The following is a 57,671-nucleotide window of genomic DNA, read 5'->3' as shown; positions in this document are numbered from 1 at the left end:
TCCTCAATCACGTAGCGGTAGGCAGCTGGCAGGGCCTTCCGCACCTTGGACCGGGTATACTTGGCTGAGGCAAAACGCAAGACACCGATCAAGTCTTCGATCAATTTCCGGACTTGGTCCTTATCCTCCAGGTCTTTTTGCCGGACATGGTCCAAGGCATATTCCGGGTAGGCCACAAACAAGGCCAGTTTGTTGACCTTGTCTTCATCGTAGGATTGGCCAAAAAGGTCAATAATTTTCTCTTTTACATTCCCCGACCCGATCCGCAAAATATGGTCAAAGGCTTCAAATTCGCCGTGTATATCACTGATGTACATTTCAGTCCCCTTGGGCAATTGCTGGATGGCCTGGAGGTTGATGAGTTCCGTAATGACATCAGCCTCAGTGGGAAAGCGGTCTTTTATCATCATATCTATGTGTTCCAAACTTGGACACCTCTTCTATACCAATTTTTGATTAAACCCTTACAAGGTCTTGTATATAAGAATTTCTTTAACAATACCTTTTCTTCATACCTCTATCCTAGCAGACTTTTCCCTTAAAGCAAGCCCCAAAAACTATCCAAAAAAGCCCAGCTAACATCCAGCTGGGCCACACAAAGCTTTAGCAAGCTATTCAATTTTTAGTGACTTACCGGTCAACAGGGACTGAAAGCCTGGCTGACTTAACCCCATTTGTCTGGTAGCCAGCACTAGTCTAATGAGGTCGCAAGGTGGTCCTTAAACTTAACCCCACTCTCCTGGGGACCAAAGAGAACCGTCCAATTCACCTTCATTTTGCTGGCGACGGTGGACTTGGTCCAGGATCAGGTCTTTGGTCCCTTCCAGGATGGCTTTTTCCTTGTAGTCTTGACTTTTTTCGATTAATTCATCTAATTGCTTTAAATACCAGGTCACTTGGTCGGACATGGTTAAGACCTCCTTGCCTGCTTCTATTTGTCTAAGTGCAATTGCATTTCATCGAGTTCAAGTTGGTTGTCTTCAATAAAATCTTGAATGGATTGGAGACTAAATTTATCAGCTTCCTCACTGACCCGGCCTTCAAGCTTGTCCAGCTGGTCCATAAACCAATGGGCCCTGGAATGAAGGGAGGAGAAGTCTTTTAAAGTAAGGTATTGGAGGTAGTCGACCAAGAGTATCTTTTGCTCTTTATCCGATAAGTAGTAGAACTGGAAGATGGACAAGGGTGTGAGAAAGGTCATGCCTAACTTATTAGCCAGAGCCTGGTAGGGGGTGGTCAATTGACTGATGGTAAAGTGCTCCCGGCCACCGACTTGGTATTCTTTTTCGGCTACCCCAATCACAAGAACCAGGCCTAAGTCTTTCCCCTCTAGTAAATTTCCCCCTGTCCCAAAGGTGACCCCTTCTTCCATCACCTCGTCTATCCATTTTTTGAGCATAGAAGGGGCAGAATACCAATAGAAAGGGAACTGGAAGATAATCCGGTCAAAGTCTTTCAGCAAGTTTTGCTCAGCTTTAATGTCAATCTGACCATCAGGATAGGCGGACTCCAGGTGGTGGTAGCTAACCCCCTCCTGGTTTGCGACCGCTTCTTTTAAGAACTGCTGGCTATTAGAAGCTTCAATTTCTGGATGGGATACAATGACTAGGGTTTGCATGGACATCTTCCTCCTCCCTCTTATTGTATCACCTAGCTGGCCCGCTAAGAAAGGACAAGGCAGGCAAGCTGACTTATAAAGTTTTGTTATGAAGCCCTTTTCATCTGCTGGGACTCCATGTATACTAAACTTGAAGGAAAACAAAAGGGGTGAGAGGATGAAATATATCTGGATGATACTCGGCTGGTTGGCCCTTATAGCAGGTTTACTGGGTCTGGGCCTGCAAAACACCCAGGCTGGTTACCTGGCCCTTATTTTGGGCATCCTATCCTTGTTGGTCAAAGATATCAGGGGGATGGGCCTAACCGCCATTTGCTTTGGTGTGGTCACTTTTTTAATGACCACCCTATTTAATTAAAAAAGAGGATTGGTGGGCCAATCCCATCCCACCAACCCTAAAAATTATAGAACCTTAAAAAGGCCCCCGTCCGCATGCTAGAAGGGAATCCGGACAGGGGCTTTTAGTTTGAAATTTTAACAGTGGGCTTTTAATCGGTAGCCCAAAGACCAAAAGCAGCGATAGATAGGAAAAGAAAGCCAGCACCCAAGGACCAACCGGCTAGGACATCGGAAGGATAGTGGACCCCCAAATAGATCCGACTTAAGCCAATAGAAAGGGTCAAGCTAAGGCAAAGGACGACTACCAATCCCTTAAAGACGGGGTGGTGGGCCCGGTATAGCCGGTAGACTAAAAAGGCTAGGCCGGCAAAGAGGATCATGGTCCCCATGGCGTGGCCACTCGGGAAGGCATAGGAATTTTCAAATACCAGGTGGTTAATGTAGTCTGGCCGGGTCCTTGCAAAAAGGTCTTTGATATAAGAGTTCAATAACTGAGCCCCAACAAGCATGGTGAAGAGATACCAGATTCCTGCCTTAAATTCTTTAAGGGCAAAGAGGAGGAGGCTGATAACCAGGGTCAGGACTGTTTGCGACCAGCCGTCCCCAATAGTAGTCAGGCCAATGATGACCTTGGTCCGGTCTGGAGATCGGAACTGATGGAGGTAATTGCCAATATTATAGTCTATTTGACTGAGGCTAGGCTGGTTATAGGCCAAGAGGAAGGCCAAGACAATAAAGGGTATAGCAAAAATAATGGCAGCTAGGGCCGTGTTTCTGGAAGTCCAAAAGCTGGATTTTTTTCGCGACATACACTCACTCTTTCCAATAGAATACCCACCTATTTTACAGGACTTAGGGCAAAATATCATGCCTTCTTAAAAAAATTTACCTGGAATTTAAGTCACCCCATAGTCAAGTCCAAATCTATGTGTAAATCCCACAATATAGCATCATGCGTTATAAGGTGGGCTTTTTCTTTTTCCAGAGGAAGACAGGTTTTAAGGGTCAAGCTTTTCGTAAAGATGAATGATTCTGAGCTCCCCGATTCTCATGCAGGTTCAGTAAGACCGAGCTGGCTAGCCCATTGTCGCCTTTCAACTGCAAAACTTCCCTATTTGAATTTATTGTCCAGTTTTAGCTTCAAAACTTCCTTATTTTGATTTATTGTCCAGTTTTAACTCCAAAACTTCCTTATTTTTATTTATTGTCCAGTTTCAACTCCAAAACTTCCCTATTTTGATTTATTGTCCAGTTTCAACTCCAAAACTTCTTTATTTGGATTGATTGTATTCAAGTCCAAAGTCCAAAGTCCAGACCAGCATAAGGAATTAATTAAAAACAAAGTCCAGCTTGCCTTTGACTTTAGCCAGTATATTGCGTATGATTTACAGGGGAAAGAAATCAACCTGCCGTATGCTTTAGCTTGAAGCATGCGGTTTTCGCTTGAACTCAAAAACCATAAGGAGCGTTTCATACCAATATGAAAGTTTTTGACTACGAAGATATCCAACTCATACCTGCCAAGTCCATTGTCAAAAGTCGGTCGGAATGTGACACCAGTGTCGAGTTGGGGGGCCGCCGTTTTAAATTACCGGTCGTCCCAGCCAATATGCAAACCGTTATCGACGAAAGCCTGGCTTCTTGGCTAGCTGCAAATGGCTTTTTCTATGTCATGCACAGGTTTGATGAAGACAGTCGCCAGCCTTTTATCCGTCGTATGCATGACCAAGGGCTTTTTGCCTCCATCAGCCTGGGAGTTAAGCCTGGGGAGTATGACTTTGTTGAACAACTGGCAAAAGACCAAGACCTGCCGGAATACATTACCATCGATGTCGCCCACGGACACTCTGACATGGTCATCCAAATGATCCAACAGGTTAAAAAACACCTGCCTGATAGCTTTTTAATCGCTGGGAATGTCGGCACCCCTGAGGCAGTCCGGGAATTGGAAAACGCCGGGGCTGACGCTACCAAGGTCGGCATCGGTCCGGGCAAGGTCTGCACCACCAAACTCAAGACAGGCTTTGGGACCGGTGGCTGGCAACTTTCAGCCGTCTCCACCTGCTCCAAGGTGGCCCGCAAGCCCCTCATTGCAGACGGTGGGGTCCGGACTAATGGTGACATTGCCAAGTCCATCCGCTTTGGGGCCAGCATGGTCATGATCGGGTCCATGTTCTCCGGCCACGACCAGTCGCCTGGTGACCTGATTAAAATCGACGGGTCTCTTTACAAGGAATACTTCGGCAGTGCGTCTGCCACTCAAAAAGGCCAACGTAAAAATGTCGAAGGCAAGAAAATGTTGGTCCCTTATAAGGGGGATATTGCCGATACCCTGGCCGAAATGAAAGAAGACCTCCAGTCCTCCATCTCTTATGCAGGTGGCAAGGACCTGGAAGCCATCCGTAAAGTCGACTATGTTATTGTGAAAAATTCTATTATGAACGGAGAAAATTACAATGCCTCTGGTATTGATATACCTGAAAGCTTGGCCTCTTCCAACTTCGACCAAGCCTAAATTTAGAGCTAGCAAGAGACTGGCTAGGACCATCCTAGCCAGTCTTTTATGTAATTTGAAAGGAAGAGACAAACTTGCTTAAATTTCTTTTTCGATAATGGCTTGGATACGGGTCAAGGACTCCTTTAGGTCTTGGTTTTCAAGCACATAGTCTGCAAGACTTGGTGGCTCTAGCTCCCCCGTCCGCCGGCAATAGTCCAGCCTTTGGTCGACCAAGTCCTGGCTCTCTCCCCGCTTTAGCATCCGCTCAGCCATGACTTCTTCCGATATAGCAATAAAAATAACCACTGACTCCTTGGGCCACAGTTCTTTCAGGGCCTGGGCCCCATTGCGGTCTAAAGACACATGGACAACATCAAACTGCTTTAAGGAGGCCTCAATTTCCGCCTTGGTCAGGCCGTAAGTATGGTTGTTGTAGGTCGTTTGCTCGACAAAGTCGCTAGGTTCAAGGTCGGCCTCATCCCTAAAATAGTAGTCCCTGCCATCCACTTCCCCCGGTCTGGGCTTGCGGGTGGTTGTGGTAACTAATTTTTTATAACCTTTGTCGGACAAGTCCCGGCCCAGGGTGGTTTTCCCACTTCCACTGGGTCCAACCAGGATAATAATTTTTTTCGGCTTGCTTTCTTGGTCTTTCATTCCTTAGCCTCTTTCTCTTTTAGTAAGCCAACTAGTCCGGCTTGCTTACTCGCCTGGTTTGCCTGTCCAAAAAACTTTGCCAAAAGGCTTCCAAGCCTAGCTTGAAGGCCTTGCCAGCCTGGTTCTTGCCTTAAAAGTGACCCGAAATTTACCATATACAATCTCCTTACCCAAATGCTTTCCCCTATCATACCTTGAATGGAAAGAAAAATGCAATTGCTGGCCCTAAAAGCAAGTAGTCCTTTGACTGACCACATATCCCAGCTAGCTTCTTAGGACTTTTACATAAAGTTAATATTTTTTTATAATTGAAAACACTTACCCCTGTAAAAGGCCATTCTTTTGCTTTATAATCGAATAGACTTTCCACAAGGAGGTAGTGAAGTGACAACAATTCAAAACGACCTAAAGGAATCCGTCAGTGTTTGTGTTGAAGTAGGCCGGTTGATGCTTTCCAATGGGGCAGAGACCTACCGGGTGGAGGATACCATCTACCGGATCGGAATGAGTCTGGGCATCAATGATGTCAGTGTCTTTGTGGTGCCTACAGCCATTATTGTCACCGCAAGCGACCAATTTGACGATGAGGTGACCCAGCTAGCCCGAGTTAGTGACCGGGAAACCAACTTAGAAATGATTTCCATGATTAACCAATTGTCGCGTGACTTATCTAAAAATCCCAAGTCAGCGAATGAAGTCCGGGTCATGCTCTACCGCATGCAGCTCGATGTTAATGAGTACAAACCACTGACATCTATCTTCTTCTCAGCCATGGGAACCGGTGCCTTTGTCCTCTTATTTGACGGACCCTTTATTAGTGTCCCCATCGCCTTTGTCTTAGGCGGGATTGCCCAGGCGGTCTTTGAGTATGTTTCCCAAATCACCAATGTCTCTTTCTTTGCTGAACTCATCGCTGCCTCCATTGTCGGACTCCTTGCATCCCTGGCTGTTTCTTTAGGGCTAGGGGTTAACCGCGACGTGATTATCTTAAGTTCCGTCATGACCCTGGTGCCTGGGGTAGCCATCACCAACGGATTACGTGACCTAATGGCCGGTCACCTCCTAGCTGGGGTGGGAGGCCTGTCCAAGGCAGCCATGACAGCTGCGGCCATCGGAATCGGCATCGCCTTAATCTTGTCAGTCATATAGGAGGGAACGAAGATGTACAATAATATTTTAACCACCATGATTGCAGCTGGTATTGCCTCTTTGGGCTTTGCCATCTTATACAATGTACCCCGACGCGTCTTGCTGGCCAATGCTATTATCGGGGCAGTGGGTTGGGCCCCCTACTATCTCTTAATCAACATTTTTGGGTCCGAACTCTTCGTTGGAGCAGGCCTAGCCTCCCTAGTCATCGCCCTCTCCAGCCAGTTAGCAGCCCGTAAGTATGGCCTGCCCGTGACCGTCTTTTCTATTCCTGCCATTATCCCCATCGTCCCTGGTGGATCGGCTTACAATGCCATGCGGTCCTTTGTCACCGGGGAATACTTCTTGGCCACTGGTTACTTCATCGATACCTTTATTATTGCTGGTGCCATCGCCCTTGGTTTGACCGTCAACACTGCCATCTTCCAAGTCCTTTCACCCAAGTCGATTATCCAGCAAGGCAGACGGTATTTTTCATAAGCCTGCAATAACTAGTCTAAGTAAAAAAACCAGCCCAGTTCATCATGAACCGGACTGGTCTTTTTGATTGGCTTAATCTTCTGCAATGGCTTGGGTTGCGGTAACCAAGGATAAGTTGTAAACATCCTCACTACTGCATCCGCGAGACAGGTCTGAAATAGGCTTGTTCAAACCTTGCAAGACTGGGCCAATCGCTTCAAAGTTACCGAAGCGTTGGGCAATCTTGTAGCCAATATTGCCAGATTGAAGTTCTGGGAAGACAAATACATTGGCTTCACCTGCTACATCAGAGTCAGGTGCTTTTTGTTTGGCAACGGTATTGACAAAGGCTGCATCAAATTGAAGTTCCCCATCAACTGCCAGGTCTGGGTCTTTTTCTTTGACGATTTCACTGGCTTGGGCCACCTTGTCAACCTGGTCACCACCAGCAGATCCCTTGGTAGAGAAACTTAAGAGGGCAACTTTCGGGTCGATGTCAAACATTTTAGCAGTCTTAGCACTTTCAATGGCAATTTCTGCTAAGACATCCTTGTCTGGGTCTGGGTTAATCGCACAGTCCGCAAAGATGTAACGCTCTTGGCCTCGACCTCTCAGCATCAAGAAGGCACCAGATGTCCGGCTAACCCCTTCTTTGGTCTTGATAATTTGCAAGGCCGGTCTGACCGTGTCCCCTGTAGAGTGGACCGCACCAGAAACCAAGCCATCTGCCCGGTCTGTGTAAACGAGCATGGTGCCGAAGTAGTTGACATCTTTTAGGATTTTTTTGGCATCTTCTTCTGTGGCTTTTCCTTTTCGTCTTTCCACAAAAGACGCTACCAAGTCGTCGAATTCGTCATAATTTTCTGGGTCCAAGATAGTCAAACCATCAATGTTGAAGCCAAATTCCTTAGCTTTTGCATTTACTTGGTTAGGGTTTCCCAAGAGAATTGGGGTAATGAGGCCTTCTTTTTTAAGCCTAACTACCGCTTGCAAAATCCGTTCGTCAAGGGCTTCTGGGAAGACAATGCGAACGCCTTTACCCTTGACCTTATCTTTCAAGCTTTCAATAATTTCCAAATCTATCCCTCCGTAAGTTTCCATTTGATACTTTTATTTTAACAAAATTTTAAAAAAATGACAGTAAATTCTGTTGGATAACTAAGCAGACCCTTTAATCAACTGGCTGGTCTGGGATTTGCCAGTTAATGGGGGTTTGGCCATGGTCTTGTAAAAATTGGTTGGTTTTAGAAAAGGGCCGGGACCCAAAAAAGCCGCGGTAAGCTGATAAGGGGCTGGGGTGGGGGCTTTCGACTACCCCATGCTTGCTGGTGTCAATCATGTTTTTCTTATTTCGGGCTGCCCTCCCCCAAAGGATAAAAACCAGGGGCTTGTCCCGTTGGTTGAGGGCCTGGATCACCTGGTCGGTCAAGTCTTCCCAGCCCTTACCCCGGTGGGAATGAGCCTGGTGGGCCCGGACAGTTAAAACAGTATTGAGGAGCAAGACCCCCTCCTTGGCCCAGGCATTGAGGCAGCCATGGTTGGGGATAGAACAACCCAAGTCATCTTGGAGTTCCTTATAGATATTTTGTAATGACGGAGGAAGCTCCTGGCCAGGTTTGACGGAAAAGGCCAGTCCATGAGCCTGGTTGGGCCCGTGATAGGGATCTTGGCCCAGGATCACAGCCTTGACCTCATCATAGTCAGTCAGGTCAAAGGCATTCCACAAGTCTTCCATGGCAGGATAGACTTGGTGGTTAAAGTATTCTTTTTTCAAAAATTCTCTTAATTGCTGGTAACTTTCAGTTTGGCTAGCCCGGTCTAAAACCGGCTCCCATTCATTGTGAATTGGAATTGTCATAACATCCCTCTTTTCTTCTCTATTGTAAAGGCTCAGTCGCCGGGCGACAAGTTTTGCCCCTGGTCCTTGCTGAAGACGAGACAGTTGGATTAACCAGGGGGCAGCTGATGCCTTTTCGCCCTGGTCCTTCCCAAGATAGCACTGAGAAGTCTGGAATAGACCAAGGCCAAAAAAGTCTTTTTCTTAGCTGTGCAACATTCGTTATATTAAAGGAGTCTTTTCCTCTCTGGCCAAGACCTGTTAGTTTTAGGTCATTTTTATGTTAATCGTCGTATTGGTCTTGCTTTTCTGATAATATACAAACAGAAAGCTATAAAGGAGATAGGCATATGATTAAACTAATTGTTTCAGACATGGACGGAACCCTACTCAATGAACAAGTTGGGCTCTCTGCCGCCAATGTAGCCGCCATTAAAGATGCCCAAGCAGCGGGGATTGACTTTGTTATCGCGACAGGCCGGTCTTTCAAGTCAGGCTACACCATGGCTGAAGAAAAGGGCATTACCTGCCCCTTTATCGGACAAAATGGGGCCACCTATTACAATGACCAGCAAGAGCTCCAATATGTTAGAGGCCTGGCCAAGGATGATGTCCGAAAGATGATGGAGATTTTTGACCAAACCCCTATTTACTATGAACTTATTACCTTTGACGGCCCTTATACCAATGACAAGCAGGCCTTCATCGACCATGCCTTCGACACCTTTACCGATATCAACCAGGACATTGATGAGGAAGCCATCCGGTCTTACATTACCGACATGGTTGACCAAAACCGGATTAACTTTGTCGAGTCATATAACACTCTTTTAGAAGATGATGACCAAATCATCTTGAAAATCGCTGTTTTTTCGACATCTGGATCTAACAAGTTAGAAAAAGTTCAAAAACGATTAGAAAAAGAAATAGACAATATATCCATTACTGCCTCAAGCCGTAAAAACATGGAAATTAACCACATCCGCGCCAGCAAGGGGCAAGCGGTCAGTGAATATGCTAAGCTGAAGGGCTACAAGCCTTCAGAAGTCCTAACTATTGGCGACAACATCAATGACTTATCCATGCTAGACTGGGCGGATTACGGGACAGCCATGGCAAATGCTGTGCCTGAGGCCAAGGCTGTTGCCAAATACCAAACCAAGTCCAACAGCCAAGACGGGGTGGCCCATATCATCAACCTGGTCCTCAAAGGTGAAATCGACCAGGCCAAGCTTTAAGCTAGATTGCATTTCCTTGAAATGATTCTATGTAAGCAGTATCATGAACTTGTGAATCATTTTATATATAGGAGGCTATTTTATGTCAATCGATGCAAAAACAACTTGGACTATTGCTGGTAACGATGCTAGTGGGGGAGCCGGGATTGCTGCCGACTTGAAAACTTTTGCCGAATACGGCACTTACGGGATCGCTTCCCTCACAACGGTTGCTTCCATGAGACCAGAAGACTGGAAGCACATCGTCTCTCCTATCCCACTGGAAACCCTAGAAAACCAAATTACCACTGTTTTATCCAAAGAAGATGGGGTCGACGCCTTCAAAACTGGTATGATCCCTAACAAGGAACAGATCGACCTGATTGAAAAAATCATCAAGGACCACCAGTTAGAGGACAAATTTGTCCTAGACCCAGTTATGGTCTGCAAGGGTGACGATGAAGTCTTAAACCCAGAGTTAGCGATAGGCTTGCGGGACCAACTCTTACCTCTAGCTAAGATTGTCACTCCTAACCTCTTCGAAGCTGGACAGTTAGCTGATGTCGACAAGCCAACCACCCTAGACCAAATGAAAGAATCTGCCAAAATCATCCATGACAGAGGAGCTGACTATGTCGTCATCAAGGGTGGTACTGACATTGAAGGTGACAAGGCCACTGACCTATTCTATGACGGTAATGAATTTACCACCTTTGAAGCAGACAAAATCGATAATGGGGCCAACCACGGGGCCGGTTGTACCTATGCGGCAGCTATTACAGCTGGTTATGCCAATGGCTTAAGCCCACTTGAAGCAGTGAAAAAAGCCAAAGACTTTGTCACTGACGGAATTATTTACGGCCTGGACTACAACAAACACGTTTCTCCTGTCTTTCACAGTGCCCACCGTCTAAACCAAGACAATTAACCGTAACAAGTCATGAATTTCCTTCGTTATCTTCTGTGGGGATAAGAAAGGAATTTCACAATGATGGTAAATATTGATCTTTTGCAGGCGCTGGTAGATGCCATTAGCAATATTGGCTTCCCCATCTTCATTACCCTCTTCCTCCTTCACCGGATGGAAGCCAAGGTAGACAACTTGGTCAAGGCAATCCACGACTTAAGTCAAGTGATCAGCCAAGACCAAGAAACCAGCAAATAGCTAGCCAAGACCGCCTGCTCAATTCAGACTTCCACCACCAGTTTTTCTCACTTGGTGGTGGAAGTTTTTATTTTGGATTCCATAGCTTGGCCTAGTAGTGGTATACTAGGAAGAGAGATCGTTTCAAGTCTTAAGGAGCATCACCATGGTTGTTCAACTCTACATGAAAGAAAAAAGTCCCTACCTGGCTAATCAGAGAATCGTCAAGACCCCGTCCAACCGAGACCTTTTTGTGGTAGAAGGAAGCTGGGGTAGGCGGAACGACAAAATTTTCCTCTACACTATGGCTGGCCACTGCCTAGTGGAGGTGAAGCAAGTAACCCTTTCTGTCTACCCTAAATTTAAGGCCAAGATGAACGGGCACACAGTGGCTATTATTAAAAAACGCCCCCGACTCTTGGCTCAGCCAGTCTACACTGTTTCCAAGCTTGGCTGGAAGGCATCAGGCAACTATTTAAAAAGAAGTTACAAGGTCAAGCGAAAATTCAAAACCATTATGACTGTGGAAAAAGCTGTGACAACTTTCGGGGAGTTTTGCAGCTTGGAAATCACCAATCCCGAAGATGCCCCCCTGTGCTGTGTCTTGGCCGTTTTAATCGACCATTACGCCCAAGGCAAATCACAGGAAAAAAAACGGGCCAAAAAGCCTGACCAAATTTTACAAGAGCAAATCTAAAAATTGGTCTTAAACCAACCTGGGACTTAGATAAAGAATAAAAGATCTAAAAAGCCTTCCCCTATAATTAAACCACCCTCCGCCAAGCCGGTGCCCTAGATTAAAACAAGCAAGAAAAAAACGCCCTCCTTAGGGGAAGGGATACCTTCTCTAAGGGAGCGTTTTTTTAATTGCTTTAAGAAAATGAGACCTAGCCAACTTACTTGACTTCTTCCTTATCTTTTTCGTGTAAAAAGTCGATAATTCTTTGGGCAACTTTTCGGTTGATCCCCAATTCCCGAATGTCATCAAGGCTTGCTTCTTTTAGTCTTTTCATAGACCGGAAGTGGCGGAGGAGCTTGGTCCTGGTTTTGGGGCCTACCCCTGTGATTTGGTCCAGTTCCGAACTAAAGGAGTTTTTACTTCGGACATTGCGGTGAAAGGAAATGGCAAAGCGGTGGACTTCATCCTGTATGCGTTGGACCAAATAGAAAGCCTGGCTTCTTGGGTCGAGGGGAACGGGGTCTAAGTTTTCGCCAAAGATCAATCCGGCTGTCTTATGCTTATCATCCTTAACCATGCCGGCCACTGGGGTAGACTGACCAAGTTCATGGTGGATAACATCGACAGCGGCATTCACTTGGACCTTTCCTCCGTCCATTAAGACCAAGTCAGGCAGGGCCTTGCCTTCTTTCAAGAGCCGGGTAAACCGTCTGCGAATGACCTCGGTAGTTGTGGCTGCCTCATTAGCCCCTTCAACCGTCTTGACCTTGTACTTGCGGTAGTTTTGCTTGTCTTCCTTGCCATCCTTAAAGGCAACCATGGCCGAAACGGGATTAGTACCTTGGATGTTGGAGTGGTCAAAGGCTTCAATGTGTTTAAGGTAGGGTAGACCCAAGGCTTGGGACAGGTCTTTCACAGCTCCTGTGGTTTTTCTTTGCTTCATTTCAATGAGGTTAAAGCGCTCTTGTAGAGCCTGCTTGGAGTTTTTATAAGCAAGGTCTAAGAGGTGTTTTTTCTCCCCTCTTTGGGGGACATGGAGTTTAGTGTCCAAGATATCAGCCAAGAGGTCCAAGTCTAAGCCTGGCGGAACAAAAATTTCTTTAGGCAACAAGTTGTTCTTCTCTTGGTAATACTGGACAATAAAACTCATCAATTCCTCTTCAGGCGGGTCGTAGCAAGGAAACATGGCGGCTTCCCTTTTGATCAGGGTAGCCTGGCGAACAAAGAAAACTTGGATAGAAATCCAGCCCTTGTCCATGTAAAAGTTGAAGAAGTCCCGCTCCACAAAGTCGTTGGAGACAATAGCCTGCTTCTCGACTGTTGTTTCGATATAGGAAATTTGGTCCCTGAATTCAGCTGCCGCTTCATAGTTCAAGTTTGCGGCTGCATCGTCCATTTTTTGCTTCAAGTCGGTCTTGATATCTTTCACATTTCCTTTGAGAAAGGACTCAATCTTGGCAATTTGGTCCTTGTACTCTTCCTTGGAAACCTCATGGTCACAAGGCCCAATACACTGCCCCATGTGGTAGTAGAGGCAGGGTCTTTTTTGGTTTTTGGGACACCGTCTTAAGGGGTAAATCTTGTGCAGGAGTTGCTGGGTCTGCATGGCAGCCCCCACATTAGGATAAGGGCCAAAGTACTTGGCACCATCTTTTTTGATCTCTGAATCGATCACCAATCTGGGGTCCCGTTCATTGGTAATCTTCAAGTAAGGGTAGGTCGTCCCATATTTTAGGAGGATATTATACTGGGGCTTGTGTTTTTGGATCAGGGATACTTCAAGTAAGAGAGCCTCCTTGTCTGAACCGGTTAAAATGTATTCAAAATCGGCTATTTCACTCACCAAGCGGGCTGTTTTCCCGGTATGACTACTCTTAAAGTAAGACCGGACTCGGTTCTTCAAGTTTTTGGCCTTGCCGATGTAGATAATATGCCCGTCCTTATCCTTCATCAAATAGCAGCCCGGCTTGCCGGGTAAGACTTTTAGCTTATTTTCGACTCTTTCATTAGCCATCTGACCAGATCCCCCTTTCTGTATAGTTGGCTTTGCAGGGAGTCTTGGCTATTCCTTTGCAATTGATTAGTATACCATATTTTACCTTTTAAGTCAGCCCAGGCTACTCGACTGACCTAGAATTGCCAACTGGACAGTCTCGTTTAGTCGGATCTCAAAAGCTTAATTTGAAAACGGTTTTACTTAGACAAGTAATGGCTGTTTTTAGTATGATAGTCTTAAGTATAAAATAGATTGGAGTCCCTATTTTGGTTCATCAAAACAAGCAAGCTAACCGCATCGGCTTGATTGATGTCGGGTCTAACACCATCCGCCTGGTCATCTTTGAAATCGATGCTGTCAATAGTTTTAGAGAGATTTTAAACATTAAAAACCCAGCACGACTAGCCCAGTACCTAGATGGGACCATGATGTCTGACCAGGGGGTTGACCTCTTAATCGACATCCTAAAAAATTACGCTGATATTGCCAAGCTCTACCAGATTAAGCAGCTCATCCCCATCGCCACAGCTGCCATCCGACAATCCGACAACGCCATCCGGATCCTGCAGCGGGTTAAGGAGAAAACTGGAGTCGACTTGGAACTACTTTCTGAGAAAAAAGAAGCCTACTACGGTAACTATGCTGTCCGCCACACCCTCCCTATCCAAGATGGGATCAGCATTGACATCGGTGGTGGTTCTACCGAATTAACCCTCTTTAAGGACAAGCAAGTCCGGGCCAGCCATAGTTTTCCCTTTGGGACTGTCAGCTTAAAACAACATTTTTTCCAAGACAAGGACCACAATGATGCCAAGGCCATCAAAAAGGCCAGTAAGTGGGTCGCCGACCAATTCCAGGAATTCCCTTGGCTAAAAGACTGCCAGGTGCCCCTGATTGGGATTGGAGGATCAGCCCGAAATATTGCGGAAGTTTACCAGCACCAGGAGGACTATCCACTGGCAGGTATTCACGGCTACTCAATGGACCAGGCAGGCTTGGACCAGGTCTTTCGTACCTTTGCTGAGACCTCCTTTAAAGACCTATCAGACTTGGACGGTTTGTCCTCTGACCGCCGGGATATTATCATTCCCGCTACCCTCGTCTTCCTTGAATTATTTAAGGCTATGGGTGCGACGGCCTTTGTTGTCTCCAGCTACGGGATCCGAGAAGGTCTCATTATTGAATACATCAACCAGCTGCCCTACCACCCCTACTCTTTGCACTTTATCCAACAGCAAACAGTCTACCGGATGGCCAAGCAGTACCGGATGATGGACTTGCCGGCTAGCCAACGCATGAATATTATGAGCCGGCTACTGGATGTTTTAGCTGACTTGGACATCCTCCACCCCTCTATCTTAGACGTTGAATTCGCCCACTTTGGGGCAGCCCTTTACTACCTAGGCAAGGTGATCGAAGACAAGGCCGAATCCCAACACACCTTCTACCTGATCTCCAACACCAACTTAAAGGGCTTTACCCATAAAGACCGGGTGAAATTGGCCTTGATTGCAAGTTATAAGAACAAGTCCCTCTTCCACCAGTACACCAAGTCGACCAGCGACTGGTTCACTCAAGATGAGTTAGACATGATCCTCTGTCTAGGCTCTCTAGCCAAATTTGCTGAAGCTCTCAACGACTCCCATGTTAATACGGTCGAAAACATCGCCCTAGAAAAAGGAAAAGAAGGTTATAATCTGACCGTTAGATATAAGGGCAATATCATCGCCGAACGTTACCGGGCCGAAAAGCAACGCAACCATCTAGAGCGGGTCATCGGCGACAAGGTTGACATTCATTTTATCGATGCCCAGGATGACCAGTAAGTAGCTAAGAAATTGTAATTATTAGCTTATAAGCCCATAATAGCTTATAATGAAAGGGCATGGCCCCTCTAAAGGGGGGCATCGAGGGAGATTAAAATCTCCCAATACACTTTATAAGGAGTTATGATAGATGGTTTCCCAAAGGGTTGATTTTAGTGATCCAAAGTATTTTGAGAACCGTGAGTTATCATGGTTAGATTTCAATGAACGGGTTATCGCCCAAGCCGAAGATGACCGCAACCCCTTGCTTGAACAATTGAAATTTATTTCCATCGGGTCTTCCAACCTGGATGAATTTGTCCGAGTTAGGGTGGCTGGTCTCCAAGACCAATCAAAATTAGGGGTTACAGATCCGGATACCAAAAAGCAATGGTCTCCCAATAGACAATTAGACGAAATTGCTAGTCGCAATGAAAAAAATGTCAAATACCAATATGGCCTCTACAAGAAAAAAATGGCCGAGCTCAAAGAAGCTGGCGTCAAGGCACCAGAAACCCAGCTACTTGAAGGCTTAGACAGCCAGGCCTTGCGGGATTATTTCGCTGAAAATATCCAACCAGGCATCACCCCCTACGGCATTGATGCTTACCGCCCCTTCCCCCATCTGAATGACGGCCTGATCCATATTTTCGTCAAACTTGAGCGAGACGGCAATCCTTTTATCGCTATTGTGCCAGTTCCGTCTCTCTTAGACCGAATCCAGCAGATCAAGTTGAATGGTGAAGAAAAATATGTCTTGATTGAAGATATTATCCGGCAAAACATCGATGCCCTCTTCAAGGGCTTCCAAGTCCAGTATTCTTTCTTTTTCCGTATCACCCGGAATGCTGACTTAGAACTACAAGAGCAAGGAGCGGAAGACCTCTTATCTGTTATTGAAGACTACATTGAACGGCGGAAGAACGGGATGGCTGTCCGCTTAGAAGTTGATACCCGGGACGCCGACCCTCGCTATGCCGACGATGTTGCCTTTTTAATGGAAGAGTTGGATCTCCTAGAACGTGACGTTTATGCCCTAGATGGTCCTCTAGACTTGACCTTTCTAATGGACCTCTACGACCTCTTGGAAGACGTTCACCCAGACCTGACCTTTGAGCCTTTCAGCCCAACCTACCCACCCGTTTTAATCAGACGGTCGGTTTTTGATGTGGCTGACAAGCAGGATATCTTCCTCCACCACCCTTACGATTCCTTCAAACCCATCATCGAGATGATTGAAAAATCAGCCGACGACCCCAACACCATTGCCATTAAGATGACCCTTTACCGGGTCTCCAAGGATTCCCCGCTGGTAGCTGCCATGAAAAAAGCAGCCAAAAGAGGGATTAAAGTAACCGCTCTGGTAGAACTCAAAGCCCGTTTTGATGAAGCTAACAATGTCCACTGGGCTAAGGAACTCGAGGAAGCTGGAGTCCACATCATCTACGGTATGGAGGAGTTAAAAACCCACAGTAAGGCAACCCTAGTGGTTAAGAAAACCCCTAATGGCTTCCGCCGTTATGCCCATCTAGGGACCGGTAACTACAACGAAAAAACCGCCAACCTCTATACCGACATGGGGATCATTACCAGCCAACCAGACTTAACCGAAGATGTGGCTAAGTTCTTTAACTACCTGAGTGGTTATTCTGAACAGCCCGACTACAACCACCTCCATGTTTCCCCCTTTGAAATCCGGGACACCTTTATCGAAAAAATTAACAATGAAATTGCCTCCCACAAAAAACATGGCAACGGCCACATTATTGCCAAGATGAACTCCTTAACAGACAAGGTCATCATCTTGAAGCTCTTTGAAGCCAGCCAGGAAGGGGTCAAAATCGACCTAATCGTTCGAGGGATTTGCTGCTTAATTCCTGGAGTCAAGGGTGTGAGTGAAAATATCACAGTTCGATCCATAGTCGGCCGCTTCTTAGAACATAGCCGGATCTATTACTTCTACCAAAATGGCCAAGAAAAACTCTATCTTTCTTCTGCCGATATGATGACCCGGAATATGATTCGTCGGGTAGAACTAGCTTTCCCAGTCATGGACAAGAACTGGGCCCAGCACATTATCGACCTCTTAGACCTTTACCTGAGTGACAATACCAAGGCTTGGGTCCTGGACAGTGACGGTAATTACAGCCAAGAGCAACCCAAAGAAGGCGAAGAAGCAATTAGTGTCCAAAACTCCCTCTTGAAAAAATCCCAAAATCTCAAAAAAGAGCGGAAAGAAAAAGAACGGAAAAATTGGTTCGCCCGCCTCTCTGAAAAATTACTCCGGTAAAACTTATTGATAAAATTTGGCCTCGCCAGCCTTAGTCAATTTTCAAACAGCTACCGCGGTGCGGTAGCTGTTTTTCTATGCCGACTTTGGCCCGCACTTTGCTTTGAAGGCCTCCACTTTATTTTACTTGCGGCCCTCCTAGCGACTAACTCGTTTATCGAGCTACAATTGGTCACCTTGTTGTCCCATAACTCGCTTATAGCTGAGCAATTGTCGTCTTCTTGCTCCAGAACTCCTTTATTGCTTCAGCAATTGCTCCTTTCAACCCCGAAAGTACCGTATGGTTACCCGATTGGCGCCCTTCAGTTATTCACCTTTATTTACCTTACTAGCTTAGTCTTAACCTACACAAAATTTCAAAATCGACTACTAGCTCCCTTCTCATCAAACTAAAACCCCCAACTTACATCTCCCTGCAAGTTGGGGGTTGACTATCTTATTGAGGTTTTCGTTTTCGGTAGACTTCATACATTAAGATGGCAGAAGCAACGCTGGCGTTCAAACTTTGGACATGCCCGGTCATAGGAATAGTAAGCATTTGGTCCACATTTTCCTTGACCAGATGGGAAATGCCTTGTCCCTCATTGCCTACCACCAAGGCGATGGGTCCTGAGACGTTCCATTGCCGGTAGTCTTCTCCTTCTACATCCGTTCCAAAAATCCAAAAGCCATCGTCCTTCAATTTTTTGATGGTTTGGTTGATATTGCTGACCCGGGCAACCGGGACATGTTCAATGGCACCGGTCGAAGCCTTGGAAACTGTTGCGGTTAAGCCAACTGCCCGGCGGTTAGGAATGATGAGGCCATGGACCCCGCTAGCGTCAGCTGTCCGCAAAATGGAACCTAAATTATGAGGATCTTCTATTCCATCCAAGATTAAAAAGAAGGGGTCTTCTTCCTTGTCCCTGGCCACTTTATAGAGGTCGTCGATACTAGCATAGGCTACGGGGCTGGCAGTTAAGACGACCCCCTGGTGGTTTTGGCCTGAAACAAGCTGGTCCAGCTTGTTTTTAGGGGCAAAACTGACCTGGATTTTTTTCTCCTTGGCAAAATGGTGGATTTCCTTCAAGGCTTGTGCTCCCGCCCCATCCTGGATAAAGACCTTGTTAACTTGCCGGCCTGACTTCAAGGCTTCCAGGACTGGATGGCGGCCAAATACGATTTCACTTTCTTGCTTGGTCATGGTTTCCTCCCAATAATTGAAAAACGACGGGCAATGTGGGGCTTTGTTTAACTGCGATCATGGTTCGAGGCTCATTTAAAAAAACGACAGGCAAGTCGTAGAGCTTTATTAAGCAACAATGGATTGATCCGGCTAAACTGAAAAACAACGGACCACTCGTAAATCTTTATTAAACATCAGCGAACATAGTTTGCAACTTAGTTAAACGACAACGGGCCAGTCGCAGAGCTTTATTAAACAACAAGGACATGATCCGGCTAAACTGAAAAACGACGGACAGCATCCGGGCTTTATTAAACGACGGGAATGGTTCCAGACTCAAGTAAACTAGGACGGGCATTGTCAAAAAGTCAGTTGAGCAAGGGCAGGCAGCCTTGAAAATTACTTGAACAGCAAGGGCAAGGCTCCCCCTAGAGGTCTACTTCTACAGTCTGGATACACCAGTTAATTAATTCTTCCAGCCGTCCTTCTTGGCCAGTTAAATAAAGATAGCCCATAACCGCTTCAAAGCCAGAAGATTTATTGTAGTCTGCCTGGCTAGCATTTTTGGCCTTGGAGTGGCTCTTAGCATTCCGGCCTCTTTTAAAAATTCCAAGCTCCTCAGACGTCAAAAGGTCTTGGTCCAAGGCCTGGTCAATGAGCCTTGCCTGGGCCTTGGCTGAAACATAGTGGGTTGCGCTTTGGTGGAGACGGTTAGGTTTGGTCGATCCTTTCTCCAGTAAGTAGCGTCTGATATATAGATCGTAAACCGCATCCCCCATATAAGCCAGGGCTAGTCCGTTTAAGAGTTGGACATCCTTATTCTTCATCCCGAGACTCCCGTTTCCAACGCACACCATGAGGGGTATCTTCTAAGATAATCCCCCGGTCACGGAGGTCATCCCTGATTTCATCAGCCCGGTCAAAGTTACGGTCAGCTCGAGCTTGCTGGCGCTCTTCGATGAGGGCTTCGATTTCCCCATCTAATAAATCCTCTTCTGCTTCAACATCTTCTACCCCGAAGATATAGAGGATGGCTTTTAAGTCTTCCAGGTAAAGGTCAATTACCTGCTTAGATACCTGGTCTCTAGCAATATAGCGGTTGAGACTAGCGATCATTTCATAAAGGTCTGCTATTCCGTTTTGAGCCTGGAAGTCGTCGTCCATATCCTGGATAAAGCTATCCTTAAGATTTTGCCAAGCTGTGATATCTTCTTGGTCTTCTTGCAAAGTACCCTGGGCTGTCTGCAAACGGTGGCGGGCATTGGCCAAGGCTGTCTTAATACGGTTCAAATTTTGCTTGGCTTCATGTATGGCCTCTTCGGAATAATTGATGGGTCTGCGGTAGTGGGCCGAGGCTAGGAAAAAGCGAAGGGTTTGGGGATTATGGATTTTTCTCAAGTCGTGGACCAGTTTAAAGTTGCCCAAGGACTTGGACATCTTTTCGTCGTTCATGGTGACAAAGCCGTTGTGGAGCCAGTAATTGGCAAAGGCTTGGCCACTTTTGCCTTCAGACTGGGCGATTTCATTTTCATGGTGGGGGAATTGTAGATCCTGGCCTCCTGCGTGGATATCAATGGTATCGCCTAATTCTTGGCTGGCCATAACCGAGCATTCAATATGCCAGCCTGGTCGACCTTGCCCCCAAGGAGAATCCCAGTAAATTTCCCCTGGCTTGGCCTGCTTCCACAAGGCAAAGTCTAGTGGGTCTTCTTTTTTATCCCGGTCAGCCTCATCTAAGCGGTTGCTGGCACCACTAGCGAGTTGGTCAACCGAAATCCCGCTTAACTTGCCGTAGTCTTTAAATTTCCGGGTTCGGTAGTAGACATCCCCTTCAGATTCATAAGCATAGCCCTTGTCAATTAAGACTTGGTTGAAGTCTATAATATTGTCTATATTTTCGGTAACTGTAGGATGGGCATCCGCCCGTCTAACATTTAAGGCCTCTGTGTCTTCGAAAAAGGCATCAATAAACTGGCTTGTTACTTGGCTGGGTTCCAAGTTCATGTCCTGGGCAGCCTTGATAATCTTGTCGTCCACGTCGGTAAAATTTGAGACATACTTGACCTGGTAGCCCCGGTATTCTAAGTATTTGCGGATGGTATCAAAGGCAACAGCTGACCGAGCATTCCCAATATGAATATAGTTGTAAACAGTCGGCCCACAGACATACATGGTCACCTTGCCTTCTTCAATGGTTTTAAAGGGTTCTTTTTTATTGGTCAAAGTATTATAGACTTTAATCATTAAACAAGCCTCCAATCATTTAAATTCAAAACCATTATAGCAATAATGGACTAAGTTCCCTAGCCAAGCTGGATATTCTTTTCCTCCCCCTTTAAATAGGCCAATGTGGTATCAAAAACGATCTTAGCCCGGTTAACCATGGCCTGGTCAGTTAAATAGGCCACATGGGGGGTTAAGATGGTGTTTTGGGCCTGGAGGAGTTTATAGTCTTCTGGCAAAGGGGGCTCCCTATCAAAAACGTCAATCCCAGCACCAGCTAGTTGGCCTTGGTTGAGAAGGTCTGCTAGGCCATCGTTATCCACAATGGGCCCCCGGGCACAATTGATCAAAATAGCAGTGTCTTTCATCAAGGCCAGTTTGTCCTTAGATAGGAGGCCTTGGGTTTGGTCATTATGGGGGAGGTGGACGGTAACAATATCACTTTCTTCCAGCAATCTTTCCAAGGAAACATATTTTACTCCCATGGCCTTGGCTTGGTCTTTTTCAGTCCGACTATAGGCTAAAAATTGAACACCGAAGGCCTTAAGTAAGCTAGCAGTTTTCAGGCCAATATTGCCAGTCCCTATGATTCCCACGGTCTTGCCCGCCAGAACCCTACCCTGGCTGGGGCCAGGAAAGTTACTTTGGCGGATGGCTTGGTTGCCCCATGAAATCTGGCGGTAGAGGTCCAGGATGAGACCAATAACGTGTTCTGCGACAGATTGGTCTGAATAACCGGCTGCATTGGCAATCTTAATCCCTTTCTCCCGGGCGGCCTCCTGGTCTACATGGTCAATACCGGTAAAGGCCACATTGATCAGTTGCAACTTGTCTGCCTGACTAAAGGCTTGTTTAGGGTAGGGGGTGTTGGCAATCATAACGATATCAGAATCCCCCGTCCGGTCTGCCAATTCCTCGGGGTCACTGGTTTGGTCTGAATAATAGACAAAGTCATGCCCTAGGTCCTTAATGGGCTGGGCTAGGCGGTCAATTAGGTTCTGGGAAACATTGAGGGGTTCAAGGAGGGATACTTTCATCTTCGTCACCTTTCCTTCTATAACTTAAACCAAGTTGATGGGTTGACCCGCTTGGTAGGCCGCTAAATTGTGGTCGATCTTCTCTAAAAGTCGCTGGCGACTTTCCTGGCTAGCCCAGGCAATGTGTGGGGTCAGGATACAATTAGCCAAACCCTCTAAAGGGTGGTCACGGGGCATGGGTTCTTGGTCCAAGACGTCAATCCCAGCTGCTTTGACCCGGCCATCTTTCAGGGCATCAGCCAGAGCTTGTGGGTCAAGCAAGGGACCCCTGGCAGTATTCAGTAAAATGACCCCATCCTTCACTTGTGAAAGTGCTTGGTTGTCGATAATATGCCAGGTCTGATCCGTCAAGGGGAGGTGGAGGCTGATCACATCAGACTTGGCAAGTAGGTCTTCCAAGGAAACATAGCGAGCAAGTTCTTGGCCAATGGGGCTTTGACTCCGGTTGTAGGCTAAAACATTCATGCCTAATGCCCGGCAAATTCGGGCAAAGGCCTGGCCAATCGACCCAAAGCCCACCACGCCCAAGGTCTTACCGTCTAGCTCCTGGATAGGGTAGTCCTGGTCATAAAAAGTCCAGCCTTCCTCCTGCCAGCGACCCTGGCCGACTGCCTGGCTGTAGTGGTCGACCTGGTTAGTTAAGTAGAGCAAAAGGGCCAAGCAGTGCTGGGCAACCGAAGCACTACTGTAAGCGGGGATATTGGAGACTAAAATACCCAAGTCTTTAGCAACTGGCAAGTCGACATTGTTGTAGCCCGTTGCGGAAACGATAATATATTTTAACTGTGGGCAGTCTCTTAAAAGCTCTTCTCCCAAGGGAACCTTGTTGGTGATAACCACACTGGCCTCCCCAACCCGGTCCTTGATCACTTGAACCTGGTCGTGGGGAGTATCCTGATAGATAGTCACCTGGCCATAATCCTCTAAAAAGTCCCAAGACAAGTCACCCGGGTTAGCATAAGATCCGTCTAAGACTACAATCTCTTCTTTAGTCATTGTTTCTATCCTCCCATGCTTGGCTTTTTAAAGGTCAAGCCTCACGGTCTTCTAATAGGTCCGTCAACTGACCCAAAGCCTCCACCCCTGCTAGGTCGGTTTGGTTTAAAGAAGCCAACAAGTCCGCAACTGTCTTATCTATGCCAGGAACCAGGTAGTTGGGGTCCAACTCAGCCAAGGGGACCAAGACAAAGGCCCGGTCCTGGAGCCTTGGGTGGGGAACTTGGAGCTTGGGATGGTCAATTTCTTGACCCTCCACCAGCAAGACATCCAAGTCAATGGTTCGGGGGCCATTTTTAATGGTCCGCTTCCTGTCCAGGTCTGCCTCAATCGCCAGCAAGTCTTCTAAGAGGTCCAAGGGGGGCTTGCCTGGTTCAATTTCAAGGCCAGCAACCATATTGTAAAAATCGTCCTGGTCCTTGTAGCCCACCGGTTCAGTCTGGTAAACCTTTGAAACTTGCTTGACTGCTACCTGGTCTAGGCTATTTATTTTGGCCAAGGCCTGGTTTAAGTAAGCCAACTTAGTCTCCATATTAGAACCGAGTCCGATCATAACATCCTTCACTCTATATTCCTCCTTACCGCTTCAAGCTTGTCTGGTCTTAGCACTAAACTAGTGACGGGCCCGGGTGATTTCCACCGCTACATTGTCAAAGACACCAGGAATCGGGGCCTGGGGTTTATTGACCCGGACCAAGACCTCCTCAACCTGGTTAAAGGTCTGGAGAACTTCCTGGGCCAGGTTTTCCGCCAAGGACTCCAAGAGTTTAAAGGGGGTCCCTTCCACAATGGACTTAACCAAGTCATAAACTTCCCCGTAGTGGATACTGTGTCCCATTTTGTCTGTTTGACCCGCCAACTTGAGGTCGGTTACCAGGACAAGGTCGACTTTGAAAATCTGTCCTAACTTGGTTTCGGCCTCCATCAAACCGTGGTGGCCATGAAAGGTCATGCCTTGCAAGCGTATCTTATCTCTTTTATCCATCTTATTCCTCTTTCCTCAAGCCACTTATTTTAAAAAAGAGTCAATACCAAGGGGAATTGACTCCTTTCCTTTTCCAGCCTGTCTTTGCCCAAGCAGGATGAATCCGTCATTCTCCCCTAAGCAAAAACTTATTCCTTAATCATGTCCAAGACTTCTTTTTTGAGTTCCTTGTCTTGCCGGAAGACTCCTCTTTCCGCCTTGGTCACAGTGATGGAGCCACGCTTTTTGATGCCACGGATGGACATGCACATATGTTCACCTTCCACCACGACAAAAACACCTTCGGGCTCTAGATTGTCCATAATAACATCGGCAACTTGGTTGGTAATCCGCTCTTGAAGTTGGGGGCGCTTGGTCACATCTTCTAGAATCCGAGCAAGCTTGGAGAGACCAATCACGCGACCATCCTTGGGTTTATAAGCCACATGGGCCTTGCCAATGATAGGTAGGAGGTGGTGCTCACAAGTAGAGTCGAACTCAATATCTTTGACCAAAACAAGTTCATTGTCTTCGTGGAAATATTTTTGAGTGTGGACTGCTGGATCTTTTTCCAGACCAGCAAAACGTTCAGCATACATTTTAGCTACCCGCTTGGGTGTCTCAAGTAGTCCTTCACGTCCAGGATCTTCGCCTACTGCTCTTAATATTTCCTCTACTGCTTTTTCAATTCTCTGGTAGTCTACCAATTAAACTTCCCCATTTCTTCTTGCTAAAATCAGCTGTCTAAACTTGCCAACAATATAAAAACTTCCAAAAACGACAATGAGGTCATCCCCTCTGGCTACTTGACTTGCCAGGTCTAGGGCTTGGTTATAATCTTCACAAGCTATGACCCGAGTAGAAGGCGACACCATTTCGGTCAGTTTTTCTTTCATTTGAGAGGCTACCATCCCCCGTGGCGAATCGGGTGTCACCGTATAAAGCCGGTCAAAGCTTTTGGTTAAAGGGGCTAGGGCGGCATCAACATCCTTGTCGGCCAACATGCCTACGATCCCAATCCTTTTTTGTTCTGGAAAGTAGCGGTCTAGGTTAGCCAAGAGAGCCTGCAGGCCGTCTTCATTATGAGACCCATCAACGATCACGGTCGGATGAGAGGCCATAATTTCAAAACGGCCGGGCCAGCGAGTCTCAACCAGGCCTTGCTTAATGGAATTAGGACTAATCTGCCAGCCAGCCTCCTGTAAGGCAAAACAGATTTCGATTGCCACTAGGGCGTTGTAAATTTGATAATCTTCTAAAAGTGAAATGCGGTAAGGAACCTGCTTGTATTCAAAGTCTTGCAAGAGGTCGGAAGTCAGGCTATAAGTCAGGTCGGATTGAGAAATCAGGGTCAGAGGGGCACCTACCCGGTCCGCCTGGTCTTGGATCACCCGAGTCACTTCTGAACCCTGGGGATAAACCACCATGGGCGAGCCAGGCTTGGCGATGGCGGCCTTCTCACCAGCTATTTCTGGCAGGCTATCCCCTAAAAAAGCGGTGTGGTCCATGCCAATCTTGGTAATGGCAGTCACGGCAGGACGGCTTATCACATTGGTTGCATCTAACCGTCCTCCTAATCCGACCTCTACAACGGCTATATCACAAGCCTGGTCCTGGAAGGTCAAAAAGGCCAGGGCAGTAAAAAGTTCAAATTCAGTCAGGCAAAGGGATGTGCCTTCTAAGGCCTGGCTTAGGGTCTTGACTGCCTTGAGCAGCTGGTCATCACTTGTGGCTTGGCCATTGATTTGGATCCGTTCATTAAATTCCACTAGGGAAGGGGAAATATACAAGCCGACCTTGTAGCCAGCCTCCCTGAGTATTCGCTCTGTAAAGGCTGCGGCCGACCCCTTGCCATTGGTGCCAGCGATATGAACCATGGGGACCTGGTCTTGGGGCTTGCCCAATAAGTCCATCACCTGGGTCATGGTTGCTAGCCCCAAATCCATCTTCCCTTGTTCTTGTAGGGGCAGGAGGTCAAGAAGTTCTGCATACTGCATTCATCCACTTGCTTTCTATTAGAGATTTGCCTTTTTACTGGCCTTCCACATAGGAAAGGGCCTGGTCAAGATGGGCTTGGGTTTGGTCATAGCCAATTAGTTCGATGGCTAAAGGAAGCTCTGGTCCGTGTTGTTCACCAGTAGTTGCCACCCGAATCGGCATAAAGAGATTGCGACCCTTGACCCCGGTTTCTTTTTGCACAGCTTTGATAGCTTTAAAGATTGGATCTTTTTCAAAGGGTTCCACTTCACTTAAGTGTTCTTTAAAGGACTTGAGGACCTGACCGACAGTTTCACCGTCCAAGACTTCTTTTTCTTCAGGGCCGTAGCTGATCTCTTGCCCGAAGAAAAGGGAGGCTAGGTCAAGCAATTCCTTGCCGTAGCTCATTTGTTCCTTGTAGAGACCGGCTAGCTTAACAAACCAGTCTTTCTTGTCCGGATCATAAAGGCCAGCTTCTTCCAAGTGGGGTTTGGCTAGGTCTAAGACTGCCTCATCTTCCAGGTTTTTAATATATTGGTTGGAAATCCAGTCCAATTTCTTCTCGTCAAAGGCTGCCGGAGAGGTATTCAACCGGTCTGTATCAAACATATCGATAAATTCTTCTCTAGAGAAGATTTCTTCTTCGCCCTTAGGTGACCAGCCGAGGAGGGCAATGAAGTTAAACAAGGCTTGAGGGGTATAGCCTAAGTCCTTGTATTGCTCGATAAATTGCAGGATACTTTCGTCCCGTTTACTTAATTTTTTGCCGGTTTCGGCATTGATAATCAGGGTCATGTGGCCAAAGACTGGAGGCTCCCAGCCGAAAGCATCGTAAACCACTAATTGTTTAGGGGTATTGGAAACATGGTCGTCCCCTCTTAGGACATGGCTAATGGCCATTTCGTGGTCATCTACTGCTACGGCAAAGTTGTAGGTTGGAGACCCATCCACCTTACGGATAACAAAGTCCCCGCCAATGTCTTTGGCATCAAAGCTGACCTCCCCTTTCACCATGTCGTCAAAGCGGTAGACCTGGTCTTCTGGCACCCGGATACGGATAACAGGGTCTCTGCCCTCCGCTTCAAAGGCCTCTTGTTCTTCTTTGGTCAAATGGGCATGGCGACCATCATAGTGGGGGGCAATCCCCTGAGCCCGCTGCTTATCTCTCATTTCTTCTAACTCTTCGGCGGTTGCATAGCACTTATAGGCTAAGTCGCGGTCAAGCAAGTCGTCAATGTATTGGTTATAAAGGTCAAATCGTTCAGATTGACGGTATGGACCGTAATCGCCTCCGATATCTGACCCTTCATCCCAGTCGATACCCAACCATTTTAAGTAGGTAAATTGGCTCGCTTCACCGGTTTCAACATGGCGCTTCTGGTCGGTATCTTCCGTCCGAATAATAAAATCGCCACCATTATGGCGGGCAAATAGATAGTTAAACAAGGCTGTCCGGGCATTCCCTATATGCAAGTGTCCTGTAGGGCTTGGGGCATAACGGACGCGGATCTTATCTGACATGACTTTATCTCCTTTTCATTCATCACAGTTTGTATTTTCAACTATTAAAATAATTAATTCAGGTCTTTTAGCTTACCCCTACTAGCTTACCATAATTGTCTTTATCATTCATCCGATCAAGGTTAAAAGCAAGCAGGATGGACCAATTTATTTCTGGCCCATAAAAACAGGGTCTAACTGTCTGCCGGGCTTTGGTCCTGGCCAAATTCTGGGTCCCCAACATTGGCAGGGTCGGCAATATCGGCAAAAATCATCCGGCCCGCATTGGTCTGCAGTGATGAGGTTACCACTACATCTAGGGACTGGTTAATATAGTGCTTGCCATCTTCTACTACTACCATGGTTCCATTTTCCAAATATGCCACGCCTTGCTGTCTTTCGGTACCCTTTTTGACAATGGTGACCCGCATCTCCTCGCCTGGGATAATGGCGGGTTTAACTTGATTGGCCAATTCATTGATATTCAAAACAGGCACCTGCTGGAATTGGGCTACCTTGTTTAAGTTATAGTCATTAGTAATAACGGCCCCCTTCAGGTTTTGGGCTAGTCGAACTAACTTCAGGTCGACTTCTGCTTCATCTTCAAAATCCTGGTCATCCATTTCAACCTGGATCTGGTCGTCATCTTGAAGCTCGTTTAAAATATCCAAGCCCCTCCTACCGTGACTTCTTTTTAAGCTATCCGGTGAATCCGCAATATACTGGAGTTCCTGGAGGACATATTTGGAGATGACAAAAACCCCTTCCAAAAAACCTGACCGTATAATACCTAAGATACGGCCATCGATAATCACACTAGTGTCTAAGACCTTGTATTTCAAAAAATGCCCCGTCTCTCCTGCCTGGTCAGGTTCCTGGTCCTTCCGTCGATCTTGCTGGTTCTTTAAGAAGTCAGCCACTTCTTGATGGTAACTGGTCCCGATATAAAAACCGACATAAGCTAAGGTGAAGGTAATCACAGCCGAAACCACTTCATTTAAGAGGGGGATATTGAAAGTTTGGAGGGAAAAATTAATTAACCATGAAATAATAAGACCAAAAACAAGCCCCAAACTTCCACAAAGCAAGTAAGACAAACTTAAATCGGTTAGAAACCGAGTTAGTCGTTTTAACCCCTTCAAGATGGGATCTACTATAAAGAGCGAAACAATAAAAAAGATGCCAGCCCCTAAGACCATGCCCAACCAAGGATTGTAGATAATTGTTGGTATGGACATGGGAGGAAGACTGTCGAGGAGGTCGGTAAAGTTGTTAAAACCTATACTACCCCCCACGAAAATAAATAATAGGATGATGAGTTTCCTCATAGGACATCCCTCCTTTTCCTCAATTTTAAGTATTGCTAATGGATCATCATTTGTCCTGGGACTCCTCCATGCTAGAGTAAAGACTAAAGTCAGCCCTCAGGTCACTTGGACAAGTCGGTTTAATTCAGCTCAGGCCAACCTGATACTTTACATTATAATCAATTTAACCGGCCCATTAAACCATTTTGAAAGACTTTTAGCTATTAGAAGCCTTGTCCCTTCTTAACTCAAAGAAAACTGGCTGCTAAAGAGGAATAGCGTAGGCTGCACAACCTACGCTATTCTTTCACATTATTTAAGCTACTTTACTTGAATCTACTGGTCTTCCGATTGTTCTTGGGCTAGTTGTCTAGCCTCTTCAAGCCATTCATCTATCCGGTCCTGGTTCGCTTCAATCCAGCTTTCAGCTGCACCTTCTGGGTCATCCGTTTCAGCCATTTCTTGAACCACGCTTTCGATGTCATCCATTTCCCATTCAAAGTTATCTAAGACAGAGTAAGCAATGGGGTGGTCATCTTGGAAGCCTTGACGGACTTGCGTAATGATGGATTCTTCTCCACCAAAGGCACCTTCTGGGTCATCTAAATACTTTAAGTCATATTCTTGGAACATCCAGTGAGGGTTCCAGCCTGTAATGACAATTTCTTCTTCATTGTCAATGCTGGTCCGTAATTCTGACAGCATGGCTCCAGTTGAAGCATTTTGTAGGTTCCAGTCTGCTAAATTGTCATAGGTCTCCATGGCATTTTCAGCAGAATCCATGATACCAGATCCGGGTTCAATACCGGTCACTTCTTGACCCGCTTCATCTGTCAAGTCTTCGATGGATTCAAGCCCTTCCATGTATGTTGGAACGGCTAAGCCAACCTTAGCTCCTTCAATGTGAGCGCCTAAGTTTTCAATCTGGTCCCCATATTCTTCCTCTAAAGCACCGTGGGTAATAGGTAACCAAGCTGAAACTGAAGCATCGGTTTCACCATCAGCAAGGGCTTGCCACAGGACAGCCACATCAACTGTTGTCGTCGTCACATCATAGCCAATGTCTTCTAGTACATTGCCAATCACGTTGGTTGCAGCAATCGTTTCTTCCCAGTTTAGGACAGCGATCTCAATCTGGTCTCCATCCACCAACTGGTCTTCTGCTTCTTCTTCACCGCAGGCCACTAGAACTCCGGCAGCCAGGGCAATTGATGCAAAACGTGTCAACTGCTTGTTCAATTTAATCATAGTTTTCATTCTCCCCATGTTTTTGAGCGGACGGTTAACACAAGCTTAATTATAAAGAAAAGAGGTCATAAAAACAATTCATAAGCCTAGTAAAGACTGAAATGAGCCTTTTGGGGTTAATTCGAGTTCGTTTTGTGAAAAATCGTCCTAGACTCCTTGTGAAAAATCAACCTAATTTACTTTAGAAAATAACTTGCAGGACCTGGCCAATAGTCCGGCAGGGGATGACTTGGATTTCTTTGGGATAGGTCCAACCCTCTTGGTTATTTTTGGGGATAAAAACGCGTTTGAAGCCAAGTTTAGCTGCTTCAGTGACTCTTTGTTCAATTTTCGAAACCCGGCGCAATTCCCCGGTTAATCCAATTTCTCCGATAAAGCAGTCGGTTGGGTCCGTTTCTTCTTCCTTGTAGCTGGAAGCAATGCTCACGGCAATGGAAAGGTCAATCGCCGGCTCATCTAACTTGACTCCCCCAGCTGCCTTGAGGTAGGCATCGTAATTTTGTAGGAGTAAGCCAGCCCGCTTCTCCAAAACCGCCATCAGGAGGGAGACCCGGGAGTAATCTAAACCACTGGCAGTCCGCTTGGCATTACCAAAGGCGGTTGGGGTGATCAAGGACTGGATCTCCACCAAGATCGGACGGGTCCCTTCCATGGCAGCCACGACTGCTGACCCATTAGCCCCTGCCAAGCGTTCTTCCAAGAAAAGTTTGGAAGGATTTTGGACTTCCTTGAGGCCTTTTTCGTTCATTTCAAAAATGGCAATTTCATTGGTCGACCCAAAGCGGTTCTTGACCGCCCGCAAAATCCGGAAAGTCTGGTGCTGGTCTCCTTCGAAGTAAAGAACCGTATCAACCATGTGCTCTAGCATCCGGGGCCCTGCAATATTGCCTTCCTTGGTGACATGTCCCACGATAAAAGTCGCAATGTCATTGGACTTGGCAATCTTCATCAAGCTGGCAGTGGATTCCCGAACTTGGGAAACTGAACCAGCTGCACTGTCGATATCCGGGTGGTGCATGGTCTGGATGGAATCGATAATTAAGAAGTTAGGTCGGATTTCTTCGACTGTTTCTTCTATGGCTGACAAGTCTGTTTCAGCATAAAGGTAGAAATTATTCTCCACCAAGTCTAAACGTTCAGCCCGCATCTTAATCTGGCTGGCACTCTCCTCACCCGTCACATAAAGGACCAAGCCCCCGATATTATTCAAAAAGGCAGAAATCTGTAGTAACAAGGTAGACTTGCCAATTCCGGGATCGCCCCCGATCAAGACCAGGGAGCCTGGGACCACTCCACCCCCTAAGACCCGGTTAAATTCGGCAAAGGGGACTTGGATCCGGTCCTCTTTTTCAATTTCGACTTCGTTAATGGGGGCTGCTTTGGCCCGTTTGCCACTAAAATTAAGCCGGTTTCGCGTGTCAGCCCGGTCTTGAACTCGCTCTTCCACTAGGGTGTTCCACTTGCCACAAGACGGGCACCGCCCCAAATACTTGGGAGATTCAGCCCCGCATTCCTGGCAAACGAAGATGGTTTTTTGTTTTTTAGCCACATTATTCCTCCCAACTTCAAGGTAACAAACATCACACACGTTTTATTCAAAATCGATGCTAGTTCTTACTGTAACCACTGGACCCAAAGCCGCCTGTCCGGTCACCTAAATCTATCCCGGTCTCATCTACTTTCCGGTAGGGGGTAAAAATAGCCTGGGCTATCCGGTCCCCTTTTTTTATTTGATAGGGTTTTAGACCGTAATTAATCAATTGGACAAAGATCTCCCCTTCATTATTGGCGTTGTTGTAATAGTCTGCATCAATAACGCCTATCCCATTGGGCAAGGCTAACTGGCGCTTCATGGGGTTAGAAGACCGGTTGGCTAAAAGCAAGTACTCATCATTTGGCATAAAGGCCTTGACACCGGTCGGCACTAGGGTCGAGGCCAAAAATTCTTCGTTTTCTTCCGGTAAGTGACCCAAAGACACTGCCTGGTTTAAACCACCATTGGCTAAGAGGACCTGCCAGATTGAAGGAAGGCTGACGTCAACGGCCGCCTCCAAGTCATAGCCGGCAGAAGCCTTGCTGGCACGCTGGGGCAGGTTAAGTCCTTGGCCCTCATATTTACTTACAAGTTCGAAACCTCTTTGCTTAGACATCTAGTCACCCTTTTTTATCGTAATAACCTTATTATACCAGTTCACCTAGCTGATTTCAGTAATGATTAGGCAAGAAAAAGAACATGATAAATTCCCTAAAGCTCCCCTTTTAAAAATGTCGGATTGAAGCTTTACCCAAATCAAAAAAAGTCAAGACCCTTGCCTTTTACTTTTGCTTCTTCCTATTATATTTTATAATATTAATTAACAATGATATTAATGTTAGACTAGGGAGCATAAATATGACAAATGAATTATTCACACCCTTTCAAATCAACCATAAAACTAAATTGCAAAACCGACTCGTCATGGCTCCTATGACCATTAATTCCAGCCTGGAAGATGGAACAGTATCTGACCAGGAAATCGACTACTACCAGGCTCGGTCGAGTCATTTGGGGATGGTGATTACTTCTGGTGCTTACATTTCACCAGAGGGACAGGCCTTCGCCAACGGGATATCAGCTGCCCGAGATTCCAACATCCCAAGTCTTCACCGCCTAGCTTCAGCCATCAAAAAAGAAGGAGCCAAGGCTATTTTGCAAATTTACCATGGTGGACGGATGGCCCGGACCAACTATAACGAAAACCAAGCCATCCTTGCCCCTTCCCCTGTCAAAGCCAACCGTCCTTGGGCCCACCAGCCTAAGGCTTTAAAGGAAGAAGATATTGAAGACCTGATCACTAACTTTGGACAAGCTAGTAGACGGGCCATGCAAGCGGGTTTTGACGGGGTAGAACTCCACGGGGCCAATACCTACCTCCTCCAGCAATTCTTTTCCCCCCACTCCAACCAAAGAACAGATGATTGGGGGAATAGTCTGGAAAATCGTTTTGAGTTTTCGACCCGGGTCATCAAGGAGGTCCAAAAAACAGTCCAAGATATGGATAAGGAGGACTTTTTAATTGGTTACCGGCTGAGTCCTGAAGAAGTGGAAGCGCCAGGCATTCGCATTGAAGACAGTTTGCGATTTATTGATCACCTGATTTCTGCTAAAATTGATTATGTCCACTTGTCTGTCCGCCACTACCAGCAGGCTTCTTTCTTTGTCGAAGATAACCAGATTGAGGACCTGCCTCAGTTAATCTACCAGCATATCGCTGGCCGGGTGCCCTTGATTAATGTCGGCAAAGTTAGAGATGGCCAGGATGCCCAGCTGGCCTTAAAAAGTGGTGACTTGGTTGCAGTGGGCCGCCAGCTCTTGATTGACCCCAACTGGCCCCAAAAAATTCAAGATGACCAGGCTCATATTGCCCAGGCAATTCATTTAAACGACCAAGACAAATTAGCCATACCGGACCCCCTCTGGCAGATGATTACTGACCAGTCAGGATGGATTCCGGTTGATAAAGGAGAGGAGTCCAAGAAATGGAATTAAAAGTATCCCCTGCAGCTGTTCAATGGTTCGAAAGTGAACTCGGACCCAAAGAAGGACAAGGTGTGCAATTTTTTGGCAAGGTCTATGGCCAAACGGAAGTCCATGAAGGCTTTTCAGTAGGAATAAAAATTCAAGACCCAGCTAAACATGACATTTTAGCCCAGGACCAGGCCAATGATCGCACCTATTTTGCAGCTCGTGATGATGCCTGGTTCTTCAACCCCTATGACTTAGAAGTCGACATAGATCCGGACGGTGCGGGACCCATCTACCACTTTAAGACAAGTGAATAAAATAGTTTTTAAATAAAGAGCCTGGCAGAGACTTTTTTAAGGGTGCATCTGCCAGGTTTTTTCTATATACTTGACCTAGTAAAACAATAGGAGGATGTATGATGAAAGAAATCAAAACAGACCAAGCTCCTGCAGCCTTGGGCCCCTACTCCCAAGGCATCCAAACAGGTAACCTGGTCTACTTGTCTGGTCAACTTGGCCTAGACCCCAAAACAGGCGACTTAAAAGAGGGACTTGAAGCCCAAACCCACCAGGCCTTCGCCAATATAAAGGCCTTATTGGAAAGCCAAGGCCTGACCTTTGGCAATGTGGTCAAGGTTTTGGTCTTGTTGGCTGACATCAAGGACTTTGGTCCCGTCAACGACATTTACACTGACTATTTCCAGGAACCCTACCCAGCCCGGAGTGCTTTTGCGGTCAAAGACTTGCCAAAAGGTGGCCTAGTAGAAATTGAAGTTATTGCTGAAGTGGGCGAATAGATAGAAGATAAAGGCTGGTTCGTGTATTTTACCCCGGACCAGCTTTTACTCACTTGAATATCAAACATGACTTTTGATCCCTGTTAAAATAGCAAACATTTTGATTTCAGCCTAGTAGTCCAAACCTGTCATTCTCATTTGAATGTTAGGCTGGTTTCAATTGGCAAAATGTAGGTAACCTATTTCAACCTCTTATCCTGTAATATATCTGCTTACCTGATATTGTTTTAGTGGGCTTTTTATTTCTCAAGAATCTATTTTTCAATTTTCATTAGGAAAATATGTTAAAAAAATCCGCTTAAAAATCCATTTTATTCTAGTTTACAATATTTTATTTTTGTAAACAAAAATACGACAGTCAATTGGACCATGTCAGGCCAAGCCTTATCCGTCTTTCAAATCTCGCCATAAGTTTTCAATGGGAAATATGATAACTTTATTCATATTTACTCTTTTCATCTTTATTTTTTTGTGATATCCTTAAGAACATAATTATAAGAAGGAGGAATAAGTATGAAGTGGCGACAAGTCATCACAGTCGGTTTTATGCTATTTGCAATGTATTTTGGGGCTGGTAACTTGATTTTCCCACCAGTTGTGGGCTTCAATGCCGGAGATTTCTTCTGGCCAGCCATTATTGGATTTGTTTTAACAGGGGTTGGCTTGCCTTTAATTGGGACAGCCACCGGAGCTTTATCAAGCGGGGGCTACCGTGAGGCTCTCAAGAAGATCAACCCCGTCTTCTCAGTTGTTCTGTTAGTGGTTATTTACTTGACCATCGGCCCATTCTTTGCCGTTCCAAGAACAGCTACAACAGCTTATGAATTAGGAGTCTTGCCTTTCTTAAGTGAGAATACAGGCCTGGCCCTACTGATTACCTCAATTATCTTTTTTGCTGCCACTTTATACTTAGCCCTCAACCCGGACAACTTAGCTAATAACATTGGGAACTACCTGACCCCAATATTGCTAGCTACCGTCACCATCGTTGTCGTTCGTGTTATCTTTCTCGCCACCAGTTACGATGGCTCTTCTAGCATTAATAACTTTGGCGACGGAGGAGCTTTTGCTTACGGCTTTACCGAAGGCTACCTAACCATGGATGCTATCGCAGCTATCGCCTTTGCTATCCTGGTCATTAACGCCATTAAGGGGATGGGGATCTCTGACAACCACGAAATTTTCAAAGGGACGGTGAAGGCTTCCCTTATTGCTGCCCTCTTGCTCAGTTTGGTTTACGGGTCACTTGCCTGGATTGGTAACAATGTTCTGATTTCCAATGAGCTCCCACTAGACCAAAACCTAGGGGCTGCCATGTTGCAATACCTGTCCTCTGAAGCCTTGGGTAGTGCAGGAGTTATCTTGCTTGGCTTGGTTGTTTTAGTTGCCTGCCTAACAACCTCATCCGGTTTGATTTCAGCCTGTGCAGAGTACTTTAACTCTTTGCTCCCTAACATTTCCTACAATACCTTTGCCGTCATCTTTACCTTGATTTCCTTTGTCTTGGCTAACCAAGGTTTGGATACCATCATTGAAACATCTGTTCCTGTCCTTTCCCTCATCTATCCAGTAGCCATGTCCTCCGTCTTCTTGCTTTTGGTTAGCAACTACCTCCCATTGCCAAAAATTGCCTTTCACCTCCCTTTGGTCTTGGTCTTTATTTCCAGCCTATTGGGACTGCTTTACCGGCAAAAATTTGTTTCTTGGTCTTGGATCACCAGCCAACCATTCTTTGAAAGCGAGTTGGAATGGCTTCCTATCCTGGTTATCGGCTTTTTGGTTGGCTACCTAGTCGGCAAGTTAGTTAACCAACCAACTGTTAGCTTCAGTCAAGAACACTAAACAAAAACACTAAAATTGAAGACAAAAAATCCAGTTCCCTTAAACCTGGCTAGCAGCAAATGCTAGTCCAGTTGGGAACTGGATTTTTCATTTATCTAGGAAGGTTTAACTTAACTAAGTTTAAGAATGGCTAGAGTAGTTTGGCGCTTCCTTGGTAATAGTGACATCGTGGGGGTGGGATTCCACCAAACCAGTGGCGCTCATCTTGATGAATTGAGCTTCTTCAATTAGGTGTCGGATGTCGGGTGCTCCAACATAGCCCATACCAGCCCGAAGTCCGCCGATCATTTGGTAGATAATATCAGCCACTTGACCCCGGTAGGCTACCCGGCCTTCAATTCCTTCTGGCACCCGCTTGTCTGCCTTGGTCTTGTTTTGGAAGTAGCGGTCGCCAGACCCTTTTTTCATGGAGGCTAGGCTGCCCATACCACGGTAAGTTTTGTACTTACGGCCTTGGTAGATTTCAAATTGACCAGGAGACTCGTCTGTACCTGCCAACATGGAACCGATCATAACGGCGTTCCCACCTGCTGCGATGGCCTTGGCAATATCCCCAGACTGCTTGATCCCACCGTCAGCGATAATGGTCTTGCCGTATTCACGGGCAATCTTGGCGGAGTCGTAAATGGCAGTTAGTTGTGGGACGCCGACCCCTGCAACCACCCGGGTGGTACAAATGGAGCCCGGTCCAATCCCGACTTTCACCACATCAACACCAGCATCATAAAGGGCTTTGGCCCCTTCAGAAGTAGCCACATTGCCAGCAATGATGGTGACATCCGGGAAGGTTTGGCGGATTTCTGCAATCTTATCTAAGACAGACCGGGAGTGGCCGTGGGCAGTGTCAATGACTAAGGCATCCACTTCCGCTTCAATCAAGGCACGGGCCCGGTCAAAGGTGTCGTCTCCGATGCCAACCGCTGCTGCAGTTAGCAAACGGCCATTGTCATCTTTAGCCGCATCAGGATAAGCAATGGTTTTTTCAATATCTTTAAATGTAATAAGGCCAGCCAGTTGGGCCTTGTCATCAACTAAAGGCAATTTTTCAATCCGGTTACGGTAGAGGATCTCTTCCGCTTCTTTTAGACTTGTGCTTAAAGGAGCGGTGATTAAGTCCCCTTCTTGGGTCATGTAGTCTTCGATTGGCTGGCTTTCGTCAGATATATAACGGAGGTCACGGGTGGTGAAGATACCGACCAGGGTCTTGTCCTCTTGTCCGTTGACGACCGGGATACCAGATATATTATTTTCTTCCATCATGACCTTGGCCTGGCTAACCAGGGCTTTTTTGGTCAAGAAGAGGGGGTTTTTGATGACCCCATTTTCTGACCGTTTGACCAATTTGACTTCTTGCGCTTGGTCAGCGATGGACATGTTTTTGTGGATGACCCCTAAACCACCTTGGCGGGCCATAGCAATGGCCATGTCCGATTCGGTGACGGTATCCATCCCCGCACTAATGATGGGAATATTTAAGACAAGATTGTCTGCTAATTTGGTTTGGAGCTTGGTTTCATTGGGCAAGACGTCACTCTCACCAGGTACCAGTAAAACATCATCAAAGGTTAAGCCTTCTTTTTTGAACTTATCTTCCCACAGAGTCATTTTTTACCTCCTAAATTGTCTTTTGCTTGTTTTTACTATCTTAGCGACTTTCCTACCCATTTTTCAAGCCTTTAAGGTTAAAAGTCAGACCTACTTGCCGTTTAGGACATATTGGTTGATGTCCAAGGGGAATAAATACTGGCCGTCCTTATAGACCCGCATATTGCCCCCAGATATTTCATCGATCAGAATAAGGTCTTGGCTTTTAGCATCCCGGCCAAATTCCAATTTAATGTCGTAAAGTTCCAAGCCTTTTTGAGCCAATTCCTCTTTTACCAATCTAGAAATTTGCTTGGTCAAATTGATAATCTGGTCATATTCTTGGCCAGTTAAAATGCCTAGCTGAATCAGGCCTTCCTTGGAGATGAAGGGGTCACCTTTTTCATCATTTTTCAAGGAGACTTCTGTGTAGGCATCCAGGTCATCGCCTTCACTGATGTAGTCATCATACCGTCTAAGGAAACTTCCTGTAGCCTTGAACCGGCAAATGATTTCCAAGCCCTTGCCAAAAATATTGGCCCGTCTAACGTCCATTGACCCTTCTTCCAAGTTGGAAGAGATATAGTGGCTTGGAATATTCTTTTCATCGAGTAATTGGAAGAAGTGGGTGGTCAAGGCCAAGCTAGAAGCGCCAGCCCCTTCCACAACAATATCTGCCTGGTTTTCACCTGGGTCGAACTTGCCGTCCTTGCCGGTCATATCATCTTTAAAAATCAAGCGAACTTTTTCGTCATCGATAGAATAAACATCCTTGGTTTTTCCCTTGTATTCTAGTGCCATGGCAATCCTCCTAGCTCTTATTTTCTCTTAGCCAACTTGGTCGAACCAGTCTTGTAAGAATGGATCCTTCAATGTTTCTGCAATTTGGTCTTCACTTTCAAATGATAGGGTGAAGTGGCCCATTTTCCGTTGGGTCCGACCCTCGCCCTTGTCGTAGATGTGGACTATAGCTTGAGGGAATTTTGCCACTAATTCTCCCAAGTGGTCAAGGTGCTGACCCAAGATATTAACAGACAGGGTGGGTTGGACCAGTCTAGGTTCGATCAATTCACGGTTGGTAATGGCTAGAATATGTTGGTCAAATTGGGATAAATTGCAGGCTTCAATGGAATAGTGGCCGGAGTTGTGTGGCCGAGGTGCAATCTCATTGACAATGAGTTCTTGGTCTTTAGTGACAAACAACTCAACACCGCAAACCCCTACCAAGTCGGATTCTTTGGCGATGGTTGTTGCCACAGCTTTAATATCATCAAACAATTCTTCTTTGAGCTGGCTAGAAGAATAACTAGCACACAAGATCCCAGCCCGGTGGATATTGACAGTTGGTGGGAAGCACTCAATTTCCCCTTGAGGGTTGCGGGCCACAATCACAGAAGCTTCGTAGTCGAAGTCGCAAAAGGCTTCTGCTACGCCACCGCTGTCTAGGATGGACTTAATGTCATCGGCTTGGTCGGTTAAATCACTTTCGTCTTTGATCAAAACTTGGCCCTTGCCGTCATAGCCTAATTCGACTGTTTTCAAGACTATGGGCAGGCCTAAGTCAGCTGAAGCCTGGTTGAGCTCGTCCAAGTTATTGACAGGGCGGTAAGGGACTGTTGGGGTCCCGATGGCATTTAACCATTTTTTCTCCCGCAAGCGGTTTTTGGAGATGGTCAGCAATTTAGCCCCTTGGATAAAGTAATCTTGGTTAGACAAGTCTTCTAAAACTTCAGCATTGATGTTTTCAAATTCATAAGTCAAGCTGTCCACTTCTTGGGCAAAGTTCAAGACTTGGTCCTTGTCGCTAAAGTCCCCCAAGACACTCTTGTGAGCGATAGGGAAGGTGCAGGCTTCTTTGGTATCAAAGACATGGACATGGTAGCCCATTTTTTGAGCTGATTGGGTCAACATTTTTCCAAGTTGGCCGGCGCCTAGTATACCAATGGTAGATCCTGGCAATAATGGTTCATTAGTCAAGTTGATCACTACTTTCAATTGAATTTTGTTTCATTGTTTCGGACAAGTCGACTAGTTTTTGGTGGATGTTTTCATCTTCAATGGATAAAATTTTAGCCGCCATGATTCCGGCATTACGGGCCCCACTTGGTCCGATTGCCATAGTGGCTACGGGAACACCCTTCGGCATTTGGACGATGGATAAGAGGGAGTCGATCCCATTGAGGGTTGAGCTTTTAATGGGAACGCCGATGACTGGCAGGGTGGTTGAAGCGGCAACCATACCCGGTAGGTGGGCAGCCCCGCCCGCACCGGCAATAATAACCTTAACTCCCTTGTCTCTTGCTTCTTTACTAAAGCTATTCATCTCATCGGTCATCCGGTGGGCCGAAATAACGCTCTTGTGGTAGTCAATCCCCAGCTCATCTAATTGGTCGCAAGCTGGTTTCATCTGGTCCCAATCTGATTTACTACCCATAATCACTGCAACTTTTTCCATTTTAAGACCTCCTATACTTTATAAACCAATATCTTTACGGTAAAAACTGCCTTCGACATCTTGCTTGGCTAAAATGTCATAGACTTGCTGGCGACTTGCTTGGAGGGAAGCGTCCATGGCTTGGACCATCAAAATCCGACCGCCCTTGGTCACCAGCTGGCCTTGGTTTTCTGCGACACCAGAATAAACCAAGTTGGCCTGGTCCACTTCACCGGCCCAATTCAAGTCCTTGCCGTCATCCACTTGGCCGGGATAGCCAGCCGAAGCCAGGATGACACCCAGGCTGCTACCTGGCCGGTAGTCAACTTGGGCTTCTGCCTGGTTGAGGTGGGCTTGGAGTAAGTCTACCAGGTCAGTTTCAAGCCGGGGCAAGAGAACCTGGGTCTCAGGGTCGCCGAACCGAGCATTGAATTCAATCACATAAAACTGACCATTCACCCGCATCAACCCAGTGAAGAGAACACCAGTAAAGGGCTGGCCCAAGTCTTTCATTTGGTCAGCAACTGGCTGGACAATTTGGTCCACAATTTCCTGACTTAAGGCCTGGTCCTGGTCGGTAACTGGCGAGTAGGCCCCCATACCACCAGTGTTAGGCCCCTTGCCCCCGTCATAGGCTCTTTTGTGGTCCCGGGCCAAGCCGAGGGAGATAACGTGAGATTCGTTGACTAGGGCAAAGTGGGAAAATTCTTCCCCATCTAAAAATTCTTCAACAATTAAATCTTGGTCAGGTGTATCTAACAAGTCTTGGGCCTTAGACAGGGCTTCCTCATGGGTCTGGCAGATATAAACACCCTTGCCAGAGGCTAGGCCATCCTTTTTAAGGACGATGGGAAGGGGAAGGCTAGTAATATAATCTTCAACTTCATCCCGCTTGTCCTGGTTAAAAAGCCGAAAGCTGCCAGTGGCTACCCCAGCTTGGGCCATAACTTGTTTGGCAAAATACTTGGAGCTTTCTATTTGGGTGGCCGCTTGACTCGGTCCAACAATGGTTTGACCCGCTTGCCGGAAGGCATCTACTATGCCCGCTTCCAAGACCTTCTCCGGCCCTACAATGGTCCAGTCAATTTCTTCTTGGTCAACCAGGCCTAGTAAAGAGTCAAAGTCCCCTGGGTCGATAGCTACTAACTGGGTCTTTTGGGTGTTGGCTAATACACCGGGATTGCCGGGAGCCAGGTAGATACGGTCAACTTGCGGGCTTTGGTCCAAAGCCTTGGCAATAGCGTGTTCTCTGCCACCTGACCCAACAATCAATATCCTCTTTGACATCTTCATCCCTCCTTGTTCTGTTTTTAGTGCTTAAAGTGGCGGTAGCCGGTCATGACCAGGTCAATGCCTTTTTCCTGGCAAGCGGCTATCACATCATCATCATGGATGGACCCTCCAGGCTGGACAATAACATCTACCCCATATTGGCTGGCCAAGTCTACCGTATCCCGCATGGGAATAAAGGCATCACTGGCCAGGAAGATTTTACCATCAGCCTGTAAGTTCTTGGCCTGCATCTCTTCCAGGGCGATCTGGGCTGAATTGACCCGGTTAGGCTGGCCACCACCAACGCCTAAGGTCATTTGGCCAGCTCCAACCACAATGGCATTACTTTTCACGTACTTGACCACCTTCATTAAAAAGGCCATGGTCTGGAGTTCTTCCTGGCTATACTGGTCCTCCCCATAATAGGTCCACTGGCTTGGCTTTTGCCCGGAAGGAAAGTCCAGCTCAGTTGACTGGTCGGGTTCTTGGATAAGTAAACCGCCAGACACCGATACCTGCTGGAGTCCTGCCTGGTTTTTTTCCGGTAGGTCAATTTCAAGCAGGCGGAGTTTTTTCTTCTTGGTTAAAATGGCCAAGGCAGAGTCGGTAAAGCCTGGTGCCACAATAATCTCTAAGAAAATCTTGGACAGGCTTTGGGCCAATCCTTCATCGACTACTTGGTTAAATGAAACAATTCCACCGTAGATCGACTTGGAATCAGCCTGGTAACAGCGGTCAAAGGCTTGGTGGATATCGTCCCCTCGACCAACCCCACATGGTGTCATGTGCTTGATGGCAATCGCAGTAGCTTGGTCAGGAAAGTCGGCTAGCATATTAATGGCCACATCAGCATCTTTAATGTTGTTGAAAGATAGGGCCTTGCCATTTAGCTGCTTGGCTCCAGCAATGGTTGACCGGCTAGCCTGGCCGTCTGTGTAGAACCAGGCTTTTTGCTGGTTGTTTTCCCCGTAAGGAAGGCTGGCTTTCAAGTTATAAGTCTGGCTGATAAAGGGCCAGTCCTGGCCTTGGTCAGACACCTGGCCTTGCTTGGCCTGGGCAAGGTAGTTAGCAATTTCTTGGTCATAGTGGGCAGTCAGTTGGAAGACCTTGCTAGCTAAGTAACTTCTTGTAGATTGAGAGGTTTGCCCTTGGTCTTTTAGCTCCTCTATAACAAGGGGGTAGTCCCGCTTGTCCGTTAAAACAGTCAGACTGGCATGGTTTTTAGCAGCGGACCGCAACATGGTTGGTCCTCCGATGTCGATATTTTCAATGGCCCGGTCGACATTTGAAGCATCCTGGGCCACCACTTCCGCAAAGGGGTAGAGGTTGACCACCAGAAAAGCAATATCGGGAATGGCTTGGTCGGCCATGGTGGCAAGGTGGTCTGGCTTGCTGCGGTCGGCTAAGAGGCCGCCATGGATTTTTGGATGCAGGGTTTTGACCCGGCCATCCAGCATTTCCTTGACTCCGGTAAAGTCCTCAACCGCTTGGACGGGCAAGTCTGCCTCCTTAAGGGTTCGGTAGGTCCCCCCTGTTGCCATTAAGTGAATACCGGCATCCACAAAGGCCTGGGCCAGAGAGGGAAGACCTTCCTTGTCTGATAAACTCAATAGGGCAAAGCGCTTGTCGCTATCTGTCATTTACATCCTCTCCTTCTTGGGCGAGTTGGATCAAGACTTGCGTGTACATTTCATGTTCGACTCGGTGGATCTGGTCTTCCAAGTCTGCTAGGGACCAGTCAGGGTCAAGCTTGACCCTTCTCTGGTCGATGATTCGGCCGGTATCCACCCCGGCATCGACATAAAAGATGGTGACCCCTGTTTCTTTTTCCTGGTTGTCGTAAGCTTCTTCAATGCTCTTGGTTCCTGGGTACTTGGGCAGGAGGGAGGGGTGGATGTTAAGAATCCGGTCCTTGAAATGGTCAATAAAGTTTGGGCTAAGTAAACGCATGAAGCCGGCTAGGACAATATAGTCGATCTCATACTGACTCAAATAAGCCAAGACCTCTGCCTCCCAGTCTGACCGACTAATCCCTTTAGAAGGCAGGACAAGGCAAGGCAAACTGTAGTCCTTGGCCAGGTCAATAGCAGGGGCGTCGGGATCATTACAGACCAGGCACTGGGCCTGGACTGGGACATGGTCAGGTTGGGTTTGGTCCAAGATAGCCTGGACATTACTTCCCCGACCTGAAGCAAAGAGGGCAATGTTCATTTTATAACCCCCTATTTCAAAACAAGTTTTTCATCTTTTTTGTCACTTACCTGTCCGAGGACAAAGGCCTCTTGGACTTGGTCCAGGACCTGGTCTTTCTTGTCGGGACTAACCGCTAAGACCATGCCAACCCCCATGTTAAAGGTCCCATATAGGTCTTCCCGGCTCATACCAGACAGGTCACTTAAGAGGGTGAAAATTTCTTTTTTAGGAATTTGGCTGGTATCAATCACAGCACTTAATTGGTCTGGTAGCATGCGGGGAACATTTTCAAAAAAGCCCCCACCAGTAATATGGGCAATGCCGGATAATAAGTCAGCTTGAATAAGGGGTAAGACCTCTTTGACATAAATCCGAGTGGGTTCTAGTAATTCTTCGATTAAGGTCTTGCCATTTCTCAATTTATGGTCAAAAGCATAGTCACGGTCTTTAAAAAAGAGCTTGCGGACAAGGGAGAAACCATTGGAATGGAGGCCTGAACTTGGTAGACCTAGGAGGTAGTCGCCTGCTTTGACCTGGTTGGGGTCCATCATCTGGTCCTTGTCGGCAATTCCTAGGGCAAAACCGGCCAGGTCATATTCGTCTAAGTCATACATATCCGGCATTTCGGCAGTTTCGCCCCCAATTAAGGCCATGTTCCCCTCTTGGCATCCTTGGGCCACACCAGCGACAATTTTTTCAACCCGGTCTGGTTTATTTTGACCAAGGGCTAGGTAGTCTAAGAAAAAGAGGGGCTTGGCACCCTGGGCAAGGACATCATTAACGCACATGGCCACACAGTCTATCCCGATGGTGTCATGCTTGTCTGCCTGCTGGGCCAATAGAATCTTGGTCCCTACTCCATCTGTTCCAGAAACCAAGACAGGGTGGTCAAAGTCAAAGTCTTTCAGGGAATAGCTGCCGGCAAAGCCTCCGAGTTGGCTTAGGACGTTCTTGTTCAAGGTCTTGTCGATGTGACTTTTAATGCGGTCAACTGATTCATATCCTTTTTCGATATCTACGCCGGCTTCCTTGTATAAATCAGACATGGCTTCCTCCTTCTTGTAATTGGGCCATTTGCTTGACAGGTTGTTTTTTAAATAGTCTTGGTGGTCGCCCAAGCCTTCATGGTAGTCCCCGTTAAAAATAGAAAGGGACAAGTCGATGTCCGGGTTATAGTCCTGGACAGATTGCTTAAGGGCCGAGATCGATAGGAAGGCTAGGGAATCACAACCGATATAATCAGTCATTTCTTGGATAGTCCGGTTTTGAGCAATTAATTCCTTGGACGTTGACATGTCGATCCCGTAATAATTAGGGAAGAGGATAGGGGGTGAGGAGATCCGCAAGTGAACCTTGCTGGCCCCTGCCTCTTTGAGGAGTTTGACAATCCGCTTGCTGGTTGTCCCCCTAACGATAGAGTCATCGATTAAGATAATATCCTTACCTTCAACTGCCTGGCTGATCACCGACAGTTTGTTTTTGACGCCCAGCTCTCGCAACTCTTGGCTGGGTTCGATAAAGGTCCGACCCACGTATTGGTTTTTTACCAAGCCTAGGTCGTAAGAAATCCCCTTTTCTCCAGCATAACCACTGGCAGCGATTAAAGAGGAATTAGGGACCCCCATGACCAAGTCGCCCTGGGTGCCTTCATCTTCCTTGGCCAGGTAGCGACCCATGTTTTTACGGGCCAGATAGACATTGACACCAGCTATCGTGGAGTCCGGCCGGGCAAAGTAGATATACTCCATAGCTTCTACCTTGTTGGGGCCCGGGTGGTCAGCATGGTTAAAGACCTGGTAGCCTGAGTCATCGATAAAGACTCCTTGTCCAGGACCTAATTCATAGACCTGGTCAGCTCCCAAGCCCTTCAAGGCACAAGACTCGCTTGTCACTAGGTAGGATGGGTTTGCCTGGTTCAGCTGACCCACCACAAGGGGGCGCAAGCCTGCTGGGTCGACAAAGGCATAAATCCCTTCTTCGGTTAGCAAGCTAACGGAATAGCCACCCTTAACAGCCTGGCAGGCTTCTTTGATTTTATCTACCATGGACTCTTCCTTGCTGTGGCGGATCAGGTGGGCAAAGACCTCCCCGTCCGAATTCGAGTAAAAGATACTTCCTTGGTTTTCCATCTCCTGCCGCAAACTTTTGGCGTTGACGATATGGCCTGAAAAAGCGATAGCAAAGGATTCATCTAAAAATGAAAACCGGATAGGGTTAATATCAGTTTGGTCTTGGAGTTGTTTTTGGGAAGAGTAGTGGACAGACCCCAGGGCACAATTACCAGCTAAGCGATCAAGGGTTTCCTTGTGTTCGAAAACCTCATTGACCAAGCCAGGTCCCTTGTGGGTCAACCAGGTCCCTTTTTCCTGGTCAAAAACTGTAATACCTGCCCCTTGTTGGCCCCGGTGTTGCAGGTTGAGCAAGGCAAACTGGCTTACCTGGCCTGCTTGGGGGTGGTTCCAAATAGCAAACAAAAGCTGGGCTCCTTTCTTTTTAGGTCAACTTGTCTTAGTCAAATTTCTGGTCAAAAGCTTGGGACCAGATAATTTCTAGTTCTTTCTTGGACAATTCTTCCCGTGTTCCATCTGCTAAATTCACTTTGATTTGGTCAGCTTCTTTGGTTTGGCCAATTTTTTGAACCTTAACGTCCGCTTCTTGGACAAGAGCTTCAAAGTCAGCCTGCTTGCTTGCATCCACTGCAAGAATAAAGCGGGACTGGGTCTCACTAAAGAGGTCTTCCTTGGTCAAGTCACTATCTAGGTCAAAGGCATAATCAGTGCCAAAAGCCATTTTTAGCAAGTGGACAAAAAGTCCCCCTTCTGACAAGTCGTGGCTCACCTCCAACAAGCCCTGGTCATTAGCGGTCAAAACAAAATCTTGGTTTTGTTTTTCTTGGTAAAGATTGATGCGTGGAGAGCCAAAGATTCGATCTTCTTGAATTTTTTGGATCAAACTGCCGGCAAAATCGGCCCCAGTCTCGCCAAGCAAGTAGATAGCCTGGCCGGCACTGGTAAATTGATTGGCCAGGATTTTACGGTAGTCTTTGAGTAAACCAACCATACCGACAATTGGGCTAGGGTAGATAGGGGTGTCAAATGGTCCATTGTTTAAAGATACATTGCCTGATACAACGGGAGTATCTAAGACCTCACATGCCTGGCTGATGCCCAAGCAAGATTGTTCAAAGCTGTAGTAAACTTCTAGATTATTGATATTCCCGTAATTCAATCCGTCTGTCATGCCCAAGGGTTTGGCCCCACTGGCAACAATATTGCGGGCCGCTTCACTTACTGCAATTTGCCCACCGACTTCCGGGTTCAAGTATACATAGCGACTGTTGCCGTCAGCAGTTAGGGCAACTGCCTTGTCGGTATTTGGAATTCGAACAAGTCCACTATCTGACCCAGGTTGGCGGAGGGTTTGGTTCTTAGCCAGAGAGTCAAACTGGTTAAAGACGGATTGCTTGCTGGAGAAATCATCAGAAGCGAGAATGCTTAAGCTGGCTTCTTCAATTGAAGAAATTACAGGTTTGTAGTCGTCATCCTGGTCTGAAGCCATCCATTCTGGTTGCTTAGCTTCATAAGTTAATTCCGGCACACCTGAAGCCAGGCTTTTAACCGGTAAGTCTACAACCTTTTCACCCTGCTGGAAGACTTGGTAGCGGTCACCTTCAGTCACTTCACCAATGACACTGGCTTCTAATCCAGCTTGCCAGAAAATTTGGCTAATGTCTTCCACATAGTCTGGTTTGACACACAAGAGCATCCGCTCTTGGGACTCGGACAATAATAATTCGTAGGCTGTCATGTCTTTTTCCCGCATAGGCACCTGGTCCATGTCTAGAGACAAGCCAAGGCCAGCTTTTTCGACCATTTCGGAGCTAGAAGAAACTAAACCAGCTGCTCCCATATCTTGCATGCCAATGATGCCATCTTGATAACGGTCCAACATGGTCATATAGGCATCGATAAGAACTTCTTCCTTGTGGGGGTCCCCTGCCTGGACTGCTGAACCTTGACCTTCATCAGTGACTTCCTTACTTGAGAAGGAAGCCCCGTGGATGCCGTCACGACCAGTTGTCGCCCCAACGTATAGGAGCTTGTTGCCAACCCCAGAGGCTAGCCCCTTGTGCATTTTGTCAACATCTACCAAGCCTACACACATGGCGTTGATTAAAGGAGTTTTTCGGTAGGCTGGATCAAATTTCAACTCACCAGCAAGACTTGGAATACCTAAAATGTTCCCGTAGTCAGCTATCCCTTTGATGGCCTGGGAAACCAGCTTTTGCTCATGGCTGTCGGTTAAAGGACCAAAGCGGAGAGAATCGACTAGGGCAATGGGTTGGGCCCCAATGGAGAAGACGTCACGGACGACCCCGCCTACACCCGTTGCTGCCCCTTCATAGGGTTCGACGGCTGATGGGGAGTTGTGACTTTCCATTTTAAAAACGACCCCTTGTCCGTCTCCAATATCAAGTGTTCCTGCCCCTTCGCCTGGGCCTTGGACAACTTGGTCGCCCTGGGTATAAAAGTTCCGCAAGATGGAGGCTGAACTTTTATAAGAGCAGTGTTCTGACCACATGCCAGAGTAAATGCCTGTTTCAGTGTAGTTGGGAAGGCGGCCAATTTGCTTGGTGATTTCTTGGTATTCATCTTCAGACAAGCCCCATTCCAAGTAGGTCTTGGAATCTTTTACTTCTTGGGCAGTCATAGCTTGTAATTTCATTAGACCAATCCTTTCTCTTTGAGGATGTCTCGGGTTAATCTAAGCCCCAAGTCAGAAGTGATGTCTTTGTCCTGGTGGCGGTCCAATAGCGGCATAAGACCAAAGACATTGTTTTCCTTATTGGTGACACCGGCTATGGCATGGCTTGAATTTGTCTCGTCATCCTGGTAAGTCATTAGAACCTGGTCATTTGCTTCAAGTTGACTCAAGTCTTGATCACTAAGCCGGTAGCTAGCCTGCTTGTTAGAGATAAAAAGGTCGATTGGATTATGGTCTGTCACTAGGTAGTCTGGCTTGGTCTCTACTTTTACCATCTTGCTGATGTAGGACAAGTTGGGGTTTTTCATAAAATAACCGGGCAATAAGTTTAACTCGGTCAAAATTTGAAAACCATTGCCGAGGCCGATGACGACCTTGCCTTGGTCAGCAAAGTCCTTAATGTCTTGGCTGATAGGGTCAAGACTAGCAATAGCACCAGGTCTAACGGCTCCGCCATAGGCACTGCCGTCAGCAAGAAGTAATAAGTCTAGGTCTTGGTCCAAGCGGTCACTTGATTTGACCATATCCACTTCAAAACCTAATTTTTCAAGCAAGTCCCGGCTAGTTTGCCCTCCGCTTGTTCCCGGATAAGTAATAACAGCTGCTTTCACCCTTAAGCCTCCTCAATTGAAAGTGTGTAGTCTTCCATGGCTTTGTTAACTAATAAGCCTTCAGCTAAGGCATGCCCATAAGCTTGGGCTGCTTCTTCACTGTCTGCTTCGAGCTCAACCTGGTAGGTCCGACCTATTTTAATATCTTTCACTTGGTCTTCGCCCTGTCGTTTCAAGGCTTCCTTGACTCTTTCGGCTTCTGGGTTAACAACTGATTCTAAGTAGACAACATTTAAATTAAGTAGGTACACGTTTTTCCACCCCTAATTACGAATTATACATTTATACTACCATTAATTATCCGTTTTTCAACCATAAAAGCCAAATGTTATGCTTTTTATTTTATTCATTTTGGTTAATTAACGAACATTTAAGTAGTCTGCCTACTCTAGTGTTGAATTTAAGCTCGCCTGAAGGAAATTCAGAATTCTCATATAACGACTGATGTTTGAGAAAAATACTGGAAAATTCTCGTATAACAGTTGTTGTTTGAGAAAAATAGACCATATTTCTCAAATAACAGCTGTAGTTTGAGAAAACAAGCAAATTATCTCAAATAACAAACATTGTTTGGGATAATTGAAAGCTGATAAATGTAGAAGTAAAAAAGTCCAGCCGGTTGAACCGACTGGACTTGGACTTATATTAATGAAAATTTTTACTCTTGACTGGCCTGGGCTGCTGCTAAACGAGCAATTGGAACACGGTAGGGTGAACAAGATACATAATCTAAACCTAAGGAATCAAAGAAATGGATGGACTTGGCATCTCCCCCATGCTCCCCGCAGATACCTAACTTAATGTCTGGCTTAACGGACCGAGCCTTGTCGACAGCAAGCTTAACCATAGCCCCAACACCTTCTTGATCAATAGTCTTAAAGGGATCTTCTTCCATAATGTCATTTTCGATATAAGTTGGGATAAAACTTCCTGCATCATCCCGGGAATAACCGAAAGTCATCTGGGTTAAGTCATTGGTCCCAAAGCTAAAGAAGTCAGCTTCCTGGGCCAATTGGTCAGCAATCAAGCAAGCCCGTGGGATTTCAATCATGGTTCCAATGCTATAGTCCAGGTCAATTTCGGCCTCTTCCAGCCGGCCTTGGACCAGAACTTCAATTTGGTCCTTAACCTGTTTGAATTCTGGGATTTGGCCTACCAAAGGCACCATAATTTCGGGCTTAATATCATAGCCCTTGTCTTGTTTGACTTCAATAGCCGCATCGATGATGGCAGAAACTTGCATGGCAGTGACTTCAGGATAGCTAATCCCCAGCCGAACTCCCCGGTGACCTAGCATGGGGTTGACTTCTTGTAGGACCTCGATCCGCTTGGCCACTTCTTCCTGGGTTAAATCCATGTCCTGGGCAATTGCCTGGATAGCCTGGTTTTCATGGGGTAAAAATTCGTGGAGAGGTGGGTCTAGTAAACGGACAGTAACGGGTAGGGACTGGGTTACCTGGTAGATGCCGACAAAGTCCTCTTTCTGGAATTGGTAGAGGCGGTCCACATAAACTTGCCGGTCTTCCCTTGACTTGGCTAGGATCATCTTCCGCACCTCGCTAATTCGGCCTTGGCCAAAGAACATATGCTCAGTCCGGACTAGACCGATTCCTTCCGCCCCAAAGTCTAAAGCGGCTTGGACATCTTTTGGTGTATCTGCATTGGTTCGGACTGCCATTCTTTTAGCATCATTAACTCGATCCATAAAGGCATCATACTGGTCATCCATCAAGGCACCACTCATGGCAACTTGGCCTTGGTAGACTGAACCAGTGGAGCCATCGATGGAAATATAGTCCCCTTCTTGGACTTGCCCCCCCTGGTAGGTGAAGGTCCCGTGGTCGCCGTCCACTTTTATATCTGAACAACCTGCCACACAACACTTGCCCATCCCCCGAGCAACGACTGCAGCGTGGGAGGTCATCCCTCCTCTAGAGGTTAAAACACCAGTAGCCTTAACCATGCCTGCCAAATCTTCAGGCGAGGTTTCCCGGCGGACTAAAATAGCAGAATCCCCTGCCTGGACAGTGCTTTCAACTGCCTCAACTGAAAAGCAAACCCGGCCAACTGCTGCTCCTGGTGAGGCAGCTAGGCCATGACCAATTTGGTCTGCTTGGTCTAGGGCTTCCGGGTCAAAGGTGGGGTGCATAAGGGTCTCCAGTTGCTGGCTGGTTAGCTTGGTAACACTGTCTTCGGCCGTGATAAGCCCTTCCTTGAAGAGGTCATTGGCAATCTTGATAGCAGCCTGGGCGGTCCGCTTACCAGTCCGGGTTTGAAGCAGGTATAAATTTCTATTTTCAATAGTGAATTCAATATCTTGCATGTCTAAATAATGACTTTCCAACTTTTGAGCCACAGTCTCTAATTCTTGATAGAGGTCTGGCATGTCGTCATTTAAACTGGCAATCGCTTTCGGAGTCCGGACACCGGCTACCACATCCTCCCCTTGGGCATTGATCAAGTATTCGCCGAAAAGTTCTCTCTGACCATTTGCTGGGTTCCGGGTAAACATGACCCCAGTTCCCGAATCCGGCCCCATATTGCCAAATACCATGGTTTGAACGTTGACAGCTGTCCCTAAAAGGCCTGTAATTTCATTGATTTCCCGGTATAAAACAGCCCTGTCGTTGTTCCAAGAGGCAAAAACGGCTTCCACTGCCTCAAACAATTGGTCCATGGGGTCTTGTGGGAAGCTTTCCCCTACCGTTTCTTGGTAGCACACCTTGTAAGCTTGGACAAGCTGGACCATATCTTGGGCATCTAGGTCTGTATCTTCTTCTACCCCCTTGCTTTCTTTGCGCTCTTCTAGGAGGTACTCAAATTGAGCTAGGGGGACGCCCTTGACAACATCAGCAAACATTTGGATAAAACGGCGGTAACTGTCATAGGCAAAGCGGTCATTTTCAGTCGACTTAGCCAGTCCTGCCACTGATTGGTCATTCAAGCCTAAGTTTAAAACTGTATCCATCATACCTGGCATGGATTCAGCCGCCCCGGACCGGACTGAAAAGAGGAGGGGATGGGTCTCATCACCAAAGCCTTTACCTGTTTCCGCTTCCAGCTTTTTAACTTCTTCTAAAACCCCGTCCTTTAATTCCTTCCACAAGCCAGATTCTGGGTCCTGGTTGTAACGCTGGCAAGCTTCAGTAGTTAGGGTAAAGCCCGGTGGGACATTCAAGCCAAGGCTGGTCATCTCAGCTAGGTTAGCCCCCTTCCCACCTAAAAGGGCTTTCATGTTACGGTTACCTTCTTTAAAGTTGTAAACTAATTGCATACTAAACTCCCTTGTCTTTGCTTTTTATCTTTTTTGCTGGAGTCCTTCTAGGTACTGGAGGATCTCGGCAGCGGTTTCTTCAATGGCCTTACTTTCAACATTTATCTTTAAACAACCGATTTGCTTCATGATTTCTTCCCCGTACTGGAGTTCTTCTAAAATTCGCTTTTTGTCAACATACCGGGACTGGGTGGACATGCCATAAGACTTCAACCGCTCCTTCCGAACCTGGTTCAGGTAGTTGACACTATTGGTCAAACCCACTACCTTTGAAGGCGAAACTTGGAAGAGCTCTTTGGGCGGTTTATTCTCTGGGAAAAGGGGGATGTTGGCTACCTTATAACCTTTGTTGGCCAAGTACATGGACAAGGGGGTCTTGGAAGTACGAGAAACCCCAATCAAAGTCAAGTCAGCCTTTAAAATACCATGAGGTCCCTGACCATCGTCATAGCGGACAGCAAATTCAATGGCCTTGATCCGGTCAAAATATTCATCATCCGTTTTCCGGATCCGGCCAGCCTCCTTATCTGGCTCCTGTCCTGTTAAAAGCTCTATCGCCTGGAGGCCAGGGCTTACGATATCAATCCCCCGAATGCCAACCTGGTTCAGTTGAACCTTCATATAGTCGGCCAGGCTCTCTTCGACAAAGGTGTAAAAGACCAGGTTACTTTTAGCCGGGTCCATCAACTTAAAAATCTGGTCAATAGCTTTCTTAGTTAGGACATTTGAAAAACGCCGCAATTTGAAATTAACTTGGGGAAATTGAGCGGTAATGGACCGGACCACTTGCTGGGCCGTGTCCCCGATTGAATCCGATAAGACATAAATGGATAATTCGGTCACCTTGCTACCTCCTTATTGTTCACCTTCTAAAATCGAGTAAAAGACATTGGTTATAACCGTCTTGGACAGTTTGCCGACAATTTTTTCCTGGCCAGTCTCTTGGTCATACTCCAAAACGGGCAGGCTATTAACCTTATGGAGGACCAATTTTTTACAGGCAGCTGCCAAGGAATCAGTGTGGTTAACCGTGACCAAATTAGGTGCCCGGCTCATGACAAAACTCACAGTCAACTGCTGGGCATCTGTGCCCATCATAGCTGCTTTCAGGAGGTCCTTGCGGGAGACAATCCCCAATAGCTGGCTCTTATCTGCCACATAAAGAGAACCTGCATCTTCTAGGAAGACTCGGTTGATGGCCTCTATAATAGGAGTTTCCTTGTCTACAATGATGGGAACCTTCATGACTTCTTCTACCGGACGCTGGGCCATGTCACTGATGATAAAAGGAGTGACATAATGCTGGTTGTACAAGTAGCCGACCTTGGGTTTGGCAATCAAGATCTCAGCTGAGGACAGAAGTGAGAGATCAGGCCGAATAGTCGGCTTAGACAGGCCTAGCTTGTCCGAAATTTGGTCTCCCGTAATCGGCTCATGTTCTTTAACCAAGTTAATAATTTTTTTCTGCCGGTCACTTAGCTTCATTGGCTCCTCCTTTGCAATATAACATATTAAACAATTATATAATATGTCATAATTATGGTTAAGTCAATATATATTATGACATATTTATAAAAACAGACATCATTTTTCTGTCACATTTGATTTTCAACTTGCTAGTCCTCATCATTTATAAACTTTTTTAGCAAATAATTAATCACAGCTATTAGATAAATAAATATAACATTAATTATATTTATCGACGATTCTCATTACTATTTTTCATTATTCACAAGTTAAACTTATAAAAAATCCCTATAACAGGCCTCTTTTCATTGGGTTATGATTAGATCTGTAACAAAAGAGTATAAATTTCGTAAAAATCCTTTCCTTTGACCTTATACATTTGTTTTGTATTCTTATTATCTTTATAATAAAACGGTAGTTAAAAAAATTATAAGGAGTGGATAAAATGAATGGAATTTTATCGTTATTTGAAAGCCTGGGGGCCGGGCTGTTTTCAGTCATCGGGTCCTTGCTAGGCGGCATCATCCTCTTGCTCATTGCCTGGTTGATTGCCTTTCTATTCAAGAAAGCAGTCACCAAAGGTCTTACAGCAGTGAAGTTGGATGCTAAATTGGTAGACTGGAAATTTGCCAGTACCAAGGCAGATGGCCAGCAAACCGTCAATGCACTCGGCCAAGTTGTTTACTACCTTGTATGGGTACTCTTCTTGCCTGGCATTTTTGCAACCTTTGGCTTGGAAACCATTGGCCAACCCATCGCTAACATGATTAACACAGCCTTGGACTTCCTCCCTAATATTATCGGGGCTATTGTTGTTGTCATCCTTGGCGTGTTTGCAGCTAAATTTGTTCGTAACTTGACTTACAACTTCTTGGTTGCAACCAATGTTGACTCTTACTTGAACCGATTCTTAAACGGTGGCAGTGACGACAGTAGTCAAGCTGAAGACTCAAGCTTATCCCTAACCAAAACCCTATCTACCTTAGTATACATCCTCGTCTTGCTTCCAATCTTACTGGTAGCTATTGAAACGCTAAACATTCAATCAATCGGTCGGCCGATTGCCCTACTACTCAATACTATCCTATCAGCTATTCCTAATATTATTGTGGCAGCTATCCTACTTGGTGTTGGTTTCGTAGCTGCTCGATTTGTCAGCCAAATCTTAACTGACTTGTTAAGAGGCACTGGTTTAAATAAATACTCTGAAGCCCTAAACAGTAAAGTCAATGTTAACCTTGACCTTGCTAAATTAATTGGCCAAGTTGTTGCCGTGGTTGTTGGCTTACTCTTCGTTGTTGAAGCCATCTCATCCCTTAACTTGACCATCCTAAACGCTGTTGGTGCTGCAATTATTGCCTACATTCCAAGCGTATTAGTAGCTGGTATCTTAGCTCTTGTGGCTTTCCTACTCGGAGAATTCCTATCTTCTCTTATCAGTAAAGCTACTTCAAGTCACTTGGCAACCAGCCTCGTTAAAGGTCTTGTTTATGGTCTCGCTGCATTCATGATTTTAGACCAATTGAACTTTGCAACAAACATTGTTAACGTTGCATTCTTCTTCTTAATTGGTGCTATTGCAATTGCCTTTGCCCTAGCCTTTGGTCTTGGTGGTCGCGATTTTGCCCGCCGTCAACTTGAAAAAGCTGATGACCAAATTGACAAAGAAAACAAAGACAATGACAATCAAAACTAAGTTTAACTCATAAACAAAAATAGCTAGTAAGTTTCCTACCTATAGTGGGTAGGACTTACTAGCTTTTTCTTTTACTAATGGCAAGCTGATCAGCTCTTTTTTCATTGAAATTAGATATTTATTATGCTATTCTACTAGTGCATCATTTGCAATTAACCTAAGGAGGATTGTTGAAAACTATGAGTGGAATTTTTGTTATCCGTACTTTGAACAACTAATTTAATATGTTCGAAGGCTCTGTTAATTCCTACAGAGTAAACGGGATAAGTCTGCTCATTTTTTAACAATTTTCAATAACACATTTTATAGATAAAAGAATGGTTGAAAGTCAAACTTTCTTTTATAATGTTATGAGTAACGAATTCTGCTTTTTTAAATTATAAAGGTATTTTGCTGTTTATTTTTTGAAATCTGCATTATTTCTCTTTGCCTAACGCAAAAAATTTATTTCGTTTACTAGAAGTCACAGACGCCTATGTCTGTGGCTTTTTTTGCTATCGGAGCCAAGTCTAGTTAAATAAAGAAAGGAAGTTTCGATAATGACAAAGAGAAAAAGAAAAAATAAGTATCACAGCAAAAAATTCAGAAATGGGAATTCACCTAACTTTAGCGGACAGCACATGTTGCATAATAAAAAAATGATAAAGGATATTGTAAACCTTGCTCACATTTCAAAAAGTGACCTGGTATTAGAATTGGGAGCTGGTAAAGGGGCACTTACGAAAGTTTTAAGTAATCAGGCAGGAAGGGTTCTCGCAGTTGAAAACGATAAAAAATATATAAGCGAACTACAGCAACTTGAATTGCAAAATACAAAAATAATTCAACAAGACATTTTAAAAATATCCTTACCCAGAAAGCCCTATATCGTAGTCTCAAACATTCCATTTGCTATTACAACACCGATTATGAAAATGCTTCTCTTTAAACCTTCTAGCCCTCTTCAAAGCGGATTAATTATTATAGAAAAAGGAGCAGCCAAAAGATTTAAATCAAATTTTGTTAAAGATTCATATGTAGTTGCATGGAAAATGTGGTTCGATATTCAATATGTTAAAACAATTGCAAAAAATAATTTCTCGCCAAAACCAAGAGTTGATGCCGCATTAATCAAAATAACTCGGAAAACTAAACCTATTGTAGCTTATAAAGATTACTTAATTTTTTGGGGTTTAGCCGATTATCTAATGAAAAAACCTAAGTTACCTATTGATTTAGCATTAGAGGGTATATTTACCAAAGCTCAAATTAGACATTTAAAAAAGGGACTTCAACTGAAGAAGGAACTTACAGTTGGAAATTTGTCCGAAAAACAATGGGGATTTATATTTGAAACCATGAAGCAACATGTGCCGAAGTTCAGATGGCCAAGGATCAAAAAATCCAAATTAAAGCGCTTATAGTAATTTTAGCTATTTTCCCGGTCAAAAAAGTTAAGTCTATCATCATTTAATGTTACTATTGGCTCGTATTGTATACTGTATGAGTTTCATTGGGGCAGAAGATCCTAAATAAAAGTAGTTGGTCTCTACCTTGCTTTCCCTTAAAAGTTGCTTATAGATGATTGCAATAGCTGCAAGTTTCAGGTTATATAAGATTTAGCAAGTGAATTTCTCCTTTCTTATGTTGTGATGACTATATCGTAAGGGAAATTCACTTGTTTTTTATACATAAAAGAAAAAAGGGCGAAAACATCAAATAAAAAATGACGCTGGTGAATCTCTCACAAAGGTCATATCTTGTAGAAGCACTTTTCACTTGCAAAAGTTAAAAAGTGCTGATGAGGTGTTCCACCAGCACTAAATATTATATAAGCAGAAAACCACCCAAACCAATTGTCCTTTGACAAACAGTTTGGGTGGTTTCGATTTGCTTATTGTGCGTGGCAACGTCCGGCTTTCACACAGGGAAGCCCTGCATTATCCTCGGCGCTCAGAAGCTTAACGACTGTGTTCGGCATGGGAACAGGTGGGTCCTTCTGGCCATCATCACCACACATTTTGCCTTGTTCCTTCAAAACTGACTAGTTGAATCGCTAACGCCACCGAAATCTCACTTACTCACTTGCGTGGTTAAGTCCTCGACCGATTAGTACTTGTCCGCTCCATGTATCGCTACACTTCCACTTCAAG

At 46.0% G+C, this 57,671-nt stretch carries 52 protein-coding genes, 1 rRNA gene and 1 pseudogene (1 of these 54 running past the window's edge); 16 read left to right on the top strand and 38 right to left on the bottom strand.

Annotation, left to right across the window (positions count from 1 at the left end; genetic code table 11):
• The 3 genes from HMPREF9698_RS07945 to HMPREF9698_RS07935 all read right to left on the bottom strand — a co-directional run.
• Positions 1-410 carry the 5' end (the start) of a fructose-1,6-bisphosphatase gene (locus tag HMPREF9698_RS07945; protein WP_003779114.1) on the bottom strand. 1,486 nt of this gene lie to the left of the window's left edge, so the window shows 410 of its 1,896 coding nt (coding positions 1-410); its start codon is at positions 408-410; its stop codon lies off the left edge, out of view.
• Between the two features lie 315 nt (positions 411-725).
• Positions 726-908: a hypothetical protein gene (locus HMPREF9698_RS07940; protein WP_003779111.1), complete on the bottom strand. Its 183-nt coding sequence runs from the start codon at positions 906-908 to the stop codon at positions 726-728.
• Positions 909-931: 23 nt separating this feature from the next.
• On the bottom strand, positions 932-1,618 hold the full coding sequence (locus tag HMPREF9698_RS07935; protein WP_003779109.1) for an NAD(P)H-dependent oxidoreductase: 687 nt from the start codon (positions 1,616-1,618) through the stop codon (positions 932-934).
• 157 nt (positions 1,619-1,775) lie between these two features.
• Between HMPREF9698_RS07935 and HMPREF9698_RS07930 the strand changes: the two genes are divergently transcribed.
• Positions 1,776-1,976 (top strand): hypothetical protein, encoded by a 201-nt coding sequence (locus tag HMPREF9698_RS07930; protein WP_003779107.1) that lies wholly within the window; start codon positions 1,776-1,778, stop codon positions 1,974-1,976.
• Positions 1,977-2,106: 130 nt separating this feature from the next.
• Here the strand turns inward: HMPREF9698_RS07930 and HMPREF9698_RS07925 are convergent, their stop codons facing one another.
• Positions 2,107-2,766, bottom strand: a complete 660-nt coding sequence (locus tag HMPREF9698_RS07925) for a phosphatase PAP2 family protein (protein ID WP_003779105.1) — start codon at positions 2,764-2,766, stop codon at positions 2,107-2,109.
• 671 nt (positions 2,767-3,437) lie between these two features.
• Between HMPREF9698_RS07925 and HMPREF9698_RS07915 the strand changes: the two genes are divergently transcribed.
• A complete protein-coding gene (locus HMPREF9698_RS07915; RefSeq protein ID WP_003779104.1) occupies positions 3,438-4,472 on the top strand; it encodes a GMP reductase in 1,035 nt (344 codons plus the stop codon).
• Between the two features lie 78 nt (positions 4,473-4,550).
• Here HMPREF9698_RS07915 and HMPREF9698_RS07910 read toward each other — a convergent pair whose 3' ends face one another.
• Positions 4,551-5,108: a guanylate kinase gene (locus HMPREF9698_RS07910; RefSeq protein WP_003779101.1), complete on the bottom strand. Its 558-nt coding sequence runs from the start codon at positions 5,106-5,108 to the stop codon at positions 4,551-4,553.
• A 384-nt stretch (positions 5,109-5,492) separates the two neighbouring features.
• Here HMPREF9698_RS07910 and HMPREF9698_RS07905 point away from each other — a divergent pair, with 384 nt between their 5' ends.
• Positions 5,493-6,257 carry a threonine/serine exporter family protein gene (locus HMPREF9698_RS07905; protein ID WP_003779097.1) on the top strand — a complete coding sequence of 255 codons (765 nt, stop codon included), beginning with the start codon at positions 5,493-5,495 and terminating at the stop codon, positions 6,255-6,257.
• Between the two features lie 12 nt (positions 6,258-6,269).
• Complete coding sequence (locus HMPREF9698_RS07900; protein WP_003779094.1) at positions 6,270-6,737, top strand: threonine/serine exporter family protein; 468 nt, start codon at positions 6,270-6,272, stop codon at positions 6,735-6,737.
• A 72-nt stretch (positions 6,738-6,809) separates the two neighbouring features.
• On the opposite strand, the gene pta is transcribed toward HMPREF9698_RS07900, so the two are convergent.
• Positions 6,810-7,793, bottom strand: a complete 984-nt coding sequence (gene pta, locus HMPREF9698_RS07895; protein ID WP_003779093.1) for a phosphate acetyltransferase — start codon at positions 7,791-7,793, stop codon at positions 6,810-6,812.
• A 94-nt stretch (positions 7,794-7,887) separates the two neighbouring features.
• Positions 7,888-8,574: a uracil-DNA glycosylase gene (locus HMPREF9698_RS07890; protein WP_003779091.1), complete on the bottom strand. Its 687-nt coding sequence runs from the start codon at positions 8,572-8,574 to the stop codon at positions 7,888-7,890.
• 329 nt (positions 8,575-8,903) lie between these two features.
• Here HMPREF9698_RS07890 and HMPREF9698_RS07885 point away from each other — a divergent pair, with 329 nt between their 5' ends.
• The 4 genes from HMPREF9698_RS07885 (at position 8,904) to HMPREF9698_RS08575 (ending at position 11,611) form a co-directional block, all read left to right on the top strand.
• On the top strand, positions 8,904-9,791 hold the full coding sequence (locus HMPREF9698_RS07885; protein WP_003779089.1) for a Cof-type HAD-IIB family hydrolase: 888 nt from the start codon (positions 8,904-8,906) through the stop codon (positions 9,789-9,791).
• Positions 9,792-9,873: 82 nt separating this feature from the next.
• Positions 9,874-10,698: a bifunctional hydroxymethylpyrimidine kinase/phosphomethylpyrimidine kinase gene (gene thiD, locus HMPREF9698_RS07880; protein WP_003779087.1), complete on the top strand. Its 825-nt coding sequence runs from the start codon at positions 9,874-9,876 to the stop codon at positions 10,696-10,698.
• A gap of 60 nt (positions 10,699-10,758) precedes the next feature.
• Entirely contained in the window at positions 10,759-10,935 is a 177-nt protein-coding gene (locus HMPREF9698_RS08740) for a YvrJ family protein (RefSeq protein ID WP_003779085.1), read from the top strand.
• 145 nt (positions 10,936-11,080) lie between these two features.
• A complete protein-coding gene (locus HMPREF9698_RS08575) occupies positions 11,081-11,611 on the top strand; it encodes an LURP-one-related/scramblase family protein (RefSeq protein ID WP_003779083.1) in 531 nt (176 codons plus the stop codon).
• Between the two features lie 199 nt (positions 11,612-11,810).
• Here the strand turns inward: HMPREF9698_RS08575 and uvrC are convergent, their stop codons facing one another.
• Positions 11,811-13,607, bottom strand: a complete 1,797-nt coding sequence (gene uvrC, locus HMPREF9698_RS07870) for an excinuclease ABC subunit UvrC (protein WP_003779081.1) — start codon at positions 13,605-13,607, stop codon at positions 11,811-11,813.
• Between the two features lie 248 nt (positions 13,608-13,855).
• On the opposite strand from uvrC, the gene HMPREF9698_RS07865 reads away from it, so the two are divergent.
• Together HMPREF9698_RS07865 and HMPREF9698_RS07860 are read left to right on the top strand one after the other, a co-directional pair.
• Entirely contained in the window at positions 13,856-15,415 is a 1,560-nt protein-coding gene (locus HMPREF9698_RS07865) for a Ppx/GppA family phosphatase (protein ID WP_003779079.1), read from the top strand.
• Positions 15,416-15,545: 130 nt separating this feature from the next.
• Entirely contained in the window at positions 15,546-17,684 is a 2,139-nt protein-coding gene (locus HMPREF9698_RS07860; RefSeq protein ID WP_003779077.1) for an RNA degradosome polyphosphate kinase, read from the top strand.
• 436 nt (positions 17,685-18,120) lie between these two features.
• Here HMPREF9698_RS07860 and rlmB read toward each other — a convergent pair whose 3' ends face one another.
• The 14 genes from rlmB to HMPREF9698_RS07790 all read right to left on the bottom strand — a co-directional run bounded on the left by rlmB (position 18,121) and on the right by HMPREF9698_RS07790 (position 32,251).
• Entirely contained in the window at positions 18,121-18,867 is a 747-nt protein-coding gene (gene rlmB, locus HMPREF9698_RS07855) for a 23S rRNA (guanosine(2251)-2'-O)-methyltransferase RlmB (protein WP_003779076.1), read from the bottom strand.
• A gap of 410 nt (positions 18,868-19,277) precedes the next feature.
• Positions 19,278-19,676: a Mini-ribonuclease 3 gene (locus HMPREF9698_RS07850; RefSeq protein ID WP_003779075.1), complete on the bottom strand. Its 399-nt coding sequence runs from the start codon at positions 19,674-19,676 to the stop codon at positions 19,278-19,280.
• On the bottom strand, positions 19,666-21,093 hold the full coding sequence (gene cysS / locus HMPREF9698_RS07845; RefSeq protein WP_003779073.1) for a cysteine--tRNA ligase: 1,428 nt from the start codon (positions 21,091-21,093) through the stop codon (positions 19,666-19,668). Before cysS ends, HMPREF9698_RS07850 begins: the two co-directional genes overlap by 11 nt.
• Positions 21,094-21,152: 59 nt before the next feature.
• Positions 21,153-22,109: a 2-hydroxyacid dehydrogenase gene (locus tag HMPREF9698_RS07840; RefSeq protein WP_003779072.1), complete on the bottom strand. Its 957-nt coding sequence runs from the start codon at positions 22,107-22,109 to the stop codon at positions 21,153-21,155.
• A gap of 24 nt (positions 22,110-22,133) precedes the next feature.
• Positions 22,134-23,105 carry a D-2-hydroxyacid dehydrogenase gene (locus HMPREF9698_RS07835; RefSeq protein ID WP_003779070.1) on the bottom strand — a complete coding sequence of 324 codons (972 nt, stop codon included), beginning with the start codon at positions 23,103-23,105 and terminating at the stop codon, positions 22,134-22,136.
• A 34-nt stretch (positions 23,106-23,139) separates the two neighbouring features.
• A complete protein-coding gene (gene folK / locus HMPREF9698_RS07830; RefSeq protein WP_003779067.1) occupies positions 23,140-23,670 on the bottom strand; it encodes a 2-amino-4-hydroxy-6-hydroxymethyldihydropteridine diphosphokinase in 531 nt (176 codons plus the stop codon).
• Between the two features lie 48 nt (positions 23,671-23,718).
• A complete protein-coding gene (folB, locus tag HMPREF9698_RS07825) occupies positions 23,719-24,090 on the bottom strand; it encodes a dihydroneopterin aldolase (RefSeq protein WP_003779065.1) in 372 nt (123 codons plus the stop codon).
• A 128-nt stretch (positions 24,091-24,218) separates the two neighbouring features.
• Positions 24,219-24,776 (bottom strand): GTP cyclohydrolase I FolE, encoded by a 558-nt coding sequence (folE, locus tag HMPREF9698_RS07820; protein ID WP_003779063.1) that lies wholly within the window; start codon positions 24,774-24,776, stop codon positions 24,219-24,221.
• Positions 24,777-26,066, bottom strand: coding sequence for a bifunctional folylpolyglutamate synthase/dihydrofolate synthase (locus HMPREF9698_RS07815; protein WP_003779061.1), 1,290 nt, complete (start codon positions 26,064-26,066; stop codon positions 24,777-24,779).
• 34 nt (positions 26,067-26,100) lie between these two features.
• Complete coding sequence (gene gltX / locus HMPREF9698_RS07810) at positions 26,101-27,567, bottom strand: glutamate--tRNA ligase (protein ID WP_003779060.1); 1,467 nt, start codon at positions 27,565-27,567, stop codon at positions 26,101-26,103.
• A gap of 173 nt (positions 27,568-27,740) precedes the next feature.
• Entirely contained in the window at positions 27,741-28,874 is a 1,134-nt protein-coding gene (locus HMPREF9698_RS07805; protein ID WP_003779057.1) for a PIN/TRAM domain-containing protein, read from the bottom strand.
• Positions 28,875-29,189: 315 nt separating this feature from the next.
• The gene (locus HMPREF9698_RS07800) at positions 29,190-30,101 is read right to left on the bottom strand and encodes a glycine betaine ABC transporter substrate-binding protein (protein WP_003779055.1); all 912 of its coding nucleotides are present in this window, start codon (positions 30,099-30,101) and stop codon (positions 29,190-29,192) included.
• A 181-nt stretch (positions 30,102-30,282) separates the two neighbouring features.
• Positions 30,283-31,650 (bottom strand): DNA repair protein RadA, encoded by a 1,368-nt coding sequence (radA, locus tag HMPREF9698_RS07795; protein WP_003779053.1) that lies wholly within the window; start codon positions 31,648-31,650, stop codon positions 30,283-30,285.
• Positions 31,651-31,708: 58 nt separating this feature from the next.
• Positions 31,709-32,251, bottom strand: coding sequence for a dCTP deaminase/dUTPase family protein (locus tag HMPREF9698_RS07790; RefSeq protein WP_003779051.1), 543 nt, complete (start codon positions 32,249-32,251; stop codon positions 31,709-31,711).
• A 242-nt stretch (positions 32,252-32,493) separates the two neighbouring features.
• Here HMPREF9698_RS07790 and HMPREF9698_RS07785 point away from each other — a divergent pair, with 242 nt between their 5' ends.
• The 4 genes from HMPREF9698_RS07785 to brnQ all read left to right on the top strand — a co-directional run bounded on the left by HMPREF9698_RS07785 (position 32,494) and on the right by brnQ (position 36,244).
• Positions 32,494-33,630, top strand: coding sequence for an NADH-dependent flavin oxidoreductase (locus tag HMPREF9698_RS07785; RefSeq protein WP_003779049.1), 1,137 nt, complete (start codon positions 32,494-32,496; stop codon positions 33,628-33,630).
• Positions 33,621-33,923: a HesB/YadR/YfhF family protein gene (locus HMPREF9698_RS07780; RefSeq protein ID WP_003779048.1), complete on the top strand. Its 303-nt coding sequence runs from the start codon at positions 33,621-33,623 to the stop codon at positions 33,921-33,923. The genes HMPREF9698_RS07785 and HMPREF9698_RS07780 overlap by 10 nt, the downstream gene beginning before the upstream one ends.
• 98 nt (positions 33,924-34,021) lie before the next feature.
• Complete coding sequence (locus tag HMPREF9698_RS07775; protein WP_040292851.1) at positions 34,022-34,402, top strand: RidA family protein; 381 nt, start codon at positions 34,022-34,024, stop codon at positions 34,400-34,402.
• 513 nt (positions 34,403-34,915) lie between these two features.
• The gene (brnQ, locus tag HMPREF9698_RS07770; RefSeq protein ID WP_003779044.1) at positions 34,916-36,244 is read left to right on the top strand and encodes a branched-chain amino acid transport system II carrier protein; all 1,329 of its coding nucleotides are present in this window, start codon (positions 34,916-34,918) and stop codon (positions 36,242-36,244) included.
• A 120-nt stretch (positions 36,245-36,364) separates the two neighbouring features.
• On the opposite strand, the gene guaB is transcribed toward brnQ, so the two are convergent.
• From guaB to HMPREF9698_RS07695, 15 genes and pseudogenes are all read right to left on the bottom strand, one after another.
• The gene (gene guaB / locus HMPREF9698_RS07765; RefSeq protein WP_003779042.1) at positions 36,365-37,849 is read right to left on the bottom strand and encodes an IMP dehydrogenase; all 1,485 of its coding nucleotides are present in this window, start codon (positions 37,847-37,849) and stop codon (positions 36,365-36,367) included.
• Positions 37,850-37,939: 90 nt separating this feature from the next.
• Positions 37,940-38,629, bottom strand: coding sequence for a phosphoribosylaminoimidazolesuccinocarboxamide synthase (locus HMPREF9698_RS07760; protein ID WP_003779040.1), 690 nt, complete (start codon positions 38,627-38,629; stop codon positions 37,940-37,942).
• A 27-nt stretch (positions 38,630-38,656) separates the two neighbouring features.
• Positions 38,657-39,814 (bottom strand): 5-(carboxyamino)imidazole ribonucleotide synthase, encoded by a 1,158-nt coding sequence (gene purK, locus HMPREF9698_RS07755; RefSeq protein ID WP_374189084.1) that lies wholly within the window; start codon positions 39,812-39,814, stop codon positions 38,657-38,659.
• Positions 39,798-40,283 carry a 5-(carboxyamino)imidazole ribonucleotide mutase gene (purE, locus tag HMPREF9698_RS07750; protein ID WP_003779038.1) on the bottom strand — a complete coding sequence of 162 codons (486 nt, stop codon included), beginning with the start codon at positions 40,281-40,283 and terminating at the stop codon, positions 39,798-39,800. Before purE ends, purK begins: the two co-directional genes overlap by 17 nt.
• Positions 40,284-40,301: 18 nt before the next feature.
• The gene (purD, locus tag HMPREF9698_RS07745; RefSeq protein ID WP_003779037.1) at positions 40,302-41,549 is read right to left on the bottom strand and encodes a phosphoribosylamine--glycine ligase; all 1,248 of its coding nucleotides are present in this window, start codon (positions 41,547-41,549) and stop codon (positions 40,302-40,304) included.
• A gap of 23 nt (positions 41,550-41,572) precedes the next feature.
• The gene (gene purH / locus HMPREF9698_RS07740) at positions 41,573-43,174 is read right to left on the bottom strand and encodes a bifunctional phosphoribosylaminoimidazolecarboxamide formyltransferase/IMP cyclohydrolase (protein WP_003779036.1); all 1,602 of its coding nucleotides are present in this window, start codon (positions 43,172-43,174) and stop codon (positions 41,573-41,575) included.
• Positions 43,164-43,745, bottom strand: coding sequence for a phosphoribosylglycinamide formyltransferase (purN, locus tag HMPREF9698_RS07735; protein WP_003779035.1), 582 nt, complete (start codon positions 43,743-43,745; stop codon positions 43,164-43,166). Before purN ends, purH begins: the two co-directional genes overlap by 11 nt.
• 11 nt (positions 43,746-43,756) lie before the next feature.
• On the bottom strand, positions 43,757-44,773 hold the full coding sequence (gene purM, locus HMPREF9698_RS08895) for a phosphoribosylformylglycinamidine cyclo-ligase (protein ID WP_040292867.1): 1,017 nt from the start codon (positions 44,771-44,773) through the stop codon (positions 43,757-43,759).
• A 27-nt stretch (positions 44,774-44,800) separates the two neighbouring features.
• Positions 44,801-46,201, bottom strand: a pseudogene (purF, locus tag HMPREF9698_RS08890) (amidophosphoribosyltransferase); the annotation flags it as partial.
• Between the two features lie 34 nt (positions 46,202-46,235).
• Entirely contained in the window at positions 46,236-48,452 is a 2,217-nt protein-coding gene (gene purL, locus HMPREF9698_RS07720; protein ID WP_003779033.1) for a phosphoribosylformylglycinamidine synthase subunit PurL, read from the bottom strand.
• The gene (locus HMPREF9698_RS07715; RefSeq protein WP_003779032.1) at positions 48,452-49,102 is read right to left on the bottom strand and encodes a phosphoribosylformylglycinamidine synthase subunit PurQ; all 651 of its coding nucleotides are present in this window, start codon (positions 49,100-49,102) and stop codon (positions 48,452-48,454) included. Before HMPREF9698_RS07715 ends, purL begins: the two co-directional genes overlap by 1 nt.
• A gap of 2 nt (positions 49,103-49,104) precedes the next feature.
• The gene (purS, locus tag HMPREF9698_RS07710) at positions 49,105-49,353 is read right to left on the bottom strand and encodes a phosphoribosylformylglycinamidine synthase subunit PurS (RefSeq protein WP_003779031.1); all 249 of its coding nucleotides are present in this window, start codon (positions 49,351-49,353) and stop codon (positions 49,105-49,107) included.
• Positions 49,354-49,760: 407 nt separating this feature from the next.
• Entirely contained in the window at positions 49,761-52,376 is a 2,616-nt protein-coding gene (ppdK, locus tag HMPREF9698_RS07705; protein WP_003779030.1) for a pyruvate, phosphate dikinase, read from the bottom strand.
• Between the two features lie 24 nt (positions 52,377-52,400).
• The gene (locus tag HMPREF9698_RS07700; protein WP_003779029.1) at positions 52,401-53,219 is read right to left on the bottom strand and encodes a pyruvate, water dikinase regulatory protein; all 819 of its coding nucleotides are present in this window, start codon (positions 53,217-53,219) and stop codon (positions 52,401-52,403) included.
• 12 nt (positions 53,220-53,231) lie between these two features.
• Entirely contained in the window at positions 53,232-53,861 is a 630-nt protein-coding gene (locus HMPREF9698_RS07695) for a helix-turn-helix transcriptional regulator (RefSeq protein ID WP_003779028.1), read from the bottom strand.
• A gap of 427 nt (positions 53,862-54,288) precedes the next feature.
• Here HMPREF9698_RS07695 and HMPREF9698_RS07690 point away from each other — a divergent pair, with 427 nt between their 5' ends.
• On the top strand, positions 54,289-55,539 hold the full coding sequence (locus HMPREF9698_RS07690) for a mechanosensitive ion channel (protein WP_003779027.1): 1,251 nt from the start codon (positions 54,289-54,291) through the stop codon (positions 55,537-55,539).
• Positions 55,540-56,078: 539 nt separating this feature from the next.
• Positions 56,079-56,942, top strand: coding sequence for a 23S ribosomal RNA methyltransferase Erm (erm, locus tag HMPREF9698_RS07685; RefSeq protein ID WP_003779026.1), 864 nt, complete (start codon positions 56,079-56,081; stop codon positions 56,940-56,942).
• Between the two features lie 477 nt (positions 56,943-57,419).
• Here erm and rrf read toward each other — a convergent pair.
• Positions 57,420-57,535, bottom strand: a 5S ribosomal RNA gene (gene rrf, locus HMPREF9698_RS07680).
• Between the last annotated feature and the right edge of the window lie 136 nt (positions 57,536-57,671).

The sequence above is a fragment of the Alloiococcus otitis ATCC 51267 genome (assembly GCF_000315445.1).
In the GTDB taxonomy this organism is placed as follows: Bacteria; Bacillota; Bacilli; order Lactobacillales; family Carnobacteriaceae_A; genus Alloiococcus; species Alloiococcus otitis.
This window is presented reverse-complemented; position numbering and strand designations above follow the sequence as displayed.

Bases quoted from the DNA above. Each gene is read 5' to 3' on its own strand.
- HMPREF9698_RS07940 (WP_003779111.1), bottom strand. From the start codon at position 908: ATGTCCGACCAAGTGACCTGGTATTTAAAGCAATTAGATGAATTAATC.
- HMPREF9698_RS07935 (WP_003779109.1), bottom strand. From the start codon at position 1,618: ATGCAAACCCTAGTCATTGTATCCCATCCAGAAATTGAAGCTTCTAAT.
- HMPREF9698_RS07930 (WP_003779107.1), top strand. From the start codon at position 1,776: ATGAAATATATCTGGATGATACTCGGCTGGTTGGCCCTTATAGCAGGT.
- HMPREF9698_RS07925 (WP_003779105.1), bottom strand. From the start codon at position 2,766: ATGTCGCGAAAAAAATCCAGCTTTTGGACTTCCAGAAACACGGCCCTA.
- HMPREF9698_RS07915 (WP_003779104.1), top strand. From the start codon at position 3,438: ATGAAAGTTTTTGACTACGAAGATATCCAACTCATACCTGCCAAGTCC.
- HMPREF9698_RS07910 (WP_003779101.1), bottom strand. From the start codon at position 5,108: ATGAAAGACCAAGAAAGCAAGCCGAAAAAAATTATTATCCTGGTTGGA.
- HMPREF9698_RS07900 (WP_003779094.1), top strand. From the start codon at position 6,270: ATGTACAATAATATTTTAACCACCATGATTGCAGCTGGTATTGCCTCT.
- HMPREF9698_RS07890 (WP_003779091.1), bottom strand. From the start codon at position 8,574: ATGACAATTCCAATTCACAATGAATGGGAGCCGGTTTTAGACCGGGCT.
- HMPREF9698_RS07885 (WP_003779089.1), top strand. From the start codon at position 8,904: ATGATTAAACTAATTGTTTCAGACATGGACGGAACCCTACTCAATGAA.
- thiD (WP_003779087.1), top strand. From the start codon at position 9,874: ATGTCAATCGATGCAAAAACAACTTGGACTATTGCTGGTAACGATGCT.
- HMPREF9698_RS08740 (WP_003779085.1), top strand. From the start codon at position 10,759: ATGATGGTAAATATTGATCTTTTGCAGGCGCTGGTAGATGCCATTAGC.
- HMPREF9698_RS08575 (WP_003779083.1), top strand. From the start codon at position 11,081: ATGGTTGTTCAACTCTACATGAAAGAAAAAAGTCCCTACCTGGCTAAT.
- uvrC (WP_003779081.1), bottom strand. From the start codon at position 13,607: ATGGCTAATGAAAGAGTCGAAAATAAGCTAAAAGTCTTACCCGGCAAG.
- HMPREF9698_RS07860 (WP_003779077.1), top strand. From the start codon at position 15,546: ATGGTTTCCCAAAGGGTTGATTTTAGTGATCCAAAGTATTTTGAGAAC.
- rlmB (WP_003779076.1), bottom strand. From the start codon at position 18,867: ATGACCAAGCAAGAAAGTGAAATCGTATTTGGCCGCCATCCAGTCCTG.
- HMPREF9698_RS07850 (WP_003779075.1), bottom strand. From the start codon at position 19,676: ATGAAGAATAAGGATGTCCAACTCTTAAACGGACTAGCCCTGGCTTAT.
- cysS (WP_003779073.1), bottom strand. From the start codon at position 21,093: ATGATTAAAGTCTATAATACTTTGACCAATAAAAAAGAACCCTTTAAA.
- HMPREF9698_RS07840 (WP_003779072.1), bottom strand. From the start codon at position 22,109: ATGAAAGTATCCCTCCTTGAACCCCTCAATGTTTCCCAGAACCTAATT.
- HMPREF9698_RS07835 (WP_003779070.1), bottom strand. From the start codon at position 23,105: ATGACTAAAGAAGAGATTGTAGTCTTAGACGGATCTTATGCTAACCCG.
- folB (WP_003779065.1), bottom strand. From the start codon at position 24,090: ATGGATAAAAGAGATAAGATACGCTTGCAAGGCATGACCTTTCATGGC.
- HMPREF9698_RS07815 (WP_003779061.1), bottom strand. From the start codon at position 26,066: ATGCAGTATGCAGAACTTCTTGACCTCCTGCCCCTACAAGAACAAGGG.
- gltX (WP_003779060.1), bottom strand. From the start codon at position 27,567: ATGTCAGATAAGATCCGCGTCCGTTATGCCCCAAGCCCTACAGGACAC.
- HMPREF9698_RS07805 (WP_003779057.1), bottom strand. From the start codon at position 28,874: ATGAGGAAACTCATCATCCTATTATTTATTTTCGTGGGGGGTAGTATA.
- HMPREF9698_RS07800 (WP_003779055.1), bottom strand. From the start codon at position 30,101: ATGATTAAATTGAACAAGCAGTTGACACGTTTTGCATCAATTGCCCTG.
- HMPREF9698_RS07790 (WP_003779051.1), bottom strand. From the start codon at position 32,251: ATGTCTAAGCAAAGAGGTTTCGAACTTGTAAGTAAATATGAGGGCCAA.
- HMPREF9698_RS07785 (WP_003779049.1), top strand. From the start codon at position 32,494: ATGACAAATGAATTATTCACACCCTTTCAAATCAACCATAAAACTAAA.
- HMPREF9698_RS07780 (WP_003779048.1), top strand. From the start codon at position 33,621: ATGGAATTAAAAGTATCCCCTGCAGCTGTTCAATGGTTCGAAAGTGAA.
- HMPREF9698_RS07775 (WP_040292851.1), top strand. From the start codon at position 34,022: ATGATGAAAGAAATCAAAACAGACCAAGCTCCTGCAGCCTTGGGCCCC.
- brnQ (WP_003779044.1), top strand. From the start codon at position 34,916: ATGAAGTGGCGACAAGTCATCACAGTCGGTTTTATGCTATTTGCAATG.
- guaB (WP_003779042.1), bottom strand. From the start codon at position 37,849: ATGACTCTGTGGGAAGATAAGTTCAAAAAAGAAGGCTTAACCTTTGAT.
- HMPREF9698_RS07760 (WP_003779040.1), bottom strand. From the start codon at position 38,629: ATGGCACTAGAATACAAGGGAAAAACCAAGGATGTTTATTCTATCGAT.
- purE (WP_003779038.1), bottom strand. From the start codon at position 40,283: ATGGAAAAAGTTGCAGTGATTATGGGTAGTAAATCAGATTGGGACCAG.
- purD (WP_003779037.1), bottom strand. From the start codon at position 41,549: ATGTCAAAGAGGATATTGATTGTTGGGTCAGGTGGCAGAGAACACGCT.
- purH (WP_003779036.1), bottom strand. From the start codon at position 43,174: ATGACAGATAGCGACAAGCGCTTTGCCCTATTGAGTTTATCAGACAAG.
- purN (WP_003779035.1), bottom strand. From the start codon at position 43,745: ATGAACATTGCCCTCTTTGCTTCAGGTCGGGGAAGTAATGTCCAGGCT.
- purM (WP_040292867.1), bottom strand. From the start codon at position 44,773: ATGTCTGATTTATACAAGGAAGCCGGCGTAGATATCGAAAAAGGATAT.
- purL (WP_003779033.1), bottom strand. From the start codon at position 48,452: ATGAAATTACAAGCTATGACTGCCCAAGAAGTAAAAGATTCCAAGACC.
- ppdK (WP_003779030.1), bottom strand. From the start codon at position 52,376: ATGCAATTAGTTTACAACTTTAAAGAAGGTAACCGTAACATGAAAGCC.
- HMPREF9698_RS07695 (WP_003779028.1), bottom strand. From the start codon at position 53,861: ATGAAGCTAAGTGACCGGCAGAAAAAAATTATTAACTTGGTTAAAGAA.
- HMPREF9698_RS07690 (WP_003779027.1), top strand. From the start codon at position 54,289: ATGAATGGAATTTTATCGTTATTTGAAAGCCTGGGGGCCGGGCTGTTT.
- erm (WP_003779026.1), top strand. From the start codon at position 56,079: ATGACAAAGAGAAAAAGAAAAAATAAGTATCACAGCAAAAAATTCAGA.